Below are 57,671 nucleotides of genomic sequence, written 5' to 3'. Positions count from 1 at the left end.
CTTCCGCCTCCACTTCCAGCACTGCCTGCAGGGCTTCGCCGTCGGCCGCCGGTCCGCTCACCAGCCACCAGCCGCCGCCCCCCCCACTCTGGCGCCCGAGCTGCCGGTCTACGGCGGTGATCAGGGGTGCGGCTTCGGCCGGGCGGGCGGCGCTCAGATCGCGCTGTTCTCCGGGATCCGCCCCTAAATCATAAAGCTCGGTGCGTTCCAGGCGCTCCACATCCTTCTTCCACAGAAGGTCCTGCAGCTCGTCTACCGCCTCGAAGGGTTTGGCGCGGTCGAAGCGCACCAGCTTCTGGCCGTCCGCCATCACCGCCGCCCGCACCGGTCCGCTGGAGTGGTTCTGAGCATAGGCCACGCGGCGCGGCAGGGGCTCCTCGCCGGCAAGGGCCGGCAGCAGATCGATGCCGTCGGCATCGGCGGCGACCTCGCCGCCGGCCGCCGCCAGCAGGGTCGGCATCAGATCGACGAGCTGCGCGTTGCCGACCAACCGCTCCCCGGCGGCGACCCGACCATCCCACCGCACGATCAGCGGCACCCGGATCTGATGCTGGTAGAGGGACTGGCCGTGCTTCCAGCCGCCGTGGTCGTACAGCTCCTCACCGTGGTCCGAGGTCAAGACGATCAGCGTTTCGCTCAGCACCGCCGGGTCGAGGGTGTCGATCAACCGTCCCACCGCCCGGTCGACATAGGCGATTTCGCTGTCGTACAGAGCCGTCAGGTGAGCGACATCGTCCTCGGGATTCTCGAGCGGCAACTTGCCGGTGTAGATGCCGTGCACCCACTTGCCGGAGGCGGAGCCCCGATAGTCCGGATACCAGGGAGAGCGACCGTCCACCAGATCCGGATTGTCGTAGGGATCGTGCGGATCGAGGAAGTGGGCGTAGACGAAGAACGGCCTCTCCCGCTGGTAGGCCTTGAGCCACGGCACTGCCCGGTCGGCAACGTCCTCGGCGTGCAGCAACATCGAATCGTTAACCGGCGGAGGGGTGTAGAAGGTCTCGAATCCGCGACCGAAGCCGTTGCCCTCGTGAACGGTGGGATTCGCGACGAAGGCCGCCGTGCGATAGCCCAGCTTAGCCAGGCCTTCGGCCAAGGAAGGAACCGTCTCGGGAATCCCGAACGAAGCCATCGACTCGCCGAGGATCTCCCCCGGGTAGCGGCCGGTCATGAAGGAAGCGACCGACGGCAACGTCCAGGGCGCCTGAGCATAGGCCGTCTCCACCACGGTGCCGGGCTTCGCTAGCACTTGATCGATGCTCGGCGCCGTATCGCGATGGTAGCCGTAGCTGGTGAGGTGATCGGCGCGCAGGGTGTCGATGACGATCAGCAGAATGTTTGGTGGGGCGTCCTCCGCCCCCCTCTCGCCGGCCCCTCCGCGGCGGCTCGCAAGAACCAGGGGAGACCAGGCGAAGGACACCGCTCCTGATTCCGTAGCACTGGCCTTGTGCCGCGCTTCGATCGTGGCCGTCAGCGTCACTTCGCGGCCACCGTAACGGGAGAGATCCACCTCCATATCCAGCCAGCGAGGTTTGTTCCAATGGGCCTGGTCGAGGATTTCCAGTTCGTCTCCCCGTTCCACCCGGATCCGCAACTCGAAACTCTCCATCGCGCTCCAGAACTCCGGCAGTGCCTGAACCCCGAAGAGCAAGTGCCCGTCCCGTGGGATCCGCCCCTGCCAGGTCCAACCGCCAGAGCTCGCCACCGCCCGGCGCCGTTCCTGACCGACGGTGACGGAACGAAACTCAACGGCCGAATCGAATTCCGGCGCGCCGTCGGGCAAGGCTTCCACGCCTCCGGAGAGAGGCAGGCGGAAGGCATCGGGCGCCACTCCTCCACAGCCGAGGGCAAGCGCGGCGACCTTGAGAAGGCCCACCGCCGTAATTCCGCGGAGCCATCGGCTCAACGGTCGCCAAGATACTCGTTCACTTCCCGCGACCGAGTCCGAAGGTCGAGGCGGCAGTAAAGCTGTCGAGGACAGGGGTGAAGGAAGAAAATCGCACTTTTTCGCCTGAGGGCGTCCAGCCCCCCTGAAACGAACAGCAGGCTGCTGGAGAGGTCGCGAAGCGGGCCGCTCAAGCAGCCTGCTACACCGCATCGTGATCGCCCATCGCGTAGTAGAAATCCTCATCGGGTCGGGGAGTGCGGCCGGTGTCCGGGTCGGGTCGACCGCGCCAGCTCACCAAGGTGGTTTCCCGCGGCAGGAGTTCGAGACCCAGCCGTTCGAAGAGCCGGTTCTGGGACTCGTGGGGAGCCGGCCAAAAGCGCCAGCGCTCGAGGCCGGCGGCGCCTAGATCGACGGCCACGGCCTTGAGCGCATGGTACCAATCGCCGGCCTCCGGCAACCACAATTCCGCTCCCCAGGCCTCGCGCTCGACAAAGGCGAAAACCGCCATTCCCGAATCTCCGCCGGGTTCCGACAGGCGGTAGAAGCGGTAATAGCGATAGGGCCGGGCATGGTAACGCCAGTTCAAGAAGGCCGCCGAGCGCTCGATGCCCCACACGCCGCAGCTCCGCCAGATCTCGCCGGAATCCGCCGGGGCGCTCTCCGCCGCCTCCGCCCAGTGGCCGGCCGCCGCGCCGGCCGGCGGCAGCTTCCCTGCCAGCGGCACGATCTCTTTGAGCAGCAGGTAGTTGAGCACCTTGCGGCCGAGGCGAAAGTGACGTCGGTTCGGAATGCCGATCATCCACGGGAAGTCGTCCGGCGCCGGCAGCGGCGCGAGAACGTGGCGCACCAGGTCGACCATCGGCGGCCTCAGGCCCAGGCCCCGGGTACTGCCGGCGATATCGAGCAGGTTCCACAATGTGCCCCGCGCCTGGCGCCCAACCGCCGGGAAGCCCAACAGGCCGGCATGGGCGGTGACCCGGCCGCCGCCGTCCACCGCCACCCAGCTCTGCGACCGCCCCGGAAGCTGCTCGTACTTCCAGCGCCAGGTGACTTCGTTGAAGCCGGCGGCGAAGCGTTCCCGGAAGAGGCGGTCGATGCCCGGTAGGTCCGAGGGCTCAGTGGGGCGGATGTCGATCACTTTGCCCTCCTCCCCAAGGCTCGCCACAGCAAACCGCAAGAGATCAGCAGGGCGAAGGCACTCAGGGCAACGCCCGCCCCAAATCCCGGCGGCCGGTACACCCACTCCAATCGACCTTCGCCGGGGCCGACAACCGCCCCCAACAGGATCTTCGCCACGGACTCCATTTCGGGGCGCGGGCCGGAGTGTCCAGTGAGCCGCCAGCCGGCGGCGGCGGTTTCCGCAACCACCACCGTGGCGGCGGTGGGAGTGGACCAATCGATCAGCCAGCGGCCCGGTTCGGAAGACACCACGGAGAGAGACCGATCACTGCCATCGGAAGTCGCCCACCGCACCGTGGAGGGCACTGCCGGACGCTCGAGGATTCGCCCGTCGGCACCGTCGTAGGCAACCGACCAATCGGCGGCGGGAGCAGCGGTGCCGGGTGGCGTCATCACCCAACGCACCGCGAGGAGATCGAGGGCCTCCGCGTCCCAGCGGGCGATGGGGTCGAAGTAGGTCGGGCTCCGCACGCCAAAGTGTTGCACGGAAAAGTCCTGATACGAGGCAAGCTTCAGGGTGTCGTCGCCACGAATGTCGGACAGGCGGTAGACCGTCGCGGCATTGGGGTGGAGGGTACGACCGGAGGCGGCGATTCGACCCTCGGAAGACCTCGCCGTCAGAAACTCGACCGCCGGTGTGAGTGGAAAAAAGTCGCTGCGGGAGAGGGCCGGCATCAGACTGCCGTGGGCAACGAGCAGGTCGACGGCAAACAGCAGCGCCACGGTCCACCCCAGGAAACGTCCGCGGGCGGTGCGAAAGGAACGCGGGAGGGCCACCAACAGAAGCACTACCGCCACCACCCCGGCGGCCCACAGACCCTGGCTTCGATGCAATTCATGCTGCCGCCAGGCATCGAAGTGCAGCGCCACAGCGCAGGCCGTCAGGCCCAGGGTCAGCGCGGCACCGACGTACAAACTTCGGCGGCCGCGACCAGCCAGCCACGCTTCGAGGCCGGCGCCGGCAGCCAGCGCCAGGGCCAGGTCGACACCGAAGAGCAATCGATGCTGGACCACCTTGCCCACCACCGGCAAGGCCTGGAGGACCTGCCGGACGACGGGCCAGTGGTACGCGCCGGCCAGGCACAGAAGCAGCAGCGCACAGATGGCGATCCAGGGCCGCCGGTCCGTCGGTATGGCTTCGGACTTGTGGCGTTTCCAGCGGTCGGCCAGGCCGACGGCCGCCAGAGCGATCGCACCGGCGCCGGCGTAGACGCTAGTCGCGAGGTAGTTGTAGGGGCCCCACCAGGTGCCGGCGGCCGGGTCGCCGTAGAGCCCCGGCAGTACCAGTCGCAGCGGCTGCACCAGCAGCCGGCCGAGGGGCTGTTGGAAGGCCGGAGTCACCGCCTGCCAGCGGCTGCTCTCTTGCACAAACAGGGCGAGGGGCACGAGTTGCACCGCCGCCAGGGCGCCGCCCAGGCCCCAGCCGGCGAGACAACGCGCCCAGCCGCGCCAGCCATCCGCACCGCGCACGGCGAGATAGACGACGGAAAGGAGTGCCGTGTGGAGCACGGTGCCCGGATGCCCTCCCAGGCTTTGCAGGCACACCGCCGCCGCCAGGCCGGCGACGGTTCGCAGGGAGTGTTTCGAGCCCGCCGCGGGTCGGGCCACCCATTCCACCGCTAGTAGTACCCAAGGCACCAAGACCAGGGCATTTCCCATCGGAAACTGCAGGAACCCCACCGGCATGCCCGAGAGCGGAAAGATCAGGCCGGCGAGCAAAGCTCCACGGGACGCGACCCCGAGCTTGCGCGCCAGCGCCCAAGCCCCCATCCCCGCGATCAGGAAGCGCAGCCACGGCAACAGCACCCAACCGAGGGAGAGCGGCAGGACGGCAAAGAGCAGATGGAGCGGAAAGAGCGGCGCCGACTGGCCGTTGGCCCAGAAGGGTGAGCCGGCATATTGGTGGGGATTCCAGAAGGGCAGCCGACCGGCCCGCAGCTCACCGCGCGCAAACAGCAACCAAGGCTGGATCTGGTACACCACATCGCGCTGCACGGGCTGGCCGGCGGCGGCGGAGACCTCGCTCTGCCAGGGGGCCTGCTCAGCCAGCAAGGCCGCCGGGCTGGGCATGCCGTCCGGAATCCGCAGGACCGGCAGCAACAGCGCGATGCCGGCCAATCCTATGGCCGCCCAGGTGACGGCCCACGATGGACTGACCCATCGGCGGGGGCCGCCGCGCCACCGCTCCGGCAGCACCAACGGCGCGACGGTGAGCAGAAGAAGCACCGGCAATGCGGGATGGATGGTCATGGACTTCTTCGGACCTGGGACAGCGATTCAACCAACGTCGGTTCCCGGCAACGTTCTAGACTACCCGCGATGGCGCCAGCGCATGCGTAGGATGTCCCGCAACATACGCGCGGAGTCGAAGATAGGATCCACCCGGGAATCCTCGGAGTTGGCCCAGCGCACACCGACTTCCGCGATCCGATAGCCACGTCGCCGAGCGAGCCATACCAGCTCCACGTCAAAGGCGAAACCGTCGGTCTTGAGGTCGGCGAAGAGCTCTCGCGCCACCTTGCCCTTGAGCAGCTTGAAACCGCACTGCGTGTCGCGAAAGCCACCCACCCCGAAGACGCGTACGAACAGGTTGAAGGTCTTGCCCATCAACTCGCGGTAGAGGGGTTGGCGGACGGCGACGTCCGAGCCGACGACGGCTCGGCTGCCCATCGCCAAGTCGACCCCTCGGTCGAGGGCCGGTTCCAGGCGTTCCAGATCCTCGATCGGCGTCGACAGGTCCGCATCACAAAGCAGCACCCGAGCGCCGAGACTCTCCTCCACTCCGCGCCGCAGGGCAGCCCCCTTGCCGGCGTTCGCCGGCTGCCGCAAAACCCGCACGCCGGACTGCCCCGTGGCGACTTCGGCGGTGGCGTCTTCGCTACCGTCGTCGACCACCAAAATCTCCCAACTACCGGCTCGCCCGGACAGATACTCCACCACCCGGTCGAGGGTGGGGACCAGGCGTTCGGCCTCGTTGTAGGCCGGAATGACCACGGACAAAAGGGCAGACATCACGGCATTCTATGCGCTGCCCGGCGACCGCGAGAGCCACGCGCCGGCCACCGTGTTGTCAGCCGTGGCCACGGCCGTGATCACCAGATCCATCGGCTCCGGACAGGCGCGGTGAAGGGCACTCAGCGGTTCGAAAGGCGCCTCCGAGGACCGCAGTCCGCCCGCCGGCATGCCGAGGGGAGCTGGCGAGGCGAGCCACCAGGCATCCCCCACTTCGCGCTGCCGCAAGGCGGGCAGTTCGGCCAACGCGAAGGGCACCGAACCGAAGCGCCAGCGGGCCGCCCGACGACCCAAAGGACCACGACGCTCGAAGTAGCGCTGCCGGGACCTGGCGTAGATCTCGCCAGACTCTGCCGGTGCCGCCGCGTGCCCCCAGCGGTGCTCGACGCGGGCCCCCGGGGCGATCCTCACGGTGTACCCGGCCCGCGACGCCCGGTCGATCCAGTCCGTCTCCTCGAAATAGAGAAAGAAGTCTTCATCCCAGGGGCCGATCGCCCGCGCCGTCTCCGGGCGGCAAGCGATGAGGGCGCCGGAGAGCTGCGGCACGGCCACCGGCCCTTCGGCCTCCCAGACCCGACGGCAGCGGGCAACTTCCCGGCGTAGCGCTCGAAACCAAGCGCTGGGACTCTTGCCGGCGCGCGCTTTGCGACGCTCCGCCAGCACCGTTTGGGGTTCCGCCGGGGCGAAGCTAAAGCCGGACAGCTCGAACTGCGGTCCCACCAGATCCGCGCCGTCGCCGAGGGCCGCCAGCAGCGCGCCGACGGAACCCTCCAGGAATCGCAGGTCCGGATTGGCGAGGAACAGCACCTCGCCGGTGGCGCGCTCGATGCCGGCGTTGAGGCCCGCCGCGTAGCCGCGATTGGGCCGGGCGACGAGCACATCTGGCCGTGCGACTCCCAGGCGATCGTGCTCCGCCGGGTTTTCGGAATGGTCGACCACCACCACTTCCGCCGTGGCGCCGGCCGCTAGCGTCTCGGCTCGGAAGGACTCGACCGCCACCGGTAGCTCCGCCGCAGAGCGAAAGGCCACGGCGACGAGGGACACTTTCAAGGATCGGCCTTCGGCGGCGTCGCGCGAGAAGGAACCTCGCTATGCCAGCGGCCCGATGCGATCCACTCCAGGGTCGCCTCGGCGCCATCGGCGGCGCGTTCCTCGGAGTAGAGCCGGGCGACTTCGAGACCGGCCCGGCGGCCACGCCGCCAGTTCTCGGGATGGGCGAGCAAATTGCGCGCGGCGGCGGAGAAGGCTGCCGCATCGCGCGCCGGCACCAACTCCGCAGCGGCCCCGGCATAGCCCCGGAAGCAGTCGATATCCGAAGCGACCACCGGCACTCCGGAGGCCATCGCTTCGAGCACCGGCAGGCCGAAGCCTTCCGCCTCCCAGGAGGGTGCCAGCAGCAGATCACAGCCGCGAACGATAGCCGGCACCTGCGATGGCGCCACCCCGCACCATTCCTCGTCGGGCGGCAGAAGGGCTCGTTCCTCCGGCGGCAAGGGCCACTGGGAGAGGCGCACGAGACGGCAGGGGAAACCCTCGGAACGCAGCCGCAGCACCGCTTGGAGGGCGGTGCGCACTCCTTTCCAGTCGATCTCCCAGGGGGACATCACCAGAATGCGCGGCGGGTTGCCGGGGTGAAACTCCGGGCGCGGTGCCCAGGTCGATTCGAGGGGCTGCGGCACCGATTGGGCCGGACGGTCGAATTGCCGACGCAGCAGCTCCGCTAAATGTTCGGAGACGACCATCGCCGGCAGCGGCTGAGCATAGGCCCGGCGGATCGCCGAGTGCTCGGCGACGTTGTGGCTGTAGAGGGCCTCGAAGCCCTGGCAGTAGTGCGCCGCTTGGCCAGAGCCAGCGGCTTTCACCGCCGGTTCGAGGGTGGTCCAGTAGGTGCCGACGGTGACGTCCGCCGGCGGGCACGCTGCCGGTGCGAGATCCGGCAGGCTCAAGAAGTCGGCTTCGAGGTCGTACCAGTCCGGTGGGCTGCCGCGGCTGATGACGGTGACCCGATGTCCGCGGCGGGTCAGCAGATCCGCCTGCCGCAGCACCACCTTGACCCCGCCGAAGAGGGGTACGTCATCGAGCAGATAGTTGACCGCGAGATGCGATGACGTCACCGGGCGAGATCACCGAACAAGGGAGTAGCGGCAGTCGCGGCAGATGAAGTCCCGAGGCGCCTTCTCCAGGCCGTACACCCGGCGCCGGGCCTGAGCCATCGGCTCGCCGGTGAGCACCTCGATCACCGAACTCTCGTTGAGGTCGCCGACGATGTGGGTTTCGTCGTAGTCCTGGCAGCACAGGATGCACTTTGCGTGAGGCGTGATGTGGAGGTGTTGCAGAGGCCGCGACCCGACGTAGTCGCAGCCGCACAGGTTCTTCTCGGCGCTCGGTCCGGTCATGCCGATAGTCAGGTAGCCGGCCCGGTCGTTGACCACGAAGTGTTTGACCTCGAATCGGCTGCCGGCGAAGCGCTCGGAAAGGTCTTCGAAGTCCTTCTGATGCACCTCGTCGCCGGTGCCCAGCACCACGATGTCCATTTGTTCCGCCAGCGGTTTATCCTTGACGTAGTCGAGGTTCTTGAGCACCTTGCCGAGGTGGTCGGCACCGCGGTCCTTCTTGTAGCGCTCGCGGTCGAGGGTGGAAATATTGATCGACAAGAAGCGCAGGCCGCCGATCGAAAGCAATTGATCGACGCGAACCGGGGTCAGGCCGCTGCCGTTGGTAAGGGTCGCCGGCGGCAGGCCCACGGCGCGGATCATCCCGACCTGATCGACGAAGCGACGGTCCGCCGTCGGTTCGTTGTAGCTGATCATAAAGACCGCTTCGATGGTCTCTTTGAACGCCGAGAGCTCGCCGAGGATCCGCTGGTAGAGTTCCGTCGGCATAAAGTGCGCCTCGCGGGGATCTACCGAAACGGGGCAAAAGTAGCAGGACTGGTTGCACACTGTATGTGCTTCGAGGGAAACGTACTTGAGCAGGAATCGCTTGGACAGATCCTCCCCTTCGGCGATTAGCCAGCCGCCGGAAGACAGGGCCAACCGCTCTTCGAGCTTCAAATCCGCCGCCGTCCGCTCTCCCCGCAGGATCGACCACAGGGCATCGAAGGCCGGCATGCCCGCTTCGAGCAGGCGATCCGTCAGCGGATTGTAGACCTTCTCGGGACCGATGTGGAGGTACGGGTTGCGGATCAGCGGCCGCACCGGCGCGGTTCTCACACCGCCGCCGGCGATCTGCACCAAGGCAGCGGTCATCGGCGCGCCCCCACGGCCGCCGGAATCACCGGCGAGGTCTCCCAGTGATGGGCGATATCGACTAGGCCGAAGCGGTACTCCGGCGCTTCGACGGTGAACGCCGGCTTGACGAGCTTCTGGTCGTAAACATGTAAACCCAGCTCATCGAGCAGGAAAACATAGAGCATGAATTCACCCTTCACGAACGGAATCTCCGGCAGCCGGAGGATCGCTCGATACTCGTGCCGGCCGGAAAAGGCCGGTAAACCGTCGCCCAAGGTGCCGAGAGCGCAAACTTCGATACCGTCTCTCCGGTTGATGCCGATTCCCAGGTGGTACGCCCGGTCGGCTTCAGAAGATGCCCACTCCACCGCGATATCGAGAGCGTCGCCCAGCACCCGATGGCTCGAAGCTGGTTCCTTGCCGACGTCCGAGGAAGCGCCGGAGATCTCCACCGCGGTGATGCGGGCGGGACCCGGCCCTGCTGCATGCCGGGCCATCGGGGCAACCCCTTCCCCCTCTTCCTCGCTCGACGACGCGGCTTTGGCGACCAGATAGTTCTCGTACTCCCGAACTACCGAATCCACTGCACCGAGGGCCTCGACGCGCCCCTCCTTGAGCCATAGCGCCCGATTGCAGAAGGCGGTGACGTAGTACATGGCGTGGGAACAGAAAAGCAATGTTCCGCCACCCCCGACGAAGCTTTGCAGACGATCGATGCACTTCTTCTGGAAATAGCCGTCACCCACCGACAGGGCCTCGTCGATGATCAGAATCTCCGGCTCCACCTGAGTCGCGATGGAAAATCCCAAGCGCATGGCCATGCCCGTCGAGTAGGTCTTGACCGGCTGGTCGATGAACCCACCAAGCTCCGAAAAGGCGATGATGGTGTCCATCTTGTCGGCCACTTCCGCCTCCGAAAGGCCGAGCAGAGCAGCATTCAAGACGATGTTCTGGCGACCCGAAAACTCCGGATGGAAACCGCTGCCCAGTTCCAGAATCGATGCGATGCGGCCATTGACGCGGTAGCGACCGTGGGTCGGCGAAGTGATGCCGGCGAGGATCTTCAGCAGGGTGCTCTTGCCGGCGCCGTTCTCACCCACCAAGGCCAGACCTTCACCCCGGGCGAGCTGAAAGTCCACCCCCTCGAGAGCGAGGAATTCGCGATGCCGACGCCGGCGGGTCAGCGCTTCGCGCAGGCGCTCCCAAGGCGACGAAAAGACCCGGTAGCTTTTGGCGAGTCCTTCGGCGAGGACGACGGGTTCGTTGGCGAGCATGGCACGGACCTGCACGAGTTCGTTGTCCGGAGAGCTTCGTGGCGAGGCCACCGGGCGACGGAGGCCAAACCGCCCGTCGCCCAACGATTCAGTAGCGGCCCACCGGCGACACCGGCAGGCAGCCAACCGGACTCCTGCGGCCCGAAAGCTACGGGCCGTCGAAGGCGGTGGTGTCTGCCCCACCGCAGAAGTTGAAGGCCTCGTTCTCGTACTCCCATTCCGCTCCGCTCACCGTATCGGTGATGCGGATGAAGTATTGCAGGTCGGACAGGCCGCCCCACAGCACCCAGAATCGGTTCTCCAGACTCACCGCGTCGATCATTTTGACGACCAGCTCGATGTTGTCCGGGCCGAAGAACCAGAAGTAGCCCGTTTCGTCGGTCCCGACGACCGGCATGCCATCACCGGCATCGTCTTCCACCCGCTGGTTGACCCAGTCCACTTCCACCGAGAAGCGACCGTCCAGCAGGCACAGGTTGGTACCCGTCGGAACGCAGGTGCCCGATGCCCCCGCCGCGATCACCGGAGTGACGGCCGAATCCGAAAAGCCTGGAACGCCGCCGCTGCTCTGAGCGAGTGGAGCGAAACGAATGGTCTCACTGACGCCATCGGGTTCATCCGGCAGAGCGCCGGTGTCCGCCTGGCCGCAAATGGTGCCTGGCAGATTGTGATACTCAACGGACTCCTCGGTTTCGGTGTCGGTCACCGTCAGCCAGTACTCCACGTCGCTCAGGCCGCCGTAGAACACCCAGAAGGCGCCGGTCGCCGAGCGGCCGTCGATCATCTTGATGATCAGCTCGACGTTGTTCGGCCCGAAGAACCAGAACATGCCCGTTTCGTCCGAAGCGAAGGGGAACACCTTGCCGGTACCTTCGTCGCCGTTTCGCTGATTGCGCCAACGCACCTCGAGGTCGAAGCGGCCGTCCAACAGGCACAGCGTATCGGAATCCTGGCTACAGGCTCCACTGCCACCGGTGCCGACGGGCACCGAGATGGTGGTGATGTCGGTGCACAGGTTGAAGGTGCAGGACGAGTCCGTGCGGCTCACCTCGAGCTGCACCGGGAAAGTACCGGCGTTCTCGAAAGTATGGGTCACCACCCGGCCATCGGCCGTGGAACCGTCGCCGAAGGTCCAGAAGTAATCCTCCGGGTTGCCGCCGGACGAGGCGGCGTTGAAGGTGACCTCCTGACCGGCAGCCGGATTGGCCGGGGTGAAGACAAACCTCGCCTGCAGGTCACCGCCGCCCCCGCCTCCGCCGCCACCACCGCCGCCTTCTTCCCGCACGATCACGGTATGGGTGTCGGCGGCGGAACCGCAACCGCTGTTGGTCACCCGCAGGGTCTTGGTACCGGCGGTCGCCCAGGAAACGGTGATCGACTCCGAGGTGCTCGAGCCGGAACCTCCACTGGTGGTCCAGGAGTAACCGGAAGCATTCGCCGTACAGTCGATCGCCGTGGCACGGAAGGTCAGTGAATCTCCGACATCGCCGGAGGTGGGCCCGGTGATCACGAGCCTTGGATTGGAGGTCGTGGGGGTCGTCACCTGGATCTCGGCGGCATGGGTGAAGCTGTCCATGCGTGAGCCGCGAACAATCTTCAGCACCGGGCGGTAGAAGCCCGGGGTGGTGTAGCGGTGCGTGCCGACCGGCGTTGGCGAGGTCTGATCGACGTCGCCATCGCCGTCCCAGTCGTACTGATACTGAGAAGGATCACCCAAGATGGTCGTATTGAAAGTGATGTTGTCGGTGGTCAAGAAGAAACACTGACCGAAGGGGCACACAGCCCGGAAACTGACAATCTCCAGCGGGCTGACGTCGTCGATGGTGACGTCGACGGACTGGCTGGTGAGCGGCGTCGTCTCGATGCAGTTGCGAATCTCGACGGACACCGAGTAAGTACCCTCGGTCTGGTAATCGTGCACCGGGTTGGGGCCGGTCACCGGATCGGAACTCCATACCGGTGGCGTACCGTCGCCGAAGTTCCAGCGCCACTCCGCCGCGCCCTGGCTCATCGCGTCGAAGGTCACCGTTCCGAAGTCGACGTTGAAAGTCGGCGGGCCGGTGAAGCCCAACTGCGGCGGCGTGGAAATCGCGACGTTGCCGCTCTGGGCGGTATCGCTTCCGTCGTTGTTCGATACCTGAAGACGGGCTCGGTAAGTGCCCGCCGCCGGCTGGTCCGTCGCCGTATCCCAGGTGGCCATCGTACCGTCAGTGCTGACCGACAGGGTGGCGTTGATGTCCGCCCCCTGCGCATCGAGCACGCTCCAGGAGTAGTTGAGCGGCGGCCGGCCGGTCACATTGTTGGCGGTAAAGGTCACGTCCTGACAAACCAGCGCGTTATTGACGTTGGCGGTAACGCTGCCGATATTCGGCTCCGCTTCGACGATGTTCACCGTCGCCGGATTGATCGTGGGATTGTCGTCGCAGGAACTGTTGGTAGCGCTCACCGACTTGGTGCCGGGGTTGGACCACTGCACCTGCACCGATGAATTGGTGGCGCTGCCGATGATCGTGCCGCCGCTGGTGTTCCACTGCCAGCCGCCGGGCGTGGGAGTACAGTTGGCGGCGGTGGCGCTGAAGCTCACCGTGTCTCCGACATAGCGCTCCTCGGCGCCGCTGCGCAGAACCGTGATGGTCGGATTCACCTCGCCGAGGCGGTGGATGTCGAAGATTGACGAGCCGGCGCGGTAGAAAAACTCTCCGGAGAATTTGCCAACCCGCGGCTCCAAGTGATTGCTCCCCTCTGGAGAACAAGCGTAGTACCAACTCCAGTAGCCGAGGGTGTCGCCCTCGACAACGGTGGTGGGCTGCCCAGAGTTGCCGGTGTTGGGATTCCCTCCAAGCACCTCTGCCGGACTGCTCGGATTCGACACGTCGAATAACCACTCCCCTTGCAGCACATCGATGTTGCTACCGGAACGCCGGCCGAAGTAGACGTAGGGGCGACCGTTGCTGCTGGAATAGGTGACCGTACCGACCGTCGACGCTCTGTAGCCGGTGATCGGAAAGCTGAAAAGCGGCTGCGATGGAAGACTGCACGGGCCGTTCCGGATACAACTCACATCATAGATTCGGCCCTCGTCCGGAAAACGGGTGGTCAACGCGAGGTAGTACTTTGTGTCCACCCGCCACATGGCCACACCGTGCACGCGCAGGTTGGTCAGGCCGGTCATCACCGAAGTCGCCTGAGCCGGATTCTCTGCATCCCAGATCTCGAATCCGCGGGCTGCAGGCTCGACACCTCCGCTAAACACCACGAAGTCGCCGGCGCCATCGACGTGACGCAGGGGATTCTCGCTCAGGTTTCTCACGTACACGTCCTGGCAGTTGCGGACGCTAAAATCAGGATCGATGCTCTCAAAGCAGGGCACGGTCGGTCCAACGGCGAGGGCCTGATCCAAATCGTAGACGTACAAACCGCCCCTGAAGGACCACGCGGCCATGAAGGCGTAGTTGGTGTTGCCAATCTTCGTGGCATAGACCTCGGCGCCCCTCTTCTCGTTGCCAGAGGTGCCACCGTCTTGGTAGGCCACTCGGGCACTGGTTTTGTTGCTGGTATCCCAGACGACAAGGCCCATGCCATCCCACCCGGTCATCGCAACGACGTCGTCGTTGCCGGTCGGGGCATCGACATCGTGCACCAGGAAGTAGTTGTGGGGATCGCGAAACAGGATCGGGAGCGTGCCGTTCCGGGAGACGTCAACTGAGGCCCGCTTATTGGGCTGCGCGGAGTTCGAATTGGCGTCCCAAACTTGCAAGCCCAAGTTGAATCCCGTAAAGATCCAGTCGTTCTCGATGTCGAGGGATTGCCAGATGGGCCTGGCGGCGGAGTAGCCGGCATTGCGATCGAAAAAGGTGGTGTCTCGAAGGTTGTTCCCGGAGACCGGAGGACCCAGAGCGTCGGCCGGTCGCAACCCGCTCCACAGCAGGCTGGGCGGCAGCGTCGAAGGCGTGTGGTCAGGAGTCCAACCGCAGGTCTGCGCGTTTGCACCGGGCGCACCCATGGTGGCAGCTAGGACAAATACGATTGCAACGCCGGTCAGCCAGTATGCGGCGGCGCGACGTTTTTGGGTCATGGGCAGCATGAGATGAACTCCTATTGGCTTCAAGCGATCGGCTTGAGCCAAGCATCGACTTTAGGAAGTCGAGAAATGTAACGGTGGCGTGCGTGCGGGAGCCTAGGAGGCTGACTCACCGCGAAGCCCCCCTCGACCATCGATGGAGAGGGTATGGAGGTCCGTGCGAGCGGGAAGTGCATTCGGGATCTCAACGTCGATCGACCCCTTCTCAGCTTGCGATTCCAGGAGAATCGCGTCTCGGCTCGGAGAATCTCTCCGGTCTGGCTCGGGCGCTCGAGAACGACGGAACCAGACCACAGAGATCGTCGGCTACTGCTAACCGCGAATCGACTTTCAAAAGATGATGAGAAGGTGGGCCCGGGAAAACCCGAGCCCACCTCGTCAATCATCTTACCTACTCACTCCAACGAATCAGTCGTCGCCGCCGACCGGCAGAGTGATGTCGGCGTCGGAGCAGGCGCTGGAGAGCGTGATCGCGTCGAAGCCGACGCTGTAACGACCCTCAGCACTCATTACCGCCGTCACCCAGGCCTGGGCGATCGGATTGACACCCGCACCAGCGACCGTGGTGTTCAGGTTGAGGTACAACCAGCCGAAGTCCGGGGTCGCGAAGTCAACCGCGCGCCGCTGAGCCTCCCACGGGCAAACCAGGATCTCTTCTTCCTCGTTTCCCGGAGAAATCCGGCTCTCGGGCACGAGTTCCGGATTCTCCTCTTCGTCGAAGATGACAACCTGAGTCTGGGCCAGCGGGAAGGGGTTGGGAACACCGCCGCAAGCGAACGGATTGATCTGAACCTTGGCGTCACGCCAGCAGATCAAGTCCGTACCGCCAGAGAAGACGCCGCCGTTGAGGTAGCGCACACCGAAGGTCGTCGACAGGGGCTCACGAGCGTCGGCCGCGGTGAAGGCCACGTAACGACCGTAGAAGGTGTAGTCACCAGGCGCAAATGCCTGCTGATTGGCCTCGATGTGGACCAGGGTCTCGCCCTGAGCGAAGTCGTTGGAGGGATCAACGTAGAAGTAGTCACCCCACAGGACGTTGTCGAAACCAGCGGTGTCGTCGAAGTATCCCGGCGTCGTCGGGAAGTCAACGGAGCACTCACGCACCAAATCAACGGTGATGTAACCACGTGCGATGTTGTCGCCGTGGTTCACGCCAGCGCAAGAGCCGCTGAAGCGGGCAACGGACTGACCGGTGTGAGCCTCTTCCAGCAACTGGACCAACGACGGCGGAATGTTACCCACCGGGAAACCACCGGTGCAGCTCGCCGGAACCGCGTGCGGATCCGAGAAAGCGCCACGGTTGCTGAGGCTGTCGTCCGGACCGGTCTGCGGCAGGGTGCCGTTGAAGATGTCGCGGACGTTGAAGGACTGGACATCGTAGCCGGTGAGGTACAGATCGAAGTCGATCGTCGGCACCGACAGGTCAGTCCAAAGCGTAACGTGGGCCAAAACGGGAGCGGCCGACGCGTTGTTGACGGAGAACAGCGTAGTAATGCCCGAATCACTGTCGAGGTCAACCTCGAAGTACGGGAGCAGCAGCGTCGCGGCCGGCACGTCATCGACGGTGCACAGCTCGGCGAACGCCGACCCGCCCAGAGCCAACAGGCTCACCAGGGCGAGACAGAGAACAGTCTTTTTCATGACAGACATCTCCTCAAATTTACGTTTCAGGTTCTAGTCCTACATCTTAGAGTCGGATTCGCCGTCCACCGGCCAGCGACATCGCTGACCTTATCTTGGGGTGTGGGCGAAGGGTGTCTTGTCGTGCCGAGTTGAGTACCATCACCTCCTATTAAAAGAATCTATTCCTGTCAACTCTATCGAGCTTTCGGTCAGTCGTCCACGGTCTGCTTCCCGTCGGGAAGCTCCATACCCTGTGCGCATCGGTTCACAACCTGCGCAGAGAGCGGCCGGGATCCACGCACTATAGAGGTCCAAAGTCAAGGTGTCAAGAAGTTTATGCATACCCTGACCGGCGCGAAGAGGACGCGGGGAAGAGAGCCCGGCGGGGCTTGACCGAGAATGGCTTGAAGATGTGCCGGCCGGCGGGTTCCGATTCGTGGGGTGGGGTTACTTGGCGGCGGAAGCGGGCTCCCAGTCCCAGGCGCGCATCAAGCCACGGGAGGGGCAACGGTCAGGAGCCGCGAAAGCGGAGGGTTCGCCAGCGAAAGCTTCGATGAACTCATCCCGACCGTCTCCATCGAGATCGGCCAAGGCGACGTGATATCCGCGACAATCACCGGGCGCCGCTGCGATCTCGGGCGACTCCTCGCGCACCAGACCGCCCGCTCCATCGCCCAAGAAAACATGGGTATCGCCATCGCGGGTCAAGGCAATCAAATCCGGTCCTCCGTCGCCATCCAGGTTGCCGGTGGCTATGGCGAAGACACTGTTGCGGCTCGCCTCCGCCATGAGGGTCCTACGCTCCCATTCGTTCACTTCACCACGCCCGTAGAGAATGTCCAGCCCCGACCACCACTCGTCACCGACCCGCAAGATGTAGGACAGCGCTAGATCCACTCTCCCGTCGGAGTCAAAGTCCTCGGCGGCCACGGAGCGAACATAGGATCCGGGGCGCACTCCCTCGAGGGCGACGATCTGCCACTTTCCGTCCGTCGAACCGAGGTTCAGAAGCTTCCGCTCACCGCGGGTGCTGGTGGAGGTCACAAAATCGATCCGCGCATCGCCGTTGAAATCCGCCACATCGATCGCATCGCCGAAGACCTGACCAAAATCCAGACCCTGGTCCAAGCGCTGCCAGGTTCCATCACCGTGGTTGAGGAAAATCGCCGTGCCAAAGGAGGAAGAGGCCGCCAACCCTGAAGGACTTCGCCCGTCGCTCTCCGGCCGCGGCCCCTCACCAAGGGCCAGGATGTCCACCTTTCCGTCACCGTTCCAATCGGCAGTCTCTATGGCACGTGAGGAAAATCCGCTGGCATCGTCTCCGCGTCCTGGGAACTGGATGTCGATGCCCTCGCTCCACAGCGAAAATCGGCCGTTGCCATCACCGACGGCCGCCACCACTCCCTGCACGTGGAGGCCGAAGGCGACATCCATCACGCCGTCGCCATTGAAATCCGCCGCCGCGGCGTCGCCATAGGACATCAAGCCGGAAGGAAACTTCGCATCGGACCAAATCTGCCAACTGCCGGCGCCGTCACCGAGAAAGATCACCGGTCCGATGCCACCGAACTTCCGCGGCGGCCCATGGAGAATGTCGAGGAAGCCGTCCCCGTTCATGTCCGCGACATCGAATCCGTTGCGCCACTGACCACGCTGGGGAAGACCGATTCCAAAGTCCGTGAAGGTCAACCGATCCTCGCTCTTCACCTCGACCTTCATCGAGTCGAGGGTGGCGGCGATGGCCTCCAGGTCGGGTTGCCCTCGCACCTTGCTGGGCATCGGCCGGTAGCTCTTGACCACTAGGGTTTCGGGCCGCTCCTCCGCCACCTCATAAAAGTCAAAGCCGTAGCGAACGGAGGTTTTGCTTTGGTCCGTCCAATACCACCTTTCGGCATCTTTCGGGATTTCCCGCAAGAAGTACTCCCTCTCGTTCTCATCCACCTTCCAAATTCCATCCGGCGGCTCGAAACGCTCCCGCTCCATCGCCTTGCGGCGAGCCGTGCCGCCCTCGACCCCGACACCGAAGCGGCGGATCAAGGCCTCTTCTTCTCCCTCCTCTTCCTCGGCGGCCGGTTCGGCAGCGGGTGCCGCTTCCGGAGCAGCGGCGGGCGGCGGGGCCGTCGCCCCCGTCTGTGGATTGGGAGCTTGGCTACAGGCGGACATCGCCAGAATGGCGCCCAGGGCGACCAGCAGCCAACGGAGCTTCAGGCATTGAAAAGACGGGGTCATAAATACGATCTCCTCGGGATTTCGGACGACAACCGGTGCGCCGATGAGGCGCGAACCAGCTTTCGAAGCAAAGGCCACGCCAAGGGCGCCGGGGGCGACCCCCTAGATTTCGTCGACGAAGGCATCTTTCAGGGTGCGGAAGATCCAGAAACCAATCGCCAGCAGGGCGAGAGCGAAAGCCGTCAGGCCGATCATCGGGCCGGCCGGCGGCCAGTCGGAACCGAGGAGGGCGCGCCGGAAGAGGTCGACCAGCGGCGTCAAGGGGTTGAGCTCGATCCAAGCGGTGAATCGCTCCGGCACCAGACTGAGCGGATAGACGATGGGGGTGAGGTAGAACCAAGCATTGAAGCCCATACCGAGAAGCTGAGAGGTGTCGCGAAAGAAGACGTGAATCGAGGAAAGACACAACCCCAAGCCGAGGGCGATGGCCGTCTGCAGCAGGATCGCCGGCACCAGAAGCGGCAGCGATCCCCAGCTCAGGGAGCCGGTCAGGGCCAACACCAGCGCAAAAACGCCGAGGGCAATGAACTGGTGGAGCAAAGCCGCCAGGACCACCGACAGCACCAGAATCTCGGACGGAAAGCGCAGCTTCTTGACCAACTCGGAGCTGTCCGTGATGGCGGTGGTCGAGCGCAGCACGCCCTCGTGGATCGCCATCCAGGGCAGCAGGCCGCAAAACAGGAAAATGCCGAAGTTGTCCGTGCGTTCTCCCGCCAGGGAGATTTTCATCACCGTGGCGAAGACGAAGGTGAACAACAGGAGCAGCCAAACGGGCTGAACCAGCGACCACACGAAGCCCAGCACGGAGCCGGCGTAGCGGCCCTTGAAATCCCGCTTGACGAGTTCTTTGAGGAGAAAGAAATAGCCGGCCATAAGGTCGTCGCAATCTCGCTGGTGACATGATGCTCTGAACCCACCGTTCGCTGAAGCCAGCGCCTCGCCGGCGGTCCACCGCCCTATGGGCGGCCCGCATTTCTACCACGGGGCCACGATCGGCCGCAGAGTGGAGAAGATTCGGTTGACTTGCCCGCTCGCCAAGCCATAAGCTTAAGCCCTACAGCCCGTCAATCTATGCCGATTTGACATAGATAGCTCTGAGTCCGCGACCGTGCTTCGTTTTTTGAGTTCGGGTTTCGTTCTTCAGATGCGGCCCAAAGGAACGTTCGACCATGCCGATTCCGTCCAAAACCGCCCAAACCAAGACCCGACAGGTGCAGCTCGTCGGTCAAAAAATTCGCCAGCTCCGCAAGGAGCGGCGTCTCACCCAGACGGAGCTTTCTTCGCGCATCGGCATTCAGCAGTCGGATCTGTCGCGCATGGAAAAGGGTGAATACCGAGTCAGCCTTGACACCCTGTTTCGCATCCTCGCCGAGTTTAGGATGGGCATCGGCGAGTTTTTCGACGACCTCAACCAAGAATCGATCACCCCACAGGACGTACAGCTTGTGCGGCAGTTTCGCCTGCTTGACGAAGACGCTCAGCGCGAGGTCGAGGAGTTCATTGCCTTCAAGCAGCGTCAGCGCAAGGACCCCGGCCGGGTGATGGAGACCGAATCGTGATCTCGACTTCCCCCAGATACGAGGATCTCCGCGATCGCGGCAATGCCGCCGTCATCGCCGGTGACCATCGCTCGGCGCACGCACTCCTGACCCGTGCCTACGACGAGGCGTGCCAAATCGGCGCCGCTGCCCTCGTCGACCGGGCCCGCTGCAACCAGGCCGCCGTCGCCATCGAGCTGCGTGAAGGGGACGACTCGCTGCCGGAGCTACGCCAGATCTTGATGCGCAACGGCCATCCGCGCTCCGGCGATCCCGAGAACTGCTTCTTGGCGGCGTACGCCATCGCCCGCTACTACGAGATGGCGAAGGACTACCGCAAGGGTCTGTTTTACGCCCAGATCGCCCGCGACCGGGCGGATGCAGTCGAGCGTTCCGACTGGGGCGCCTCGGCTTTGAACCGCATCGGCAACCTCCTGCTGGCCCGCAGCTTCACCGAAGAGGCCTCCGAGGCCTACGCCCTGGCCCTCGACCGGTTGGAGCGCCTGCCGGAAGGCGAAAGCGTTAGGCGCGGGCAGATCCTCGACAACCTGGGCTACTGCCGCGTTCTCCAAGGCAATCTTCGAACCGGGCTACGACTGCTCTACCGGAGCCTGCGCTCCCTTCGCCGGCTGGGGGCCCGCGAGGCCCTCGTGTCGGTGCATCTCGATCTATGCTTTGGCCATCTTGAAGCCCAGCGGCCGAAGATCGCCCTGCGCCACGGTGAGAAGGCCCTCGCCCTGGCAGAGGCTCTGGGGATCGACGAAGCGATCAAGAACTCGCTCTATCTACTCGGAGAGGCACACGTCTTGACCGGCGCCCCCGCCGCCGGTCACCAATGCTTCTCGCGCCTCGAACGCTTCTATCCGGAAGCGCCGACCGTATCCGACTTCCTGGCGAAAATCGACGTGCGCCGGATGATCAATCTCAAGGCGTGATGACGATGACACGAAGAATCACCGCACTCCTTTCGCTTCTGGCGCTCTTGGCCGTGCCCATGGTGGCGGCGGAGTCCGATGCCGTCGTCGGTGTGGACGGTGAGGTCTACGTGGCGCGCCTGGGTTCCGGCGCGTCCCTGTTCCCGGGCCTCGCCGGAACGGCGGACGGCGAAGCTCGCGCCCTCGCCCTCGACATCACCCAGCCGGACGGATCGAGCTGGCGCTTGCGGGTGCCCGGCACCATCGGCGCGGATCTCGAGCATCAGCCGCAGCTCTTTGTGGAAGACACCAGCGGCGGCCTGTTCCTGATCTGGGAGAGCTGGAAGAACTACATTCATCCGAGCCTCAAGCTGGTCGCCCTGACCGAAGGCGAGTGGTCGCCGGTGCTGACCCTGGAAGGCAATCGCTACGCCTTGAAGGGCGCACCCCGCATGGTCATCACCCGCGATGAGTACCTGGCCCCGGAAGGGGACTCGGCCGCCCTCCAGCACCGCACCATCCTGCACTTGACCTGGTGGGAGGAATCCGCTGAAGGCGACAAAGTGCTCTACGCGCCGGTGACCCTGATCGACGGTGAGTTCCCCCTCGACAGCCCGCCGACCTTCGAGCTGAGCGCCCTGGACCTGGCCGATCCGGTGGGCGACCCGAGGGCATCCACCAGCGCCCTGGCGCGGTCCCCCAACCTGCAGCGGGGTCGCGACGAGAACAGCGTGATGGCGGTGATTGCCAACCCGCGTACGGACCGCATCCTGACGATCGAGCTGGACGTCGTTCCCGGCGAAGTGGTCGCCATCGGCGATAGCGCGCGCTCGAATATCATCGAGATCGGAATTGCCGGCGGCGGTGGACCGGGAGGTGCCCCTTCTTTGGAGTCGCTGGCTGAGGGAGCGCGCTCGAACATCATCGAGATCGGCGCTCGCCTGGAGGTGGAGGTGGGCATCACCCGCTTCCTCGCCGACCAGGTACGCGAACAGATCCTCGCCAGCGGCGGTGGTGAGATCCATTCGATCGCTGACACGGCGCGCTCTAACATCATCGAGATCGGCGCTCGTCTGGCCCGGCCGGGCCTCGATCGATCGGTGCGGCCCGGCGCAGCTCCGGTGAGCTTCCTGGAGATCTTGACGGTAGCGGACTCCGACGATGACGCCCATCTCGTGCGGATGCACCCGGCGGGAGAGTGGCTAGCACCGCAGATCGAGGCGGGCACCGAGATCTCCCTCTACACCTCGATGGACGGCGATGAGCTATTGATCGCGAGCGACGAGCAGGACAGCGTGCGCTACATCGAGAGTCGGCCCGAGGGCTGGAGCAGCGCCCGCGACCTGCTGCTGGACGACACCATCGATCGGAGTCGGGCGCACGAAATCCTGGTCCAGCGCGCCCGCCACCGTTGATCCGTCCCGCGGCGGACGACCGAGAAGCCGCCCGCGAGGCCGCGAGGAGACAACCCACGCCGGCAAGGGAACCCGATGGCACTGCCCCTTGACACTGGACAGGTTGCTCTAGTCGGGCAGACCCTTCGCCGCCTGCGCAAGCGCCGAGGTCTGAGCCAGGACGAGATGGCCCTGCGAATCGGTATCGGATCCGCGGATCTGGTGCGCATGGAAAAGGGTCGGTGCCGGGTAGCCCTCGACACCCTGATCTCGATTTCGCAGGAGCTGGGGATTGGCGTTTGGGAACTCTTCGAGGACGGAGAGAACCAGGCCAACGCGCCTGCGGCGGGCCACCAGAGAGGACGTTTCCGCGAGACGCGCACCGGGGAGGTCGAAGAGTTCGTTGCCTTTCGGCGGCTGCGATCTTGAACGGCGGCGGTCTTGAACCTGCGGTGCCCGAACTGAACACGAGATGCCCGAATCCGAAACGATCGAGCCTGCAATCCATTGACGATATCCAATGACCGGGGCCAACAGCACTCCTTTGCCCCTTCCTAGACTTCGAGGGAATCGCCAGCGATGACAGAGTCTTCCACCTCCCAGAGCCCGAGCCGATCACGCTACGAAATCTTGCGCCGCCAGGCCAGCGCCGCTGCCGACCTGGGCCATCTGGACGAAGCCCTTGATCTCTGCGATAAGTCTTGGCAAGAAGCAAAGGCCTTGGGCGAGCCCGAACTCGTCGACCGCGCATTTTGCAACCGCAGTGCCGTGCTGATCGCCCTGAACCGCGGTAGCGAAGTCCTACGAGACCTGCGTGAGCTTCTGAGCAGTACTTCCAACACCGTCAATCGGCGCTTTGCGGCCTACCACATTGCCCGCATCTATGAGGTCCGGAAGGACCGCAAGAAGGCGCTTCTCTACGCCCGTATCTCGCGTGGCGAACTGAGCAAACTGGAATCACCGGAGCCGGAATGGCGGGCCTCCTCCCACAACCTGATGGGGAACCTGCTGATCGCGGAGAGCCGCTTCGAAGAGGCGGCCATGGAGTACGAGAATGCCCTCGCCGTGCAGGCCGAGGCGCCGGAACTTCGACGAGCGATGATCTGGGGCAACCTCGGCTACTCCTACATCGCTCTGGAGCGCCACTTCGCCGGTTTTGACCTGCTCTACCGCAGCCTGCGAGTGTTCCGGCGAAGCCAGGCGGAGCGGCCACTGATGATCGCCCATCTCGATCTTTGCTTTGCCCACCTCGAGGTCTCGCGCTACCGCCACGCCTGGCGTCACGGTCAGCGCTCCCTGGAACTGGCCCAAAGCCTCGGCGAACTCGACACCCTCAAGAACTGTCTGTATCTGCTGGGTGAAGCCGCGAACCTACTGGGCAACCACGACGAAGCGCGGGCCTGTTTCGACCGCCTGCAGAGCTATTTTCCGGACGTTCCGTTCCTGACGGAGTTCCTCTTCGCCATCGACGTTCGCAAGATGATCAACCTGAGGGCCTAGTCGGATGATGCTCAACCGCACCGCCTCTGTCCGTCTCTTGGTTTTCGCCGCCAGCCTGCTGGTGAGTGTTCCGGCCGTCGCGGACGCTCCGTCCACCCGCGCCCTGGGCGCCGACGGCACCATCTACCAAATCGAGCAGGACTACTACGGCGAACTGTTTCCGCCGGACCCAGGCTTTCCTCCGGACAATCCCGCCCTCGCCTTGCGCATCACCTATCACGACGGGTCGTCGAAACTGGTGTCGATTCCCGGCACCGCCGGGCCGCAGCTCGAACACCGCGCCCGGCTGATCGTCGCCAACCAGGTGCACGTGCTGTGGGAGAGCCAAGGAGCCACCTCTCGGCTGTACCTCGCCAGCTTCGACGGTGACCGGTGGTCCGATCCGGTGGTGCTCTCCGGCGAATTCGGGGTAAACCGCAACTCGAGTGAGTTGACGGTGACCCGCGATTCCTTCGAGATCGACCTCCAGGGCGAAGGTGCGGCCGCCGGCACGGTCCACCAGCGCGCGGTACTCCACCTGGTGTGGTCCGAGACCCGCTCCACCGAGGAGCATGCCGTGCACTACGCCCCGGTCACCCTCGAAGACGGCGCCTATATCGGCGAGCACCCGATCTTCCCGCTCATCGACTTCCTGGACGAAGACCGCACCGCCAGCGCCACGGCGGTTTCGCCGAAGCTGCTCCGCATCGTCACGATTCGCCGCGGCACGGCCGACGATTCGGTAGCGATCGGCTTTGTGGACCCGGTGACCGCCCAGCTCATCTCCCTCGACTTCCGAGTTCTGCCGAGCGAGTTGAGTCACCTGGCGGCAGTGGTCCGGCAAGCGCTGGTGGAGATCGGCGGCCAACTCGACATGAGCCAACCGGGCAGCTTAACCACCCTGATCGGCGGCACCCGTCATCATCTCATCGACATCGGCGCGCGCATCCAGCAAGACCTCCTCGACAGCCTGGCGGACGAAGTCGAAGCCTACGTGATGGCGACCGGCTGCGGCGCCCAGTGCGACCTCGAATCCCTGGCCCAAGGCGCCTATCGCCACCTCCTCGAAGCTGCCGCGGTATGGACCGAGTTGGAGGTCCTGGCGATGGACGGCGGCACCCGTCACCATCTCATCGATATCGGCGTCCGGCGCGAAACCGGCGATGGCGGCCCCCGTTCCGTCCACTTGCGCTTGCGGCCAAACGCCGAGCAAGCCCTGCCGGCGGGAGACATCGCCGCCACCCAGGCCCTGTTCCTCTCCCAGGACGGACAAAACTTCCTGATGGCCTGGGAGCAACAGGGCGTGGTGTTCTTCCGGGAGACCGAGGGCGCCGACTGGCAGCCCACGTACTCCCTCGGCCCGGCCGTCGTCGGCGGCCTGCGTGGCGCCCAGGAACTCTTGGAACAGCGGGTCAGCGACCGCTAGGGGGAGCTGACGTGTAGGCCCTGGTCGGCGGGGCGTGCCGGTAGAAGTTTGCCGCCGGCCGCCTCGATCGCCTCGGTCACGGCGCCGCGAGAGGCTGGCGGCGCAAAAATGGCGACGCACCCTCCTCCCCCAGCCCCGCAGGCCTTGCCGCCCCAGGCACCGGCTCGCCGGGCATCTTTCAGAATGCGCTCGATGGTGGGGGTGGAGATTCCTTCCGCCAGTTCCCGCCTGAAGCTCCACTCTCGGCTCATCAGCTCCCCCATCTTCGGCAGGTCGGCCGCTTCGACGGCCGCCGTCAGTTCCTCCGCCACCTGAGCGATTCCGTCGAACCGTCGGATCGTCCCCTCGTCGCCCTCCATGCGGCGGCGAACGATTCCCCAGTTGTTGCCGGCGGAAAAGTGGCTCTGGCCGGTGTAGGCGACGAGCAGGCTTTCCCCCAGCGCATCGAGGTCCACGTCCAGCCGGCGGGCGCGGTGGCCACCGGGCACCATCGCAACTTCCAAGGCTCCACCGAGGAGCGCCGGATAGTGGTCCTGGATACCCGTTGGTAGACCCATCAACAACGCTTCCAGGTCGCGCCCTCGGGCCACCACTTCGCTCGCGCTCGGCCTCGGCAGACCGAGCCCCTCGCTGCACGCCGTCAGCAACGCCACGGTGAGCGCCGAACTCGCTCCCAGCCCACCGCCGCGCGGTGACCCACTCGCTACCCGGCAGGCCACCGGACCCACCCGCTGGTCTTGGAGCACCGTCGCCACCAGCGCGCCGCCGGGCTGCTCACGCAGCTCACTCAGCGAATCGGCGGCCAGGCGTTCTTCCCCTTGATCGATCCGATAGCCCGCTTCGCGCGGCGTCAGCTCTACTTCGGCCACCAAGTCGAGCGCCAGGTTCACCGTACGGGAACCCGCATGGAGCAGTCCGATCGGCCAGAGGTCGAAGGTGCCGCCGGCGAGATCGACCCGGCAACCGGCACGCACGTTCACCGGCCGGATCAGCGGCCGGAAGGCGGAGCTGGTTTGGGACGGCACAGGCTCAGCGACCGGCGGAGACCGAGGAGGAAGACGGCGCCGGAGTGGCGGTGGGCGATGGCGAGTCATCTTCCGCAGCGAGCTGAAGGGCACGGCGAAGGGACTCTTCCGGCGGCAGTCCGATGCCCTCTTCGAGGCTCGTTCGGCATAGATCGCGCCAGGCGTAGAAGGACTCCACCTCGGCCACCGGAATGGGCTGCGCCGGCACGTTCTTCAAGGAGAGCGGATCGATCCACTTGCCCCGGTGCTGTACCCGGTAATCGAGGTGGGGACCGGTGGAGAGACCCGTGTTGCCGGAGTAGGCCACCACCTCGCCCTGGGAGACCCGCCGCCCGGGAGCGATGCCCTTGGCGAAGCGGGAAAGATGCAAGTAGGCCGTCAGGAAACTGTTGGCGTGGCGCACCTTGACTACCTTGCCACCGCCCTTGTTCCAGCCGGCGAAGGTCACCACGCCACCGGCGGTCGCCCGCACCGGGGTGCCGACGGGGGTTCCATAGTCGACCCCGTAGTGCGGCCGGTAGCGCTTGAGCACCGGGTGGAATCGCCGGAGATTGAAGCGACTGGTGATACGGGAATAGGTGAGCGGTGAGCGCAAGAACATCTTCTCGAGGGGTCGCCCATCGGGGCCGTAGTAGCCGTTGTCCTCACCGTAGCGATAGGCTTCCAGTTCCCGGCCGGCATTGACGTAGCGCAAGGCCAGGATGTTCCCCAAACCAGCATATGAGCCGTCCAGAACCACCTCTTCGTAGAGCACCTCGAAGCGATCGCCGGTCCGCAGGTCGCGATGGAAGTCGAGATCCCATTGCAGCACTTCGGCCATCTTGAAGGCCAGACGACTGGATCCGCCGCCGCTGACGATCGCCGTTTCCAATGCGCCGGTGAGCACGCCCTGGACGGTGCGCGTTTGCACTGTCCGCTCAAAGGGCTCCCAGCTCGGATCCCAGCCTTCGCCCGCCCGGGCGAGGTGGACCCGTCCGCGGTCTTCGACCCGCAGGGAAACAGCATCCGGCCGTTCCTCGTCGCCGAGGAAAAAGGAAACCGTCTGGCCCGGCCGCAGCCGCCGAACGTCGACGTACTCCCCCAACACCTCAATGGCCCGCCGGGCCTCGGCCGGTTCCAAACCACCGGTTTGCAGCAAACCGCCCAAAGTGCCGCCACTCTCCAAGGCGAGCTGAAGCGGTATCCGGAGCTCTTCGAGGTCGAGTACCGGTGCCGGATCCATTCCCGCCAATGAGCTATCGAAGACAGGGATGGTGGCCAGCGGGAAAGACGAGTCGGCGAAGTCCGTCAGCCGCTCCGTCGAGGCGAGCAACGAAATCGCGATGGCCAGCAGTGCGAGGGGGACGACGAGACGAAACCAGAACAGAAGCCGCCGCGAAGGAGTTTCGGAAGCTCGAGCCATAGGTGCTTTCAGTGGTCGCCGCGGTGGAAGGATGCGCCTTTTGATTGGCCGGGCTAGGACGGTATGTGCGAAAATCCCTTATTTGATCGGCACTTGCACCGCAAGGGTAGTGCAAAAACAGACCAAAAATCAACTGTCGCAGGTATTTTCTACGCCTAGCCTCAGGCGGAGTTACGCACTGACCGCTGCGGCTCGACCAGGCTTGCTGCAACCAGCGCTAGGGGACCGTCGCGCCTCCCCTGCCGTTCGGAGCGGAATGTACTTGGCGAGTCGGGTCAGCCCAGAACCTGGGCGATCTCGGCATTCGGATCGTCCGGCATACGCACTCGCAAAACCGGATTGCGCCCCTCGAGCACCACCAGTGCCGGAAGATCTGGCCGCGAGTACTTCTTCGAGAAGGAAGCGTCCAGGTCGAGAAACACCGGCACGCTCAACCGCTTACCCTGGAGAAAACCGGCCACCGTCTCGCGGTCTTCCTGGAAATTCACCGTGATCACCCGCGCCTGCCCGCCCCAGCGCTGGGCGATGCCGTTGACGCGGTCCACCACGTCACGGCCGCGCGGCGACCAGGAGGCCCAGAAGATGATGATGGTGGTCTTCTGGTCGAGATCCGCTTCGGTCAGGATCTCTCCGCCGAGTCCGTTCAGTCGGATCTCCTGTGCCGCACCGGAAGGCGCCAGCGCAGCCATCGCCAACCCCAGCAACAGGATCGCGGAGTTCAATCCGGTTCTCGACGAGCGACTCATAATGACCTCCTCAGTTTTCTGCTGTGGAAGCTTTTTGGCGATGAGGAAGACTGACCAGAATGCGGCGACGGAGGCCGTTGGGCGCCGGCCGTCGGCCGCAGCGGGTGCGGAAAATCAGCAGGACCTTCTGCTTGTAGCTGACCGACTGGTAGCACTTCGGGCAGCGGCCTAGATGCTCTTCGTAGGAAACCCGCAGGGGCCGCTCCATCTCGTCGTCAAAGAACAGATAGACGTCCTTCCACACCTGCTTGCAGTCCATCGAGAATCCTCCGCTCTGAATGAGAGGCGCCGCGCGGATGGTTCCGGCCGGCTCTGCTTCCTCAGAACTCGATGGCCCGTAGCGAAATTCCAGCCACCGTCAAGAAGACTCTGGAGATTTTGCCGAATCCCCGGAACGACTGCGCATTTTGGAGGGTTGTCCGTCTTCCTTCAGATAGCCCCGCTCGCGCGCATACTTGAGCATCGCGGCTTCGAGGAGCCGGCGGCCGCGGTACAGCCGGCTCATCACCGTGCCAACCGGAACTTCCAGGATCTCGGCGATCTCCTTGTAGGCGAAACCTTCCAGGTCCGCGAGCAGCACAACCATGCGGTAGTCCGGCGGCAGGTCGTCGAGGGCTCGCTGGAGATGCTCGTCGAGAACGTTTTCGAGGAGCTCCTGTTCCGGGTTCTTGATGCGCGGCGAAAGGTCCTCGTTCACCTGCGTCTCGAAGGAGTCCTCGATGTCCGCGAAGTCACTCTGGGGAGGAGCCTGCTGCTTCTTGCGGTAGCTGTTGATGAAGGTGTTCTTCATTATTTTGAACAGCCACGCCTTGAAGTTGGTCCCCTCCTCGAACTTGTCGTAATACTTGTAGGCCTTGAGATAGGTCTCCTGCACCAGATCCTCTGCATCCTCGGAATTCCGGGTCATGCGGTAGGCGGTGTTGAAAAGTGCGTCCACAAAAGGCATGGCCGCCACTTCGAAATCCCAACCTTTCTGGTGCTGGATGGCGGCTTGACTGGTCATTTCTCACTCCTGTTGTGGCTGCACTCAGCCTACGGACAACCACTTCTTACGCACAACCGGTGCCAACGGATGCTCTTTCGGGGTGTCCTCTATTCTCAAAGCGGTTTCCGACCCGCAATCTGGTCACCAGCGCACCGCTGTCCCACATTGTGGACGGAACGGCGCATCTGCATGCCGTCGTGACGTTATTTAATCCTCAGCAACATCGTACACCCTTAAGAGACCGATGGTTCCCGCCGCTTTTTCCGCCGGATGGTAAATTTGCCCCGTTCAAATCGACTGTCTCGACCTGCCACCCGAATCATGCTGCCTTCGCACCCCTCACGGCCCGTGCCCGTCCCTGCACCTACGGACGTTCCGGCCACCCCATTCCTTACCGCGGAACGTCATGCCGACTAAGCAAGCTCCGGCGGAGGCACGGCTCCTGGAGCTGATCGACCGCATGGCAGGGCAACCGGTGGCGCTGATGGCGGATCTGGTGGCAGACCGCTTTATCACCGGCTCGCCGAAGCGCATTAGCCGGGAGGCCCCGGTGTTGATCCTGCGCCACGACGAAGAGCGGGTAGAGCCCGGCGGTGGCGCCAACGCCGCCGCCAATGTCGCCGCCCTCGGCGGCAGAGCGCTGCTGGTCGGCGTGGTGGGCGACGACCCGAACGGCCGGGATCTACTGGCGGCGCTGGAGCGCAAGGGCGTCGCGACGGACGGCGTGTGGACAAAAAAAGGCTACTCCACCCCCACCAAGGTCCGCGTCCTAGGCGGCGACCCGCACGGCATCAAGCAGCAGATCGTGCGCTTCGACATCGAACGCCCCCTCGACTTGAACCCAGAGGATCTGGCAGCCCTCGGCGAGCGGCACCAGGCTCTCCGGCAGCAGGCGCCGCGGGTGGCGATCATCAGCGACTACGGCTACGGCGGCGCCGCGCCGGAGCAGGTTCACCGCCTGCGCGAGCTGGTCGGCCCGCAAGGCACCGTGCTGTGCGACAGCCGCTACCGCCTCGCCGAGTTCGGCGGTTCGGACGGAGTGATCGACGGCGCCACCCCAAACGCCGAGGAAGCGGACGGCCTATTCGGTTCCGCCATCGGCGACACCCCGGAGAGCCTCTGCCCGGCGGGCCATCAAATGCGCCGGGACCTGGCGGTACGCTGGCTGTTGATCACCCGCGGCTCCCGCGGCATGAGCCTGTTCGAAGCGGACGGCTCGGCCCATTTGCCGATCCACGGCACCAGCCAGGTGGCGGACGTCACCGGTGCCGGCGATACGGTGATCGGTACCCTTGCCCTGGCCTTGGCCGCCGGCGCCACCCCCGTTGAAAGCACCCTGCTGGCGAACTACGCCGGCGGCATCGTGGTGATGAAGATGGGCACCGCCACCGCCTCGCCGGACGAACTGCGCCGGGCCGTCCGGCGCGATCCACGGCCTCGCGAGGAGCTGCGATGGGACGCGTGATGAACCGAAAAGCCCTGGCCGAGGAACTCACTCGCCGGCGCGCCGCAGGTAAGGTGATCGCCTTCGCCAACGGCCACTTCGATCTACTGCACGTCGGCCATCTGCGCTATCTCAAGGATGCGCGGCGCCAGGGCGATCTGTTGGTGGTGGCGATCAACGACGACGACTCGGTGGCACGCCTCAAGGGCGCCGGCCGGCCGATCGTGCCGGCGGCGGAGCGGGCGGAACTGCTGGCGGCCCTCGAGCCGGTGGACTACGCGGTGATCTTCGAAGGCGACTCGCCGGCGCCGCTCCTCTCGGCGCTGCGACCGGACATCCACTGCAAGGGACCGGACTACGGCTCTCCGGAGAAGGTGCCGGAGTTCGAAACGGTGCGCGCCTACGGCGGTGAAACGCGCCTGGTCGGCGACCCCAAGGACCACAACACCAGCGACCTGATCCAGCTCGTCAAGGAGCTGCCATAGGCGGTTCGGCGGATTTGCCGGGGATGCCGTCACCGGCGGACGGCGAAGGGCTGCGCATTCTGCTGGTCCGCACCAGTGCCCTGGGCGACGTGGTGCATGCCCTACCCACCCTCATCGCCCTGCGGCGACACCTGCCGAAGGCGGTGATCGGCTGGGTGGTCGAGGCCTCCAACGCGCCGGTACTCGCCGGCCATCCGGATCTCGACCGAGTCTTCCAGGTGCGGTTGAAGACCTGGCGCAAGCGCGCCCTATCGCGCGACCACCGCCGGGCCTGGCGAGGACTCAAGAACGACCTGCGGGCCTTTCGGCCGGATGTCGCCCTCGACCTGATGGGCAACTTCAAGGGCGGTGCCCTCGCCCGGCTATGCGGGGCCCCACGACGCATCGGGCTGGCACCGGCTTTCCGCAAGGAGCCGACGAGCCGATTTCTCTTGAACGAGCACGTCACCCCGGCGGGACCGCATGCGGTCGACCATGCCCTGGCACCGCTTTCCGGCCTCGGCATCGCGGTTGACTCGGCGAGCGTGGACTTCGGACCGGAGAAGATCTTCCGGCAGTCCAAGGGCTCTGCCGACCCCTTGCTCGCCGCGGCGGACCTCACGGACGAGCCCTTCTTCCTGCTCCATCCGGGAGCCGGCTGGGTGAGCAAGGAATACCCACCGGAGCGCTGGGCGGCGACGGTTCGCGGCCTGCACGAACGCACAGGAGTTGCCACCCTGCTCTCCGCCGGCCCGGGAGAACAAGACCTGGCGGCGGAGATCGCCTGCCGGGGGGGCGAAATGGTCCGACGTTCGCCCATGGCGGACCTGCCGGCCCTGGCGGACCTCATCCGGCGCTGCCGGCTGATGCTCGGCGGCGATACCGGCCCGCTCCATCTCGGCCACGCCCTGGGCGCCCCGGTGCTCCTCCTCCACGGCCCCACGGATCCGGTCCGCCACGGCCCTTATGGCGCACCGCGGCGCGCCATCGCCCATCGTCCGCCGGGCGGCTACCGCTACAAGCGCCTCGCCGGCGCCGAACAGGAACTTCACAGCATCGCGCCGGAGGAGGTCATCGAGCGCGCCTTGGAACTCTTGGCGGAGGCCTCGCCCACCGGCCCGAAACCCTCATGAATCAGCACGTTGCCCCATTTCGGAGGCGTTGCTACACTCTTCGGCAGGAATTTCCTTACCGCTCGGCCCCGGAGGCCACCGTACTGGGACTCTAAAGTGGGATTCTGAGCGCCGGAACGAAGCGCAGACGACAAGGCGCCTCGAAAAGGGGATGAATATGGCAACCGGCTCGAAAACGGCATTCGACCGCTTTGGCGATTTTCTCGTCAAAACGGGCAAGGTCAGCGAAGAACAGCTCCACGAGGCTCTCGCCGCACAGAAATCCCAAGGCGGCCGCCTCGGCAGCAACCTGGTCAAGCTCGGGTTCGTCAGCGACGCCTCCCTGATCACCCTGCTGTCGGAACATTTCGGCGTGCCGTCCGTCGACCTCGCCAGCCTGGAGATCGACGACAGCGTTCTCAAGATCATCCCGGCGGACATCGCCCGCAAGTACACCATCCTGCCGGTGGCCAAGGCCGGCGCCACGGTGACCCTGGCGATGATCGATCCGACCAACGTCTTCGCCATGGACGACGTCAAGTTCATGACCGGCTACCGGGTGGAACCGGTGGTCACCTCGGAGATCGCACTGCGCGCGGCGATCGAAGAGCACTACGGCTCGACCCACGCCATCGAGCTCAAGAAGGTCATGGAAGACCTGACGGAAGAGGCCGACGCGGACCTCGAGGTGCTCGACGAAGAGCAGGACTTGGACCTCGCCACCCTGGAGGAAGAGTCCGAAACGGCACCGGTGGTCAAGCTGGTCAACATCATCCTGACGGACGCGATCAAGCGCGGCGCTTCGGACATCCACATCGAGCCCTACGAAAAGGACTACCGGGTGCGCTACCGCATCGATGGCGTGCTCTACGAAATGATGCACCCGCCGGTCAAGCTCAAGGAGGCGATCACCAGCCGGTGCAAGATCATGGCGAAGCTGGACATCGCCGAAAAGCGCCTGCCCCAGGACGGCCGCATCAAGATCAAGACCAAGATCGGCGGACGAGTCAAGGACCTCGACTTCCGCGTCTCCGTGCTGCCGACGATCTTCGGCGAAAAGATCGTCATGCGGCTGCTGGACAAAGACAAGCTGATGCTCGACATGACCAAGCTCGGCTTCGAGCCGGAGTCGCTGCGCATCTTCGAGCAGGCGATCCTGAAGCCCTACGGCATGGTGCTGGTCACCGGCCCCACCGGCTCCGGCAAGACCAATTCTCTCTACTCGGCGCTCCAGCGCATCAACACGCCGGAGACCAACATCATGACCGCCGAGGATCCGGTGGAGTTCAACCTGCCGGGCATCAACCAGGTGCAGATGAAGGAGCAGATCGGCCTCAACTTCGCCGCTGCCCTGCGCTCCTTCCTGCGCCAGGACCCGAACATCATCCTGGTCGGCGAGGTGCGGGATTTCGAAACCGCCGAGGTCGCCATCAAGGCCGCGATGACCGGTCACCTGGTGCTCTCCACCCTGCACACCAATGACGCTCCTTCCTCCATCAACCGCCTGATGAATATGGGCATCGAACCCTTCCTGGTGGCCACCTCGGTCCACCTGGTGGCCGCCCAACGGCTGGTGCGCCGGGTCTGCACCTTCTGCAAGGAACCCCTGGAGCTGCCCAAACAGGCGCTCCTCGAAGTGGGCTTCGGCGAACACGAGATCCCGGCCTTGAAGCTGTTCCAGGGCAAGGGCTGCGAGCGCTGCAGCAACACCGGCTTCAAAGGCCGCATCGGCCTCTACGAAGTACTGGCCGTCGACGACGAGATCCGCGAAATGATCCTCTCCGGCGCCACCTCCGTCGAACTGCGCACGAAGGCCATCGACAACGGCATGATCTCGCTGCGCCAGAGCGGTCTGCGCAAGATCAAGGACGGCCTCACCACCGTCGAAGAAGTGGTCCGCGAGACGGTTCTGTAGGGTCGGAGTTCCACTCCAGCTTTTCGATCGCCTTCTGGTCGATCGACTTCTCTCTTGTCGCGAATCGCGCGACGAAGTCTCTCCCATCGGGCGGGCGGTTGAATCGTTGACGGTCGAAGAGTCTCCTGTTATTGTGTAAGTAAACAATTAGGAATCCATTATGAGAACGCGACTTTGCCGGCTGACGCTGTTCACGACCCTCGTGCTCTTTGCCACCTCGGGTGCCTTCTCGAACACCTACACGGGTTGCTATGACTGCAAATTGCAGAACCCTGGCTGTTTGAACACGGAGGTGACCTGCTACTGGATTTGCAAAGCGGCCCAGGACGATGAGCAAGGCGATGGCATTTACTGCAAGCAGGAGCGTCGATGGTTCGGTTGGACCTGTGACACTTGGGGTGGCGGGTGCCTCGCGATCTACATCGAAGGCGAGGATCCGGACTGCGAAGGCTACTGCCCACGGTGAGAACGCTCGGATTGCTGGTGGCGGCTCTCGGGCTGGGTGTTGGTGCCTTCGCCACGGAACCGGACGTGACGGTGTCCCTCTCGGCCCGGTCGCCGGACGGAGCACCACACGAAAGCGCAGTCTTTCGGCTGATCCCCGACCCACCCGGCCCGGCGCCGAGTGAAACAACCAACTCGACCGTCGAGCTGCCCGCGGGCTCGCGCTGGAAGATCTGCCTCGAACTTGCCGGTCATTGGTCGCCCTGTGAGCGCATCGAAGTCGAAGCCGAAACCCGCCTCACCTTCTCCACCCACCCTACCGGAACCATCTCCGGCCGCTGGAAAGATATGGCAGAGCCCGGAGCGCCGGAAAAGCTCTACCTTCGCTTTTCGAGTCCTACATCGAGGGATCTGAAAAGCTTCACCGTGCCCTGCGGCCAGACGGCGGAGCGCTGGTCCTGTGAGGTTCCAAACCTCGGCCGGGAACTCGATCTCGAGCTGCGGCCAAAAGGGTTCGTACCGATCTACCGCTTCGGCCTAAACATCAAGGCCGGCGAGGACGCGGACTGGGGAACGCTGGACCTGCGCCACGGTGCCTCGCTGGTCGCCCGGGTCGAAACGGCGGACGGACGGCCGCTCGGCGACCGGGCCCGGGCGCGCCTGGTCCCCTTCGCACCGCGGCTCCCTTCGGCGCACCGAGTGGAGCCGGCCGCCGAGAGCCCGGTCAGCGCCGCCGGCTTCGTCCAGCTCGGCGCCGTCGAGCCCGGCGCCTACACCCTCGAGGTCGATCACCCGGACTACGCCCGCGCGGTGGAATACCCCCTGGAGCTGCCTTACCCGGCGGAGATCCGGCTCCAGCTCCCGGTGGTGCTGCACAAACCGCTCACCCTCGAGATCGCCATCTCGCCACCGATGGACTGGATGGGAAAGCCCTGGAAGGTGCTGTTGGTACCCGGCTCGGACCTCTCCCACTCGCAAGGTAACGGCGCCGCCTACGATGGGCCTGCGGATTCCCAAGGCAGAGTCTCGGTACCGAAGCAGACGCCTGGATCGTTTCTCTTCACCATCTCGGACAGCGCCGGCAATCCTCTTCACGGGGAGTCTCACCGGCTGGTCAAGGGACCGGAGGACGCCCGGATCGATGTGGATCTGGAACTGTTGGTGGTGCGAGGAGTCCTCCTTCACGGTGACGAACCGGTCGCCGGCAGCCTGTGGTTCGGGCGGCAGCACGGCTTGGTGGGCGGGGAGATGGCGGCGGATGGCTCCGGCGAATTCGTCGGCGTCCTGCCGCGGGACGGCTGGTGGGATGTCGAGGTGGACGTACCGGAACTCGAGGTCGAGAAGCTGCTCCAACGCGTGGAGGTGGTGGCCCGCTCCGATGGCGACGGCGAGGTGGAGGTGGTTCTGCCGGACACTGAACTCCATTGCCGCACAGTCGACCGAGAGGGGCGACCGATCGCCGGCGCGGAGGTCCACGCCTCGTCCCTGAACGACGCCATCGCCCACGGGGTCAGCGACGAGGAGGGCGAGGTGACCCTGCGCGCCTTCGACGCCGGGCCGGCAGTGGTCGGCGCTTCAATGAGGCGACGAGGCAAAACCTGGAGCAGCCGCAGCCTCACCCTGCCGGTGGTCGAAGGGACCCCCGCCGGACCGGTCGAGCTGGTGCTCGAAGAGCGGGTTTCGGTGAGCGGGCGGGTGGTTTCCGACCGCGGCCCGGTGCCCCACGCGATGGTAGACGTGGCCACCAGCGAACCACTCTTCGCGGTCACCCACGACAGCGTCCGCACCAGCCGCGACGGCCACTTCGAAGCCGAGATCTCGGCCGAAGCTCGGATGCTTCAGATCACCGTCGGGCCGCCCGGGCACGCCTTGAAGACGTTCCGAGTACTGCCGTCGGACCCGCTCGAACTGGTCGTACCGAGCGAAGGCGGCACCCTGCGTATCGCCCGCGGCGGGCGCGATCCTGACACGGAGCGTTCACCGGAGTTCTTGCGCCTCCAGCAGGACGACACCTGGCTGCCGATGAACCGGCTGTGGAACTGGGCCCAGGGACACGGCGTAGTAGCGGCCCGCGATGCCGACGCGGCGGAATTCCCCCGCCTGGCGCCAGGAATCTACCGCGCCTGCTTCTCACGGCCCGAGGAACTGGACCGCGCCGCGACGGCGAGCGGCCAGAACGAGGGTGGGAGCGTGATGCGCTGCGCCGAGGGCTACCTGACCGCCGGCGGCGTCCTGGAACTCGCCGTGGAACTCTCGCCGAAGGCACCGACCGGCCGGTAGGGTTCGGTCAATCCTCCGGCAGTTCCATCCCCATGGCGTGGAAGCCACCATCGACGTAGACCGTCTCACCGGTGATGCCGCCGGCCAGCGGCGACAGGAGATAAAGACCCAGGTTTCCGACATCCTCTTGGGTGACGTTTTCGCCTAGCGGCGCCATGCCGGCGACTCGCTTGTACATCTTGATGAAGCCCGGAATGCTCCTCGCCGCCACGGTACGCACCGGCCCGGCGGAGACGGCGTTCACCCGCACCTTCTTCTTCCCCAATTCGTAGGCCAGGTAGCGCACACTCGCTTCGAGAGCGCTCTTGGCGACTCCCATCACGTTGTACTTGGGCACCACCTTCTCGGCGGCGTAGTAGGTCAGGGTGATCAGGCCACCGCCCTCGTTCAGCAGCGGCTCCGCCTCACGCGCCACCGCCACCAGAGAGTAGGCGGAGATCTCAAGGGCGGTGACCCAGTCGTCACGGGTGGTCTCGATGTAGCGACCGTCCATCGCCGGCCGCGGCGCGAAGGCGATGGCGTGGACCACGTAGTCGAGGGTTCCCCAAGCCTGCCGGAGGTCCGCGAATACCGCCTTCAAGCTGGCCTCGTCGGTGACATCGCACTCGTAGAGGCGAGCTCCCTCCATGTCGGCGGTGAGCTTTTCGAGTTCGCCCTTGAGCCGCTCTCCCTGGTAACTGAAGGCGAGCTGGGCACCGGCTTCGTGCAGCTTTTGGGCAATTCCCCAGCCCAGACTTCGTGCGTTGGCGACGCCCATAACGAGGGCGCGCTTTCCTGCCAGATCGATGGAAATCATGGACGGATCTTAGCAGCCGGGGCACTCCCTACTGCAGCGAGAAACGCACCGTCACCTCCATCTCCACCTCGACCGGCTTGCCGCGCAAAGTCGCCGGCTCGTACCTCCACCGGGACACCGCTTCCGCCGCCGCCGCGTCGAGGCCAAAGGGAAGATCTTTCAAGACCGTCACATCTCTGACCCGACCGGTGCGGTCAAGGGTCGTCCTGAGCACGACCACTCCCTGATATCGCACCCTCCGTGCAATCTCAGGATAGATCGGATCCGGCGCGAAGATCTTCGCCGGCCGCCGGATCTCACCGCCGATGCGCAGCACGCCCACCGGTTCGATCGGCGGCGGGGCCGTTGGGACATCGAGGACGAGATCCGTCTCGGGCAGATCGAGAGCCGGTTCGATCTCGTCGAGGGTTCTCAGCGGTTCGGGATCGTTGGGCGTGGGGTCCGGCACCGGAACCCTGCGGGCTCGGCGCTTCGGAATCTCCGGCACCGGTTCGATAACCGGCGGCTTGAAGCGAACCTGCTGAACGACGAACACTCTGGGGTTCTCCGCCTCCGGAGTTGCCTGGGCTCCGGCTTCGGGAAACGGGATCAGCAGGAAAACCGCGTGAGCCACCACTGCCGCGGCGAGGGCCCAGCGCAAACGCGAGGGCGATTCATCGACTATCCATGGGAACTCTTGAGCCTCGGGGGAGAGTTTTTCGGGCATGGGAACACCTCCTCGAATCGCCCAGGGCCGAAGTCGACCGGCGATTCATAACCAACAGATGAGAAGGGCTCCGCGCGGGGCCGGCTACGTACTTCTAAGACACCGCCGAGGACGGTTTGGTTCCCGGCGAGAGGAGGAAGGAAGATCTTCCCAATTCTGCGACCGAGCCCGAAGGGCGAGGCGGCGCCGGAGGCGCCGAGGATGGGGTGAGGCCGAAAAATCAGCACTTTTCGGCCGAGGGGGCGCCCAGCCCCCTAAAGAGGATTAAGCTAGCAGGTTGCTGAAAAAATAGGCCGAAGGCCTTTTCAGCAACCTGCTAGCTTGGCGAAGTTCTGCACCATGGAGACCATGCCCATCAGCCCCATGGATTTGCCCATCGACAGTTCGCGGCCGAACAGGCCATAGATGATGTCGCCGGGCACCCGCGCCACCTGTTCGAGAGGGGCACCGGAAAGGGTGTCGTCGAGGATCACGGCCATCGCCATCGCCGAGATGCCCTGCGGATTTTCCACCGCGAAGTGGAACTTGAGGGTGTTGTCCGGTTGGCGGACGGCCCAGACGAAGGCTTCGGACTCGCAAGCCGGCACCCGATGCTCTTCGCCGTAGGGCTTTTCCGCCACTTCGGCGGACACGCTCCGGAAGCGCTCGGCGGTATCGATGAGGACCTGAATGCGGTCCGCCCGCTCCATCATCGAGAACAGGTCGAGAGTGTCCCGCAGCTTCTCCGGCAGCTCCGCTGTGACCGTTTGGCTCAGCTCGGACACGCTACCTCTCGATGGGAACGTTGACCAGGTTGCCCCACTCGGTCCAGCTTCCGTCGTAGTTGCGCACCCGGTCGTAGCCCAGCAGGTGGGTGAGCACAAACCAGGTGTGGCTGCTGCGCTCGCCGATGCGGCAGTACACCACTACATCGTCGTCCGGCGACAGGCCGGCTTCACCCTGGTAGATCTCCTCGAGCTCCGCGGCGCTCTTGAAGGTACCGTTCTCCGGTTTGATGGCTCGCGCCCAAGGTACGTTGGCGGCGCCGGGAATGTGGCCGCCCCGCAGCGCTCCTTCGTTCGGGTAATCCGGCATGTGGAGGCGCTCGCCGGAGTACTCCTCCGGACTCCGCACATCGATCATCGAACCCGCCGAGTTCAGATGCGCCAGCACCTGATCCCGGAAGGCGCGGATCTGCGAGTCGTCGCGCTCCGGAGCGCGGTACTCGGAGGCCGGGTAGGAAGGCACGTCCTTGGTCGTCGGCCGGTTCTCCTTCGCCCATTTGAGGCTACCGCCGTCCATCACCTTGACGTGGTCGTGGCCGAAGAGCTTGAACACCCAGAAGGCGTAGGTAGCCCACCAGTTGTTCTTGTCGCCGTAGAAAACCACGGTGGTGTCGTTCTGGATCCCGAGCCGCCGCATCAACGCCTGAAACTCTTCGCGGCCCAAGTAGTCCCGGCGCAGAGGGTCATTCAGGTCGCGCGTCCAATCGACCTCGACAGCGCCGGAGATGTGGCCGGAGGGGTACAGAAGGGGATCTTCGTTCGATTCGATAATCCGCACCTTGGGATCGTCGAGGTGCTCGGCCACCCAATCGGTGGAAACCAGCACCTCCGGCCGGGCATAGCCTCGGTTCGCAATATCGCTCATGGGTCGTATGACTCCTCGTTGGAAACCGCGTGGTCGGGCGCCGTGCTCATCCAACGCCAGAAAGTGGATCCTAACAGGCTGCTAACAGACTGCTGAAAGGCGCTGTGCGCATGATTTCAGCAGGCTGTTCGCTGTCTGTTTCCAGGGCGCTAGGCGCCCGCACACGGTCCGCCCCTCACCCGAAAAGACAAGTCCTACGGGCTCACCCCATCCTCGGCAGCTCCGCTGCCACCTCGCCCTTCGGGGTGCGGATCAGGCTCTGAGCACCCTGCTAACATACCTCCAGCCCTTCTAGCACTCGCTGCATAAACTCAAAATTTGGCTTGATTCAGGAGATATCTTCATGACCTATCGACACATCCGGCTTCCCGAGCAGGGCAGCAAGATCACCGTACAGGACGGCAAGCTGGCGGTGCCGAACGACCCCATCCTCGGTTTTGTCGAGGGCGACGGCATCGGAGCGGACATCACGAAGGCCGCTCTGCGGGTGTGGGACGCCGCCGTCGAGAAAAGCTACGACGGGCAGCGCAAGATCCACTGGGCAGAACTCTATTTCGGCGAGAAGGCCGCCGGGCTCTACGACGGCGACTACTACCCGGAAGAAAGTCGCAACGCTCTGACGGATCTGATCGTCTCGATCAAGGGACCCTTGACCACGCCGGTGGGCGGCGGCTTCCGGTCGTTGAATGTCTCCCTGCGGCAGGACCTCGACCTCTACGCCTGCGTGCGGCCGGTGCGCTGGTTTCAGGGGGTGCCCTCACCGATGCGCCACCCGGAGGAGATCGACGTCACCATCTTCCGGGAGAACACCGAGGACGTCTACGCCGGCATCGAGTACCAGGCCGGTTCGCCGGAGAACGACAAGCTGGCCGCCTTCCTGCGCGACGAGATGGGCGCCGAGTTCTTCGAAGGCTCCGGCCTCGGGGTCAAGCCGATCAGCGCCTTCGGCACCAAGCGCCTGGTGCGCAAGGCCATCCAGTACGCCATCGACCGCGGCCTGGGGAGCGTCACCCTGGTGCACAAGGGCAACATCATGAAGTTCACCGAGGGGGCCTTCCGCACCTGGGGCTATGAGGTGGCGGCGGAAGAATTCGGCGACGTGACGATCCCCGAGCAGGCCGTGTGGGACGACCACGGCGGCCAGGCGCCGGAGGGCAAGATCGTCATCAAGGACCGCATCGCCGACATCATGTTCCAGCACATGTTGCTCCGGCCGGCGGAGTTCGACGTGATCGCCACCAGCAACTTGAACGGCGACTACCTGTCCGACGCGATCGCCGCCGAGGTGGGTGGCGTGGGCATTGCGCCGGGCGCCAACATCGGCGAACACGTCGCCCTGTTCGAAGCCACCCATGGCTCCGCTCCAAAGTACACCGGCAAGGACATGGCCAACCCCGGCTCGCTGCTGTTTTCCGGCGTAATGATGCTCGAATACATCGGTTGGCAGGAAGCCGCCGACATGATCAAAGGCGCCTACCCGCGGGTGGTGGGCAAAAGAATCGTCACCTATGACTTCGCCCGCCAGATGGAAGGTGCCACCAAGGTGCCGACGTCGGGCTTCGCCGACGCGCTGGTCGATGAAATCCGCACCCACGGCCGGGCGCTGATCGACGAGGAGCGTGCGGGGCGGTAACCGCCCCGGCGGTCAGAAGAATAGTGACGTCGTGTAGGCCAGATAACCCGCCAGCAGGAGGCCGCCTTCGATCTTCGACAGGCGGCGGCGGGTGATCAGGAAGAGCACCAGCAAGAGGCTGAAGGCCATCATCACCAGGTAGGGAACCCAGATTTCCGACAGCACGACCGGGATCGGCGTCACCAGCGAGGCGATGCCGAGAATGGCGAGGACATTGAAAACGTTCGAGCCGATGATGTTGCCAAGAATCAAGTCTCCCTCACGCCGCACGGCGGCGACGATGGCCGCGGCGAGTTCCGGCAGGCTGGTGCCGAGGGCCACCGCCGTGATGCCGATCACCGTTTCGGAGATGCCAAAGCCGCGGGCCAGGGTCACCGCTCCCTCCACCAGCAAGTAGGCGCCGCCCACCAGCAGGGCGATTCCCGCCACAATCTCCACCAGCGAGCGGCCGATAGAAGCCGTCGGCTCGCCGTAGACCTCTTCGAACTCGCCTTCGACCCGCGACGCCTCTTTCTCGCGCAGCAGTACCCACAGGTAGAGGATCAGCAGGCCGACCAGGAACAGGGCGTCGAACAACCCGTACCCACCGTCGAGGGCGAGGGGCACCATCAGCAGCGAGGTGAAGATCATGAAGGGCACCTCGCGACGAATGAACCGCGCCTCGGCCACCATCGGGAAGATCAGTGCCGCCGATCCCAAGATCAGCCCGACATTGGCGACATTCGAGCCCAGAACATTGCCGATCGCGACCTGCGGAGAACCCTGAAAGGCCGCCACCAGGGTGGCCGCCAGCTCTGGGCTCGAGGTACCGAAAGCCACCACCGTCAGCCCCACCACCAGCGGGCTCATACCCAGCCGCCGGGCGAGCGAGGAGGAACCCCGCACCAGCCCTTCGCCACCGAAATACAGCAGGACGATGCCGGCCACGATCCACGCGATTTCGATCACTTCCACCCTCCTCGATAAAACGGCCTAGTCTTCGGGCGCCCCGAAGGGTAACAGCACCGGACGCTTGGAGAACAGCACACCGCTAGTGAGCACCGGACTGGTAGAGTGAAGGCCTCTCTGGAGCCCACCCCGGTGCCTTCGTCCCCACATACCCGATTCGCCCGCTTCGCCTGGGCCATCCTCGCCTACAACCTGCTGGTGGTGATGTGGGGAGCCTTCGTGCGGGCTACCGGTTCCGGCGCCGGCTGCGGAAGTCACTGGCCGCTGTGCAACGGCGAAGTGGTGCCGCGGGCCGAGAGCGTCGAGACGATGATCGAGTTCAGCCATCGGCTGACCAGCGGCCTCGACGGTTTCCTCGTACTGGGAATGACGATCTGGGCCTGGCGCGCCTTTCCCCGCCCCCATCGGGTGCGCAAGGCGGCCTTTGTAGCGCTGGTTTTTCTGATCTTCGAAGCGCTGATCGGCGCCGGTCTGGTGCGCTTTGAGCTGGTGGCCGACAACGCCTCCCTGACCCGCGCCTGGGTGATGGGGGCGCATCTGGTCAACACCTTCTTCCTGCTCGCCGCCCTCGCTCTCACCGCCCATTGGTCATCCGGCAATCCTGGACTGGCTTGGTCGCACAACCGCCGCACCGCGGTGGTGGCCGGCGGCGGCGTGTTGGCCCTCTTGATCGTCGGCCTGAGCGGCGCCGTCGCCGCCCTGGGAGACACCCTCTTCCCGGCCGAGAGTTTCGCCGCCGGCCTGGCGATGGATCTGTCGCCCACTGCCCACATCCTCGTGCGGCTGCGAGTGTTCCATCCCTTCATCGCCATCGGCGGCGCAGCGATCGTCGGCTTCGGCGCCTTTGCCCTGGCGCGCTGGCGGCCTTCGCCGGCGGTCCACAAGATGAGCCGAATCTTCTTCGGCCTGTATGTCGCCCAGCTTGTCCTCGGAGTGATCAACCTGGGGTTGGCGGCGCCGGTTTGGATGCAGCTCGTCCATCTGCTGGTGGCGGACCTAGTGTGGATTGCATGGGTGCTGCTTGGCGCCGAAGCGCTGGCGAAGCACCGACCATGACGAGACCCGCCTTCGAACCCCAATTCGCCGGCTATCGGGAGCGGCTGATCGAGAGTTTCCATAGTCAACAGGTGATGCACACCCTCGGCGCGACCCTCGGCGACGTTCGCCCCGGCGGGGTTGCAATCGAGTTTCCCTTTCGCCCCGATTGGTCTCAGCAGCACGGCTTCGTCCACGCCGGCATCATCGCCACGGTGCTCGACAGCGCCTGCGGCTACGCGGCGTTCTCCCTGATGCCGGAGAACGCCGCCGTGTTGACCGTCGAGTTCAAGATCAACCTCCTGTCGCCGGCGGCGGGAGACACCTTCCGAGCCGTCGGCACCGTGGTGAAGCCCGGGCGGACGATCACCGTCACCGAGGGCGAAATGTTCGCCGTCACCGGCAGCGAGGAGAAGCTGATCGCCTCGATGGTAGGGACGATCATGAGCGTCTTCGATCGCCCGGGCGTCGAGGGCTAGCAATCCGCGGTGGCCCTGATCGCCTACACGCTGTTCCTGGTTCTGGGAGTGGGGATGCGCGTGCTCCTGCACCACCGCAGAACCGGAGATTCCGGGGTGCGGGTCTCGAACGCCACCGCCCGGCCGGCCGCCAGGCTTTCGAACGTGCTGCTCATCGTCGCCTTCTTGGGCACCTTCGGGCTGGCCGCCTGGGACACCTTCGGCGGTTTGCCGCAGGCCTGGTCGCCGGGCCGGCTCGGCCTCCTCGTGGGCTCGGCCCTGTGCGTCCTGGGCATCGCCGGAACGATCCTCTCGCAGCACCAAATGGGGGCCGCCTGGCGCCTCGGCGTCGACGAAACGGAGCGAACGGATCTGGTGATCCACGGGCTCTACGCCTACAGCCGGAACCCCATTTATTTCGCCATCATGGTTTTCGGCCTGGGGTTGGGGCTGCTGGTCCCCCATCCGTGGATGGTGCTCTTCCTGCTCATCGGCTATCTCGCCATCGAGGTGCACGTCCGGAAGGTCGAAGAGCCCCACCTGCTCCAACTCCACGGTGAAGAGTTCGAGCGCTACCGGCGGCGGGTCAACCGGTACGTGCCCATTGCACCGGGGCCGAGCAGCCGCAGACGCTAAGGGAAATGCGGCTCCAGCATGGAACCTGATACGCTTTTTCGACGATGTTCGCGCCGGGGAGTGAATCGACTTCCAGAAGGTCCAACCCACCCGATGTCGTCGTATATAGGGGTGTGCCGGCGATCGTCTTCCTGCTGATCCTGTTGTTCTCCGCTCTCCTTTTGCCAGGAAGCGCCGACGCCTTGCCGGCCGCCGGCACCGATACGGCCGCTGAAGAGCTACCGGGCGCTACGCAGATCGGCGGCGAAGCCCGCTCCGAAGATCCGTCCGACTACGACAACCCGATGGAGGCGTTGGCGCCGCGCTTTCGCCAGTGGCTGAAAGCGGCAGCGGCGTTCATCACCGTCGCCGAACGGCGCGCCTTCCTGGCGCTGACCCGCGACTACCAGCGCGACGCCTTCATCGACCGTTTCTGGCGCATGCGGGATCCCTACCCGGAAACCGGCCGCAACGAACTCAAGGAACGTTGGGAGCGCACCGCCAGCACCATCGAGGCGCGCTACGAGACCTTCGAGGACGACCGCGCCCGCATCATGCTCACCCACGGGATGCCGCAGGGCGGCTTCCAGGTGCGCTGCACCACGACCCTGATCCCGGCGGAGGTGTGGGTTTACCAGCGCAGCGAGATGGTGGATTTCTCGTTCTTCCTGGTGTTCATCAAGCCCAAGCACCGAGGGCCGGCGTACATCCTGCGGCCGGGCCAGGAAACCTTCTACCAGGGCACCCTCGAACGCGCCGAAGAGTGCCTGAACGGCAAACGGCTGATCGACGTGCTGCAGGTCATGCGCCGGATGGGGGCGGACTATCAACGGGCGCTCAACCGGGTGCTCGCCAAGCCACGGCCGCGGAGCGAGGAGTGGCTCGCCACCTTCGCCGCTTTCTCCACCGACCTCGAGGAGGGAGCGATTCCCTTGACCGCCGACCTGGAGATCAGCTACCCGGGGCGGCGCGACAGTCGCACGGTGGTGCAGGGCCTGCTTTCCATTCCCCGTGGCGAGGTCGGCATCGGCGAGTTCGCCGGCTATCGCTCGGCGGACTTCCTGCTGGTCGGCGAGGTGGTGGCGGAGGACCGGCTATTCGAGAACTTCCGCTACAAGTACGGTTTCCCGGAGGATTCCCTTCCGGCCACCGAGTCCATTCCCTTCGCCTTCCAGCGCTTCCTGCGTCCCGGCGATTACCGGATGATCTTGAAGCTCGAAGACCTCAACGGCAAGGCGGTCTTCCGGGAGGAACGGGAGATCATCGTGCCGCGGGTGGAGCAGTTGATCGCCCGGCCGAACACCACCGACTCGGAAACGTCGCGCATCTTCGCCGAGGCGACGGCTTCCATCGCCGCCGGCGAGACCACCGTCCGCATCATTCCGCCGCTGGGCGATCTGCAGACCGGCCTGGTGCGCATCGACACCCTGGCCGTCGGCGACGACATCGAACGCATGCGCTTCTACCTGGACGAACGGCTGGTGATCACCAAAAACCGGCCGCCCTTCAACGTCGAGATCGATCTCGGCGAGTATCCGCAGATCCACACCCTGCGGGTCGAGGCGTTCAACGCCGAAGGCCTGAACATCGCCAGCGACGAGGAGCTGATCAACGCCGGCAGCAACCGCTTCTCGGTGCGGTTGATCGAACCGACCAAGGGTCGCCGGTATGCCCAGAGCGTGCAGGCCCAGGCGGAAGTGGAAACGCCCGACGGACGGGAAGTCGAACGGGTGGAGTTCTTTTTGAACGAGCAGATGATCGCCACCCTCTACCAGCCGCCCTACAGCCAGCCGGTGCTGCTGCCGGACTCCGACGACTTGGTCTATGTGCGGGCCGTCGCCTACCTACCGGACGGCAACTTCACCGAGGACGTGGTGTTCGTCAACGCGCCGGAGTACCTGGAAGAGCTGGACGTGCAGTTCGTCGAGCTCTACACCAGCGCCTTCGACGGCCGGGGTCGACCGGTGCGCGGCCTCACCCGGGAAGAATTCCAGGTGACCGAGGACGGTGTGCCGCAGACCATCTCCCGCTTCGAGGAGGTGCGCGACCTGCCGATCCACGCCGGCATCCTGATCGACAACTCCGGCTCCATGCGCGGCAGCCTGGAGAAGGCCCGCCGGGCGGCGCTGTCTTTCTTCGAGCAGGCCATCACCCCGAAGGACCGGGCGGCGGTGATCACCTTCAACAAGTTCCCGCACCTGGCGGTCAAACTCACCAACAACCTGCAGTCCCTGGGCGGCGGCCTGGCCGGGCTGACGGCGGAAGGCGAAACGGCTCTCTACGACAGCCTGATCTTCTCCCTCTACTACTTCGCGGGCATCAAGGGACAGCGCGCCCTGCTGGTGCTCTCCGACGGCCGCGACGAGGCGAGCAAATTCACCTTCGACGACGCCCTCGAATACGCTCGCCGAGCCGGCGTGACGGTGTACACCATCGGCTTGAGCCTCGACTCCGCCGACGCCCGCCGCAAGCTCGACAAACTGGCCGACGAAACCGGCGGCCGCAGCTTCTTCATCAGCGACATCGACTCTCTCGAGACCATCTACACGGCGATCCAGGAAGAGCTCCGCAGCCAGTACCTGATCGCCTACCAGTCTTCGAACAGCGAAGAGGATCGGGAGTTTCGGACGGTGGAGTTGGAAACCACCCGGAGCAACGTCAAGGTAAAGACCATCAGCGGGTATTACCCCTAGCTAGCCCGCGACCTGTTGGTTTCCTACGGGCCGCTGCTCGATGAGGCCGCCGGCGCACTCGCCGTGGAGGAGGCCGCTTCGGCTCGCTCCGACCCTGCCAGCATTCCTAGCTGCCACATCATGAAGATGCGCTGGTCGGCGGTTTCGCGAATGCGATCCGCCAGGGGTTTGCCGGCGCCGTGGCCGGCGGATTGTTCGACCCACAGGAGGATGGGGTCGACCTCCGGATCGCTGGTGGTCGAGGCCTGGAGCCGCGCCGCCATCTTGCGGGCGTGGAGCGGGTGCACCCGGGCGTCGTTCTCGCCGGCGGTCAGAAGCACCGCCGGATAGGGCGTGTCGGCCTCGACGTTGTGGTACGGCGAGTAGGCCTTGAGCACCTTGAAGTGTTCCGGATCGTCCGCCGAACCGTACTCCGGCACCCAGAACTTGGCCATCAGGAAGTGGTGGTAACGGAGCATATCCAGGAGCGGCACGGAGGAGATCACCGCCGCGAACAAGTCCGGCCGCTGGGTGAGGGCCGCGCCGGTCAGCAGACCGCCGTTCGAGCCACCGGTAATGCCCAGGCGCTCCGGCCGAGTGTAGCCCTCGCGCACCAGATACTCGGCGGCGGCGATGAAGTCGTCAAAGACGTTCTGCTTGCGGTCGAGCATGCCCGCCCGGTGCCATTCGTCGCCCAGCTCTCCCCCGCCGCGCAAATTCGCCACTGCGTACACGCCGCCGGCTTCGAACCACGGGAAGAGGGTAGCCGTGAAGGACGGGGTCATGGCGATGTTGAAACCGCCGTAGCCGTAGAGCAGGGTCGGATTGTTGCCGTCCAGCTTCAAACCCTTCTTGTGGACCACGAACATCGGCACCATGGTGCCGTCTTTGGAGCGGTACTTGACCTGCCGCACCTCCACGGCATCCGGGTCCACCGGAATCTCCGGCCGCGCCCACAGGGCACGCTCGCCGGACTTCAAATCCACCCGGTAGATGCTGGTGGGTTCGTTGTAGCTGGTGAAGGTGAGGAAGGCTTCCGTGCGGTCCGCCTCGGTGTCGAGCTCCGCCGAGCCGATGCCCGGTAGGTCGAGGGGACCGAGGGACTCGCCGTCGAGGTCGTAGACTTCGATGCGGCTGACGGCGTTGTCCAGAAAGCTGGCGGCGATCACGCCGCGGCCGATGGAGACGTTTTCGAGCACCCCCGTCGGGCTCTCGGGCACCAGCTCCCGCCAGGACTGCCGCGCCGGATCCGTCAGATCCACCGCCACCACCCGACCGTTCGGCGCGTCGATGGTGGTGTGGAGGTAGAGGGTGTCGCCGATCACTTCGCCGAAACTGCGGGCATCTTCGCCGATCAGAATCTCCGTCTTGTGGAACTCGCCGGTGCGCAGCCAGCGATTGAGATCGACCGCCCACAGATCGTTCGAGTCGGTGCCGGTCCAGTACATCAGCAGCAGCCAGCGGCCGTCGCGGCTGGTCGAGGCGTAGGGACCCCAGGTGGTCGCCAGAGGACCCTCGGTGTACTGCTCGAAGAGCACCGGATCCTGCCGGTGGTGATCCCCCAACAGGTGGAACTTGACCTGGCCGGAGTAGGGATTGTCGACGTCCGCCAGGCGGCGGTATATGAAGCCCGAGGAGTCCGGCAGCCAGCTCGCCTGCTGCACCTTGCCGGGAATCTCGTCCGCCAGCCAGCGACCGCGGTCGACATCGAGCACATGGAGCACCGTCTTCTCGTCGCCGGCCCGGAAAACGCCGAAGGCAAGTAGGGTGCCGTCCGGGTTGGGCGAGGTCCAGCCGATGGAGGTCAGTCCTTCGTCGTCCAGCTCGTTGGGATCGATCAGAACCTTCGGCTCGCCGTCGTGGCCCTCGCGCATATAGACCACCCACTGCGGCTGATCGCCTTCGCGCTGCCAGTAGAAGTAGCGGTTGCGGCGCATGGTCGGCGCGCTCACCGAGCCCACCTCCATCAAGTCTCGCAGCCGATCCTCCAGCGCCCGGCGCCCCGAAAGCTCATCGAGCACCTCCCGGGTGCGGGCATTCTGCTCTCGGGTCCACTCGGCAACCCGGCGGTCGAGGGTCGGGTCCTCGGCCGACAATTCCGGCGCCGCGCTGCCTTCGAGCCAACGGTAGGGATCCGACAGCACCGTACCGTGCAGCTTGTCGCGAGCTGCTTCTTCCTCGGCCGATGAAAAGCCGGTGGCCGCCACCATCACCATGGTGTACACCACCAGCCGCAGCGTCCGTCGAGCGCAGATCGTCCCCATACTTCGCTCCTCATGGTCGAGATTGTAGCCTTCACGAAGGTGCTTTCTTCATGCTTCGAGAGAACTTTCGAGTCTCGGCGGAAGCCCTCCGCCATCGGGATCGGTGACGACATAGTATCGAGGATGTGACCTCCATGGACAGTTCTCTCGCCGAAGGGCTGCGCGCCCGCCTCGATTCTCTGCTGCCGGAGGCGGTGGCGAAGGTCGTGCTGACGGACAACAAGAGCCGCCTCCTGACGGTCCGCAGCGAGCCGGCGAGCGGGGGCGCCACCGCTCCGGCCCTTTCCATTCGCGCCCACCGGGTCTTCGCCGAAGCGCCCGATGAAGTGGTGGAACAGCTCGCGCGTCTGTGCATGCCCCATGCTCAAAGACGTGCGGCTCTGGCCGCCGTCCGTGACTATTTCGAAGCACAGCGCGACGCCCGTCGGGTGCGTTCATCACCGGCCCGCACCCCGCCGATCACCACCCAGGGTGCGGTGTGGGACCTCCGGCTGCTCTTCGACCACCTCAACGAACACCACTTCGATCCACCGATCACCGCCGAAGTGACCTGGGGTCGTCGCCAGGGGCGCCGACGGCGACAGAAGTCCCTGCGCCTCGGCTCCTACGACGCCGATTCGCATCTGATCCGCATCCATCCGGCTCTCGACAGCCGCCGGGTACCCCGATTCGTCCTGGCGACGGTGATTCACCACGAGATGCTGCACGCGGTCTACCCGCCGATCTCCCGGCCGGGGCGACGGCGGATCATCCACGGCGCGGAATTCCGGCGCCGGGAGCGCGCCTATCCGGACTTCGAGCGCACCGAAGCCTGGCTGGCGAAACACCTATTTCGCTTGTGTTGAAACGGACTCCACGACCGAGCGGAGCGCCCGGAACCCTTCCACCAATCGGGGCGACGGCCGGCCGGTGATCGCCTCCGGAATACGAAATACCCGTCCCCGCCGCACAAACGGCAGCTCCCGCCAGGCCTCCTCCCGGTAGATCACGTCCGGCCGCACCTTCTCCGGCGCCACGCCGCACCAGGAGAGCACCATCGCGTCCGGTTCGAGGTCCCGCACTTCCTCCACCGTCAGCGGACGACTCTTGACTATGTCCTCACCCAGGGGGTTGATCCCTCCGGCGGCGGCGATGAGGTCAGTCATCCAGCTCAGGCGGCCGGGGGCGATCACCGGCTTCGGCCACCATTGGAGGAGAATGCGCGGCGTCTCGGCGGCCGGCGCCCGAGGGACCAGCGCCGCCTGCATCTCCGCCACCAGCGCCGCGCCGCGCTCCGGCACCTCCAAGCGCCCGGCGATCTGCTCGATATCCGAGTACACGTCTTCCAGGCCCGTCGGCTCCGGCGCCAGGTAAGGCAGGCCGGCCGCCGCCAGGCCTTCGACCACCCGCTCGTGGCCGTCTACCGTCAAGGTGGCGAGGACCAGGTCCGGCTTCAAGGCGGCGACGGCGGCGATGTCGATCTCGAGGTCCGGCCCCACCTTCGGCAGGGCCTTGACCACCGGCGCCGGAAAGTCCGAGTGGTCGTCCACCCCGACCAACCGGTCGCCGCAACCGAGGGCGCAGACGATCTCGGTGTTCGAGCAGGCGAGGGAGACGATTCTCATGGGGGTCAGTCCTGGTAGGAAAACGCCTCGCCCAGCTTGGCGGCGAAGCGGTCGCGGATCCACTGGCGGTCCCACCACTCCACCGGCGTGACGGGCATACCCTGGATCAAGATGCCGAAGTGCAGGTGATCGCCGCCGGCCAGGCCCGTTTCACCGCTCCGCCCGAGCACCTGGCCGCGCTCTACCCGCTCGCCTTCTTCCACCTCCGTTGACGACAGGTGCGCATAGAGGGTCATCAGGCCGTAGCCGTGATCGACCACCACCACGTTGCCGTAGATGCCGACGAAACGCGCCGCCACCACCACCCCGGCGTTGGCCGCCTCGATCGGCGCCCGCCGCACCGAGGCGAGGTCGAATCCCAAGTGGTACTGGGTGTCCACCGGCTCGCCGTTGTAGGTGTAGGTGCGGCGCACCGCGAAGGGCGACATGACCTGGGCGTTCTTCATCGGCAAGAAGGGCTCGCTCCACAGAAACTCCTTCGCGGACTCGGCGGCCAGCTCCACCAGCCAGCGTCGGTTCTCCTTACGCAGCTCGCCGTTGATCGCCAGGTAGCTGTCGAGCACCGTCTCGCCGGCCCGCACGGACGGCGTCTTGGCGAGAATCTCCGGCACCACCCGCGTCATGAAGTCGTCACTCAGGCGGATGGTGCCCTGAGCGACGGGCTTGGGGGCGAAGGTATCGAGAAAGCGCCGCTCGGCGCGGTTGCCAACATCATCCTGGACGACCAGAGTGACGGCCATCGAGTCATCCAGGTCGTAGGGCAACCCGTAAAGGGCGAAGTAGTCACCGCCGCCGCCGGGCAGCGGAAAGCCCGGAAACCAACGCTCACCGGCCGCCACACCGCTCTCGGTGGCGCCTTCACCGAGGCGGTAGACCACCACCCCGCTGCCGCCCTGCTGCACGTTGTGCTGGCTGGAAATCACCCCGATGGTGGGCGGCGAGAGGCGCACCGGCAGGGTCATCTCCGCCACCACCGGCTGCGGCCGACGCAGCCAGCTATCGGCGCGCTCGGCGATTACCCGCAAACTCGCCCGGCCGGACTTCAGCTCCTCGACGGTGTCGCCCCCCACTTCGAAGGCCAGAAGATCCTCCGCCGTCTTGGCGCCCCACGGCTTCCAGGCCGGCTGCGGCCGCCAGGTCTTCTCCGTCACCGGAAAGGTGCGATCCTCCTGCACCAGCTCGACCCGCGCCCGGTAGAGTCCACGGCGGGGCTCCGCGAGGCGCACCGTGACCGGCGTGGCGCGGCCGATGCCGGGCATCTCCGGCGTCATCGAGACGGACGGCTCGCCGCCGACCCGAAACATCGCCAGACCGCAGAAGACCAATACCAGCAAGATCAACACGGCGAGGAAACGCCGCAGGGAGTTCTTCTTTCGTCGCTCTCGTTCCATGGAGTTCTACCTATTCAAGAAAACCGGTCTCCAGCGACCGGCGGGATCAGCGTCCAGAGGTGCGCTCGTCGCAGTGTACGGATCCGGCGACCGGATCAATTGACCAAAGAGTCCGGATCGGTCGGCTTCGGGAACGTCCGGTGCGGTCGAGGGGACGGGTCCGGCTGGCGCCAGCGGTCTTCCCGCTCCCAGCGCTCGGCCATCGCCTCGTCGCGTTGCTTGCGGCGCCGAAAGGCCAGCAGCGCCAGCAGGGTGATGCCGAGCCACAAGGCCGTGCCGCTGGTCAGGAAGGGCACCCACCGGCGCCAGAAAGTCTGGCGCCGCCAGAAGACCTCCTCGGCCTCCTGCACGGTGTCGCCGGTCGCCGACTGGAAAGCGTTCTCGAAGCTGGCGCCGGCTCCCATGCGCGAAAGGATTTCGCCGGTGACCCACGGGCCATGGCGTCCCCTCAGGTGTTCCACGAAAGCCCCGGAAACGGCGTAGGCGCGGGAGGCCGCGGCGCCTCCGCCGGCGAACAGTCGATCGACCCGCGCCAGCGGCGTGCGGCCGCGGCGCAGCACGTCGAGGGAAAAGCGCGAGCTGTCGCCCAGGTTCCAGGCGCTGCCGGCGGCCATCGCCACCCCCTCGTGAAACCAGCGCGGCACCGGCCGTCCGGCGGCGGCTCGAGAGATCAGAATGTGCGCCACCTCGTGGTGCATCAGTTCCTCGAGGGAACTGTCCGGGTAGCTCGGGCTGCGGGCCGGAAAGAGCACGATCGGCCCGTCGGCTCCCACCGCGTAACCGGCCACCCAGTCGCGCACCGCCCGCGCCTCCGGCGAACCCTCCGGCGCCAGGATCACCCGGATCGGCGGCCCGGGCTGCTCCAAACCGACCAGGCGCATCGCCACCGTCATCCGCTCCGGATCGAAGTCCCGAATGCGCTCCGCCTGGCGCTCGTAGCGCTCAGGGCTTTCCACCAGCAGCTGCGGCACGGCTTCCCCCGGCTGAGGGAAAGCCGCCGTGGCCATCGCCAACCCGAGCAGAACCCAAACCGCATATCGCTTTGCTCTCAAAACTTCCCCTTGCAATCCGCCCTCCCTAGCAGAGTGCCGAGTGCACTGTGCCGCGACCGAGCCCGGAAGGGCTCGGCGGCGGGGCAACGACTCGCCGAGGACGGGGGTGAGCCGCCTCGCGGCGAGGGGGGCGCCAAGCCCCCTGAAACGAATAGCTAGCAGGACTGAGAGAAACCATGTCCGACTTTCTCAGTCCTGCTAGCTGGAGGGCTCCCAAACCACCGAGCCGTCGAGACCCACGTAGCCCCAATCCGTCGCGTTCTTCTTGACCGAAGCGAGGCCGCCGGAGAAATCGTCCACCCGCTGCCACACCGGCTCACCGACGAGCTGGCCGGTGGCATCGACGAAGCCCCAGCCCTGGCCCCGCACCTTCACCGCCGCGCGGCCCTCGGAGAAGGAGTGGGCGTGCTCGAACTGCGGCTCGATCACCACCGTACCGGCGGCGTCGATGTAGGCCCAGTCGCGCCCGATGCGCACCGGCGCCAGGCCTTCCGAGAAGTGGCCGGCCCAGAAATAGCCGGGCTCCAGGACCCACTCACCCTCAGGATTCACAAATCCCCACGTGCCATCTTCCACCCGCGCCGGAGCCAAGCCTTGGCCAAAGCGGTAGGTCTCCGTAAAGCCGCCGATCCAGCGCCCGTCGGGGTCCACGAAGCCGGCGTCACCCTCGGCCCTGATCACCGCGGCGCGGTCGTCGTGGAAAGCGCCGGCCTGCTCGAACTGGGCCTCGATCACCATCTCGCCGGCTCGGTTCACGTACCCCCACAGACCTCGCATGCGAACCGCCGCCAGACCGCTGGAAAACACCGTCACACCATCGAACGCCGGCTCGATCGCCACCTGGCCGCCCTCGTCGATGTAGCCACCGCGCTTCGGCCGATCGCCGGTACCGGTGAGATCCACGATCTCGCCTTCCCGATACTCCTGACGCTTCGCACCGCCCACCACGAAGGCCGCCCGGCCATCGGAGAACCGGTCGACATCCGCAAAGGTCGGTTCGATCACCCACTCGCCCTGCTGGTCGAGAAACCCCCATTTGCCCTCCGACGCGACGGCGATCTTGCCCTCGGACATCCGCCCGGCCACCTCGAACTGCGGCTCCACCACCACGTTGCCGAGCGAGTCGATCAGTCCGACGGGGCCATTGACCCGCACCGCAAAAAGCAGATCCGAAGGCGGCTCCGGAGGCTCCGGAGCGGCACAGCCGGCGGTGAACCCAGCGCAGAGAAGGCTTAGAGCGATCGACGAGAGAAGGGGACGGACAGCGAGAAAACGGCGGATCATGGAGTTCTCCTGAACGATGGGCGACGGGTGGGAGGCAGAGCCCGCATTATCGCAGGGCGTGGTGGCCCGATTCCTCCAACCGGATGAGAGAGTCTTGAATTTCGCCACCCATGATGGCAATATGCCATCATGGGTGTTCAAATCACAGTCCGACACGTCCCGATAGCGATCAAAGACAAACTAGCTGAGAAGGCCCAATGCGAGGGTAGGTCAATGCAGGAATTCCTTCTGGCGGCCCTGAAGCGCATTGCTGAAAAGCCAACTCGAGCCGAATGGGTTGCGAAGGTGGCCGCTGAGAAAGCTGCTTCTCCCACTAGCATCTCCATCGAAGAGATCCTTCGCCACCGGGACGCGGATCGTCGGTGAGAGCTTGCGTAGTCGACGCTTCCGTTCTGGTCGCAGCCCTTACGAATAAGAAAGCCAAGGGAGCGTGGGCTCTGCAAGTCATTCTGGAGTACGAAATCTTCGGGCCTGAGCTTGCCTTGGTTGAGGCGACCAACGTCATCCGACGGATGCATGCTTCGGAACAACTCGACCCATCGAGATCAGAAAAGAGTCGACTCGACCTTCTGGCGTTTCCGATCACCCTTCTCCCATTCGAGCCCGTCGCAGAACGAGTCTGGGAATTGCGGGACAACGTCACCTGCTACGACGCCTTCTATATCGCCCTGGCAGAAGCTCTTGCAACACCCTTGGCAACCCTTGATCAACGCCTGACTCAGGCCTCCGGGCCGAAGTGCAGATTCCTGCAGCCCTAACCGCTCGTTGGCTACTAGCCGCGCAAGGTCACCTTGACATCCTCCGGAAGCACATGATCCTCACGCCGCAGCCGGTTCCAGGCGAAGCCTTCGATCAACTCCGCCGGTGCACACCGTTTCGGCTCGCCCAGAAGCCCGAGGCTCCAGGCCAGGTAGCCGACCATCGCCCGCGGATCGACGCCCGCCTCCCGTAGCGAGCGCAGGGTCAGATCCTCATTGCGCTTCGAAAGCTTTTCGCCGTCTGCCGCCAGCACCAGCGGCACATGGCCGTAGACCGGCGGCGCGCCCCCGAGCTCTTCGGCAAGCACCCGGGCGAGCTGAATTTGCCGCGCCGTCGAAGCGAGGAGATCGAAGCCGCGCACCACCTCGTCGATTTCCATCATCAAATCGTCCACCACCACCGCGAGCTGGTAGGCGAAGAGGCCGTCCCGGCGCTGCAGAACGAAGTGCCCGACGGTGCGATCCACCCGCTCCGCCCGCTCACCCAACAGCAGATCCCGGAAGCGCACCTCCTCGCCATCGACCCGGAAGCGCAAGGCCGCGTCGCGCAGGAACTCGGGCTCATCGAACCAGTCCGGGGGTAGGTCGCGGGGCCGCAGCCGGTCCGGGTAGGCCGCACCATCCGGGCCACCGTGGGGTGCGGTGGCAAGGCTCTGGAGATCCTTGCGAGTGCGGCGACATGGGAAGAGGCGTCCCCGTTCCGCCAGGCAGCGCAAAGCGCGCTTGTAGAGATCGCCCCGCCGCGACTGAGCGTAGGGGGCAAAGGGTCCCTCCTCCTCGTCGCCCGGCCGGCAGCCCTCGTCCCAGTCGAGCCCCAGCCAAAGGAGGTCCTCCATCTGGCCCGCGGCGGCGCCGGCCAACACCCGCGGCGGATCGAGATCCTCCAACCGCCACACCAAGGTGCCACCCGAATGTCGAGCGGACAGCCAGGCCACCAGCGCGGTGCGGGCGCTGCCGAGGTGAAAGTGCCCCGAGGGCGAGGGAGCCCAGCGGCCCCGCGGTCGCCGCATCTAGTCCGCGGGCTCCGCCCGCGACGCCAACAGGTCGACGAAGGAGTGGCGGTATGACCAGATCAGAAAGGCCAGCATCGCGAAGAGCAAGAGGGCGACCGGCAACATTACCGGCTCAAAGAACAGATGGAACAGCAGAACGTTGAGCTGGACGAAGGCGAGAACCACCAGCGACAGCGGCACGAAGCGATCCGCCAGCAGGAGCAGGCCGGCGGCGGTCTGGAGGACCCGCAGCACCCCCAGAGCGCCGCTTTCGGAAAGGAGAGTCAGGAAAGTGCCGGCGTCGCCCGGCAATTCGGGCATCGGCGCGAAGGCGAGGAAACTGTTGACACCAAAGGCGACGAAAATGCCGCCCACCGCCACCCGTACCGGTACGAGAAAGCGCCTCAAGGGAGCCGCCTCACGGCACCCTCTCGGGCGCCGCCCGCAGATGCTCGGCGAATCTCTCCGGCGACTGATTCGTGCCGCAGACAATCAGCGCCACCCGCTGCCCGCGGAGCGACTCTCGCAGCGGACCCCACAAGGCCGCCGTGGCCGCGGCCGCCGCCGGCTCCAGGGCCAGCTTCATCTCGCGAAAGAGCAGCGCCATCGAGTGGCGGATGGCGTCGTCGTCCACTTTCACCAGCTCGTCGACGAAACGCCGGCAGAGGTCGAAGCTGTACTGCGCCGCGTGGGGCGCGCCGAGACTGTCGGCGATGGTGTCCACCCGCTCGATGGAGCGCGGTTCGCCGG

Annotated in this window: 48 protein-coding genes (2 of these 48 cut by a window edge); 18 read left to right on the top strand and 30 right to left on the bottom strand. The window is 65.3% G+C overall.

Annotated elements, in window-relative coordinates; genetic code table 11:
* From AAF481_06375 to AAF481_06320, 12 genes are all read right to left on the bottom strand, one after another.
* Positions 1-1,906, bottom strand: partial view of a sulfatase gene (locus tag AAF481_06375; protein ID MEM7480780.1) — the 5' portion only. 374 nt of this gene lie to the left of the window's left edge; the window shows 1,906 of its 2,280 coding nt (coding positions 1-1,906); it begins with the start codon at positions 1,904-1,906; its stop codon lies beyond the left edge, outside the window.
* Between the two features lie 181 nt (positions 1,907-2,087).
* Positions 2,088-3,026: a hypothetical protein gene (locus tag AAF481_06370; protein ID MEM7480779.1), complete on the bottom strand. Its 939-nt coding sequence runs from the start codon at positions 3,024-3,026 to the stop codon at positions 2,088-2,090.
* A complete protein-coding gene (locus AAF481_06365; protein MEM7480778.1) occupies positions 3,023-5,317 on the bottom strand; it encodes a hypothetical protein in 2,295 nt (764 codons plus the stop codon). The genes AAF481_06370 and AAF481_06365 overlap by 4 nt, the downstream gene beginning before the upstream one ends.
* Before the next feature lie 60 nt (positions 5,318-5,377).
* Positions 5,378-6,079 carry a dolichyl-phosphate beta-glucosyltransferase gene (locus AAF481_06360; protein ID MEM7480777.1) on the bottom strand — a complete coding sequence of 234 codons (702 nt, stop codon included), beginning with the start codon at positions 6,077-6,079 and terminating at the stop codon, positions 5,378-5,380.
* Positions 6,080-6,088: 9 nt separating this feature from the next.
* Complete coding sequence (locus AAF481_06355) at positions 6,089-7,123, bottom strand: glycosyltransferase family 2 protein (GenBank protein ID MEM7480776.1); 1,035 nt, start codon at positions 7,121-7,123, stop codon at positions 6,089-6,091.
* A 2-nt stretch (positions 7,124-7,125) separates the two neighbouring features.
* Positions 7,126-8,193 carry a glycosyltransferase family 4 protein gene (locus tag AAF481_06350; GenBank protein ID MEM7480775.1) on the bottom strand — a complete coding sequence of 356 codons (1,068 nt, stop codon included), beginning with the start codon at positions 8,191-8,193 and terminating at the stop codon, positions 7,126-7,128.
* Positions 8,194-8,202: 9 nt separating this feature from the next.
* A complete protein-coding gene (locus AAF481_06345; protein MEM7480774.1) occupies positions 8,203-9,327 on the bottom strand; it encodes a radical SAM protein in 1,125 nt (374 codons plus the stop codon).
* Entirely contained in the window at positions 9,324-10,598 is a 1,275-nt protein-coding gene (locus tag AAF481_06340; protein ID MEM7480773.1) for an ABC transporter ATP-binding protein, read from the bottom strand. Before AAF481_06340 ends, AAF481_06345 begins: the two co-directional genes overlap by 4 nt.
* A 133-nt stretch (positions 10,599-10,731) precedes the next feature.
* Positions 10,732-14,667 carry a PKD domain-containing protein gene (locus tag AAF481_06335; GenBank protein ID MEM7480772.1) on the bottom strand — a complete coding sequence of 1,312 codons (3,936 nt, stop codon included), beginning with the start codon at positions 14,665-14,667 and terminating at the stop codon, positions 10,732-10,734.
* 405 nt (positions 14,668-15,072) lie between these two features.
* Positions 15,073-16,314: a hypothetical protein gene (locus AAF481_06330; GenBank protein MEM7480771.1), complete on the bottom strand. Its 1,242-nt coding sequence runs from the start codon at positions 16,312-16,314 to the stop codon at positions 15,073-15,075.
* Between the two features lie 420 nt (positions 16,315-16,734).
* Positions 16,735-18,516: a VCBS repeat-containing protein gene (locus tag AAF481_06325; GenBank protein MEM7480770.1), complete on the bottom strand. Its 1,782-nt coding sequence runs from the start codon at positions 18,514-18,516 to the stop codon at positions 16,735-16,737.
* Between the two features lie 102 nt (positions 18,517-18,618).
* Positions 18,619-19,389 carry an ABC transporter permease gene (locus AAF481_06320; GenBank protein MEM7480769.1) on the bottom strand — a complete coding sequence of 257 codons (771 nt, stop codon included), beginning with the start codon at positions 19,387-19,389 and terminating at the stop codon, positions 18,619-18,621.
* Between the two features lie 296 nt (positions 19,390-19,685).
* Between AAF481_06320 and AAF481_06315 the strand changes: the two genes are divergently transcribed.
* The 6 genes from AAF481_06315 (at position 19,686) to AAF481_06290 (ending at position 25,267) form a co-directional block, all read left to right on the top strand.
* Positions 19,686-20,075, top strand: a complete 390-nt coding sequence (locus AAF481_06315) for a helix-turn-helix transcriptional regulator (GenBank protein ID MEM7480768.1) — start codon at positions 19,686-19,688, stop codon at positions 20,073-20,075.
* Positions 20,072-20,989: a tetratricopeptide repeat protein gene (locus AAF481_06310; protein MEM7480767.1), complete on the top strand. Its 918-nt coding sequence runs from the start codon at positions 20,072-20,074 to the stop codon at positions 20,987-20,989. The genes AAF481_06315 and AAF481_06310 overlap by 4 nt, the downstream gene beginning before the upstream one ends.
* A 5-nt stretch (positions 20,990-20,994) precedes the next feature.
* Positions 20,995-22,383, top strand: coding sequence for a hypothetical protein (locus AAF481_06305; GenBank protein MEM7480766.1), 1,389 nt, complete (start codon positions 20,995-20,997; stop codon positions 22,381-22,383).
* A 75-nt stretch (positions 22,384-22,458) separates the two neighbouring features.
* A complete protein-coding gene (locus tag AAF481_06300; GenBank protein ID MEM7480765.1) occupies positions 22,459-22,791 on the top strand; it encodes a helix-turn-helix transcriptional regulator in 333 nt (110 codons plus the stop codon).
* 150 nt (positions 22,792-22,941) lie between these two features.
* Positions 22,942-23,862 (top strand): hypothetical protein, encoded by a 921-nt coding sequence (locus AAF481_06295; protein MEM7480764.1) that lies wholly within the window; start codon positions 22,942-22,944, stop codon positions 23,860-23,862.
* Positions 23,863-23,866: 4 nt separating this feature from the next.
* Entirely contained in the window at positions 23,867-25,267 is a 1,401-nt protein-coding gene (locus AAF481_06290) for a hypothetical protein (GenBank protein MEM7480763.1), read from the top strand.
* Here AAF481_06290 and AAF481_06285 read toward each other — a convergent pair.
* The 5 genes from AAF481_06285 to AAF481_06265 form a co-directional block, all read right to left on the bottom strand.
* Positions 25,264-26,292, bottom strand: coding sequence for a hypothetical protein (locus AAF481_06285; GenBank protein MEM7480762.1), 1,029 nt, complete (start codon positions 26,290-26,292; stop codon positions 25,264-25,266). The genes AAF481_06290 and AAF481_06285 overlap by 4 nt on opposite strands.
* Positions 26,293-26,296: 4 nt before the next feature.
* Positions 26,297-27,694 carry a peptidoglycan DD-metalloendopeptidase family protein gene (locus AAF481_06280; protein MEM7480761.1) on the bottom strand — a complete coding sequence of 466 codons (1,398 nt, stop codon included), beginning with the start codon at positions 27,692-27,694 and terminating at the stop codon, positions 26,297-26,299.
* Positions 27,695-27,969: 275 nt separating this feature from the next.
* Entirely contained in the window at positions 27,970-28,416 is a 447-nt protein-coding gene (locus AAF481_06275) for a TlpA disulfide reductase family protein (protein MEM7480760.1), read from the bottom strand.
* Between the two features lie 34 nt (positions 28,417-28,450).
* Positions 28,451-28,699, bottom strand: coding sequence for a zf-HC2 domain-containing protein (locus tag AAF481_06270; protein MEM7480759.1), 249 nt, complete (start codon positions 28,697-28,699; stop codon positions 28,451-28,453).
* Positions 28,700-28,798: 99 nt separating this feature from the next.
* On the bottom strand, positions 28,799-29,443 hold the full coding sequence (locus tag AAF481_06265) for a sigma-70 family RNA polymerase sigma factor (GenBank protein ID MEM7480758.1): 645 nt from the start codon (positions 29,441-29,443) through the stop codon (positions 28,799-28,801).
* Positions 29,444-29,831: 388 nt separating this feature from the next.
* On the opposite strand from AAF481_06265, the gene AAF481_06260 reads away from it, so the two are divergent.
* The 6 genes from AAF481_06260 (at position 29,832) to AAF481_06235 (ending at position 37,084) form a co-directional block, all read left to right on the top strand.
* A complete protein-coding gene (locus AAF481_06260) occupies positions 29,832-30,890 on the top strand; it encodes a PfkB family carbohydrate kinase (GenBank protein MEM7480757.1) in 1,059 nt (352 codons plus the stop codon).
* On the top strand, positions 30,890-31,354 hold the full coding sequence (locus AAF481_06255; protein ID MEM7480756.1) for an adenylyltransferase/cytidyltransferase family protein: 465 nt from the start codon (positions 30,890-30,892) through the stop codon (positions 31,352-31,354). Before AAF481_06260 ends, AAF481_06255 begins: the two co-directional genes overlap by 1 nt.
* A 23-nt stretch (positions 31,355-31,377) precedes the next feature.
* Positions 31,378-32,466, top strand: a complete 1,089-nt coding sequence (locus tag AAF481_06250; GenBank protein MEM7480755.1) for a glycosyltransferase family 9 protein — start codon at positions 31,378-31,380, stop codon at positions 32,464-32,466.
* Positions 32,467-32,623: 157 nt separating this feature from the next.
* Positions 32,624-34,360 carry a type IV-A pilus assembly ATPase PilB gene (gene pilB, locus AAF481_06245; protein ID MEM7480754.1) on the top strand — a complete coding sequence of 579 codons (1,737 nt, stop codon included), beginning with the start codon at positions 32,624-32,626 and terminating at the stop codon, positions 34,358-34,360.
* A gap of 160 nt (positions 34,361-34,520) precedes the next feature.
* Positions 34,521-34,826 (top strand): hypothetical protein, encoded by a 306-nt coding sequence (locus AAF481_06240; GenBank protein MEM7480753.1) that lies wholly within the window; start codon positions 34,521-34,523, stop codon positions 34,824-34,826.
* Complete coding sequence (locus tag AAF481_06235) at positions 34,823-37,084, top strand: hypothetical protein (GenBank protein ID MEM7480752.1); 2,262 nt, start codon at positions 34,823-34,825, stop codon at positions 37,082-37,084. The genes AAF481_06240 and AAF481_06235 overlap by 4 nt, the downstream gene beginning before the upstream one ends.
* A gap of 7 nt (positions 37,085-37,091) precedes the next feature.
* Here AAF481_06235 and AAF481_06230 read toward each other — a convergent pair whose 3' ends face one another.
* The 4 genes from AAF481_06230 to AAF481_06215 form a co-directional block, all read right to left on the bottom strand.
* Complete coding sequence (locus AAF481_06230; GenBank protein ID MEM7480751.1) at positions 37,092-37,880, bottom strand: enoyl-ACP reductase; 789 nt, start codon at positions 37,878-37,880, stop codon at positions 37,092-37,094.
* Between the two features lie 28 nt (positions 37,881-37,908).
* Positions 37,909-38,586 carry a TonB family protein gene (locus AAF481_06225; GenBank protein MEM7480750.1) on the bottom strand — a complete coding sequence of 226 codons (678 nt, stop codon included), beginning with the start codon at positions 38,584-38,586 and terminating at the stop codon, positions 37,909-37,911.
* Positions 38,587-38,891: 305 nt separating this feature from the next.
* Entirely contained in the window at positions 38,892-39,350 is a 459-nt protein-coding gene (locus tag AAF481_06220; protein ID MEM7480749.1) for a SufE family protein, read from the bottom strand.
* A 1-nt stretch (position 39,351) separates the two neighbouring features.
* Positions 39,352-40,215, bottom strand: a complete 864-nt coding sequence (locus tag AAF481_06215; GenBank protein ID MEM7480748.1) for a sulfurtransferase — start codon at positions 40,213-40,215, stop codon at positions 39,352-39,354.
* Between the two features lie 343 nt (positions 40,216-40,558).
* Here AAF481_06215 and icd point away from each other — a divergent pair, with 343 nt between their 5' ends.
* Complete coding sequence (gene icd / locus AAF481_06210) at positions 40,559-41,848, top strand: isocitrate dehydrogenase (NADP(+)) (protein MEM7480747.1); 1,290 nt, start codon at positions 40,559-40,561, stop codon at positions 41,846-41,848.
* A 12-nt stretch (positions 41,849-41,860) separates the two neighbouring features.
* On the opposite strand, the gene AAF481_06205 is transcribed toward icd, so the two are convergent.
* Positions 41,861-42,796 (bottom strand): calcium/sodium antiporter, encoded by a 936-nt coding sequence (locus AAF481_06205; GenBank protein MEM7480746.1) that lies wholly within the window; start codon positions 42,794-42,796, stop codon positions 41,861-41,863.
* Between the two features lie 105 nt (positions 42,797-42,901).
* Here AAF481_06205 and AAF481_06200 point away from each other — a divergent pair, with 105 nt between their 5' ends.
* The 4 genes from AAF481_06200 to AAF481_06185 all read left to right on the top strand — a co-directional run bounded on the left by AAF481_06200 (position 42,902) and on the right by AAF481_06185 (position 47,597).
* Positions 42,902-43,852: a COX15/CtaA family protein gene (locus AAF481_06200; protein MEM7480745.1), complete on the top strand. Its 951-nt coding sequence runs from the start codon at positions 42,902-42,904 to the stop codon at positions 43,850-43,852.
* On the top strand, positions 43,849-44,310 hold the full coding sequence (locus AAF481_06195; GenBank protein MEM7480744.1) for a PaaI family thioesterase: 462 nt from the start codon (positions 43,849-43,851) through the stop codon (positions 44,308-44,310). The genes AAF481_06200 and AAF481_06195 overlap by 4 nt, the downstream gene beginning before the upstream one ends.
* A gap of 9 nt (positions 44,311-44,319) precedes the next feature.
* On the top strand, positions 44,320-44,925 hold the full coding sequence (locus AAF481_06190) for an isoprenylcysteine carboxylmethyltransferase family protein (GenBank protein ID MEM7480743.1): 606 nt from the start codon (positions 44,320-44,322) through the stop codon (positions 44,923-44,925).
* 113 nt (positions 44,926-45,038) lie between these two features.
* Positions 45,039-47,597 carry a VWA domain-containing protein gene (locus AAF481_06185; GenBank protein ID MEM7480742.1) on the top strand — a complete coding sequence of 853 codons (2,559 nt, stop codon included), beginning with the start codon at positions 45,039-45,041 and terminating at the stop codon, positions 47,595-47,597.
* 23 nt (positions 47,598-47,620) lie between these two features.
* Here the strand turns inward: AAF481_06185 and AAF481_06180 are convergent, their stop codons facing one another.
* Positions 47,621-49,840, bottom strand: coding sequence for a prolyl oligopeptidase family serine peptidase (locus tag AAF481_06180; protein ID MEM7480741.1), 2,220 nt, complete (start codon positions 49,838-49,840; stop codon positions 47,621-47,623).
* A gap of 134 nt (positions 49,841-49,974) precedes the next feature.
* Here AAF481_06180 and AAF481_06175 point away from each other — a divergent pair, with 134 nt between their 5' ends.
* On the top strand, positions 49,975-50,685 hold the full coding sequence (locus AAF481_06175; GenBank protein MEM7480740.1) for a hypothetical protein: 711 nt from the start codon (positions 49,975-49,977) through the stop codon (positions 50,683-50,685).
* Here the strand turns inward: AAF481_06175 and AAF481_06170 are convergent.
* The 7 genes from AAF481_06170 to AAF481_06140 all read right to left on the bottom strand — a co-directional run.
* A complete protein-coding gene (locus AAF481_06170; protein MEM7480739.1) occupies positions 50,668-51,444 on the bottom strand; it encodes a cobalamin-binding protein in 777 nt (258 codons plus the stop codon). The two genes, AAF481_06175 and AAF481_06170, sit on opposite strands and share 18 nt — an antisense overlap.
* 5 nt (positions 51,445-51,449) lie before the next feature.
* On the bottom strand, positions 51,450-52,835 hold the full coding sequence (locus AAF481_06165) for a M23 family metallopeptidase (protein ID MEM7480738.1): 1,386 nt from the start codon (positions 52,833-52,835) through the stop codon (positions 51,450-51,452).
* 95 nt (positions 52,836-52,930) lie between these two features.
* Positions 52,931-53,887 (bottom strand): hypothetical protein, encoded by a 957-nt coding sequence (locus AAF481_06160; GenBank protein ID MEM7480737.1) that lies wholly within the window; start codon positions 53,885-53,887, stop codon positions 52,931-52,933.
* 198 nt (positions 53,888-54,085) lie between these two features.
* Positions 54,086-55,171, bottom strand: a complete 1,086-nt coding sequence (locus AAF481_06155; GenBank protein ID MEM7480736.1) for a WG repeat-containing protein — start codon at positions 55,169-55,171, stop codon at positions 54,086-54,088.
* A 772-nt stretch (positions 55,172-55,943) separates the two neighbouring features.
* Entirely contained in the window at positions 55,944-56,939 is a 996-nt protein-coding gene (locus AAF481_06150; protein MEM7480735.1) for a glutamate--tRNA ligase family protein, read from the bottom strand.
* Positions 56,940-57,329 carry a hypothetical protein gene (locus tag AAF481_06145; protein ID MEM7480734.1) on the bottom strand — a complete coding sequence of 130 codons (390 nt, stop codon included), beginning with the start codon at positions 57,327-57,329 and terminating at the stop codon, positions 56,940-56,942.
* A 10-nt stretch (positions 57,330-57,339) separates the two neighbouring features.
* Positions 57,340-57,671, bottom strand: the end of a protein-coding gene (locus tag AAF481_06140; GenBank protein MEM7480733.1) for a pyridoxal-phosphate dependent enzyme. The gene runs 658 nt beyond the window's last position; the window shows 332 of its 990 coding nt (coding positions 659-990); its start codon lies off the right edge, out of view; it ends in the stop codon at positions 57,340-57,342.

The organism is Acidobacteriota bacterium, from assembly GCA_039030395.1.
GTDB lineage: Bacteria > Acidobacteriota > Thermoanaerobaculia > Multivoradales > JBCCEF01 > JBCCEF01.
Note: the sequence above shows the minus strand (reverse complement) of the source record. Positions and strands in the feature narration are given on the sequence as shown.

What these genes read in the sequence shown, in the direction of transcription:
- AAF481_06360 (MEM7480777.1), bottom strand. Translation starts at nt 6,079, where the DNA reads ATGTCTGCCCTTTTGTCCGTGGTCATTCCGGCCTACAACGAGGCCGAA.
- AAF481_06230 (MEM7480751.1), bottom strand. Translation starts at nt 37,880, where the DNA reads ATGATTTCCATCGATCTGGCAGGAAAGCGCGCCCTCGTTATGGGCGTC.
- icd (MEM7480747.1), top strand. Translation starts at nt 40,559, where the DNA reads ATGACCTATCGACACATCCGGCTTCCCGAGCAGGGCAGCAAGATCACC.
- AAF481_06155 (MEM7480736.1), bottom strand. Translation starts at nt 55,171, where the DNA reads ATGATCCGCCGTTTTCTCGCTGTCCGTCCCCTTCTCTCGTCGATCGCT.
- AAF481_06180 (MEM7480741.1), bottom strand. Translation starts at nt 49,840, where the DNA reads ATGGGGACGATCTGCGCTCGACGGACGCTGCGGCTGGTGGTGTACACC.
- AAF481_06345 (MEM7480774.1), bottom strand. Translation starts at nt 9,327, where the DNA reads ATGACCGCTGCCTTGGTGCAGATCGCCGGCGGCGGTGTGAGAACCGCG.
- AAF481_06175 (MEM7480740.1), top strand. Translation starts at nt 49,975, where the DNA reads ATGGACAGTTCTCTCGCCGAAGGGCTGCGCGCCCGCCTCGATTCTCTG.
- AAF481_06325 (MEM7480770.1), bottom strand. Translation starts at nt 18,516, where the DNA reads ATGACCCCGTCTTTTCAATGCCTGAAGCTCCGTTGGCTGCTGGTCGCC.
- AAF481_06150 (MEM7480735.1), bottom strand. Translation starts at nt 56,939, where the DNA reads ATGCGGCGACCGCGGGGCCGCTGGGCTCCCTCGCCCTCGGGGCACTTT.
- AAF481_06195 (MEM7480744.1), top strand. Translation starts at nt 43,849, where the DNA reads ATGACGAGACCCGCCTTCGAACCCCAATTCGCCGGCTATCGGGAGCGG.
- AAF481_06265 (MEM7480758.1), bottom strand. Translation starts at nt 29,443, where the DNA reads ATGACCAGTCAAGCCGCCATCCAGCACCAGAAAGGTTGGGATTTCGAA.
- AAF481_06300 (MEM7480765.1), top strand. Translation starts at nt 22,459, where the DNA reads ATGGCACTGCCCCTTGACACTGGACAGGTTGCTCTAGTCGGGCAGACC.
- AAF481_06250 (MEM7480755.1), top strand. Translation starts at nt 31,378, where the DNA reads ATGCCGTCACCGGCGGACGGCGAAGGGCTGCGCATTCTGCTGGTCCGC.
- AAF481_06280 (MEM7480761.1), bottom strand. Translation starts at nt 27,694, where the DNA reads ATGGCTCGAGCTTCCGAAACTCCTTCGCGGCGGCTTCTGTTCTGGTTT.
- AAF481_06225 (MEM7480750.1), bottom strand. Translation starts at nt 38,586, where the DNA reads ATGCCCGAAAAACTCTCCCCCGAGGCTCAAGAGTTCCCATGGATAGTC.
- AAF481_06305 (MEM7480766.1), top strand. Translation starts at nt 20,995, where the DNA reads ATGACACGAAGAATCACCGCACTCCTTTCGCTTCTGGCGCTCTTGGCC.
- AAF481_06320 (MEM7480769.1), bottom strand. Translation starts at nt 19,389, where the DNA reads ATGGCCGGCTATTTCTTTCTCCTCAAAGAACTCGTCAAGCGGGATTTC.
- AAF481_06330 (MEM7480771.1), bottom strand. Translation starts at nt 16,314, where the DNA reads ATGTCTGTCATGAAAAAGACTGTTCTCTGTCTCGCCCTGGTGAGCCTG.
- AAF481_06295 (MEM7480764.1), top strand. Translation starts at nt 22,942, where the DNA reads ATGACAGAGTCTTCCACCTCCCAGAGCCCGAGCCGATCACGCTACGAA.
- AAF481_06260 (MEM7480757.1), top strand. Translation starts at nt 29,832, where the DNA reads ATGCCGACTAAGCAAGCTCCGGCGGAGGCACGGCTCCTGGAGCTGATC.
- AAF481_06365 (MEM7480778.1), bottom strand. Translation starts at nt 5,317, where the DNA reads ATGACCATCCATCCCGCATTGCCGGTGCTTCTTCTGCTCACCGTCGCG.
- AAF481_06335 (MEM7480772.1), bottom strand. Translation starts at nt 14,667, where the DNA reads ATGCTGCCCATGACCCAAAAACGTCGCGCCGCCGCATACTGGCTGACC.
- AAF481_06290 (MEM7480763.1), top strand. Translation starts at nt 23,867, where the DNA reads ATGATGCTCAACCGCACCGCCTCTGTCCGTCTCTTGGTTTTCGCCGCC.
- AAF481_06170 (MEM7480739.1), bottom strand. Translation starts at nt 51,444, where the DNA reads ATGAGAATCGTCTCCCTCGCCTGCTCGAACACCGAGATCGTCTGCGCC.
- AAF481_06215 (MEM7480748.1), bottom strand. Translation starts at nt 40,215, where the DNA reads ATGAGCGATATTGCGAACCGAGGCTATGCCCGGCCGGAGGTGCTGGTT.
- pilB (MEM7480754.1), top strand. Translation starts at nt 32,624, where the DNA reads ATGGCAACCGGCTCGAAAACGGCATTCGACCGCTTTGGCGATTTTCTC.
- AAF481_06240 (MEM7480753.1), top strand. Translation starts at nt 34,521, where the DNA reads ATGAGAACGCGACTTTGCCGGCTGACGCTGTTCACGACCCTCGTGCTC.
- AAF481_06255 (MEM7480756.1), top strand. Translation starts at nt 30,890, where the DNA reads ATGAACCGAAAAGCCCTGGCCGAGGAACTCACTCGCCGGCGCGCCGCA.
- AAF481_06165 (MEM7480738.1), bottom strand. Translation starts at nt 52,835, where the DNA reads ATGGAACGAGAGCGACGAAAGAAGAACTCCCTGCGGCGTTTCCTCGCC.
- AAF481_06270 (MEM7480759.1), bottom strand. Translation starts at nt 28,699, where the DNA reads ATGGACTGCAAGCAGGTGTGGAAGGACGTCTATCTGTTCTTTGACGAC.
- AAF481_06315 (MEM7480768.1), top strand. Translation starts at nt 19,686, where the DNA reads ATGCCGATTCCGTCCAAAACCGCCCAAACCAAGACCCGACAGGTGCAG.